Below are 57,671 nucleotides of genomic sequence, written 5' to 3'. Positions count from 1 at the left end.
AGGTAAATTGGCGTTGCAGTGTTAAAGTACCATCACATTCTTTGAGAACAATAGCAGGCATTGTAAGACCATTAAACCAATTTTTCTTGACCATTGTATAACCTGCTGCATCTTGAAAGGACAATCTATCTCCTATTTTAAGAGGTTTTGGAAACTGAAATGTTCCAAAAACATCACCAGCAAGACAGGATTTTCCACAAACCATAATCTCGTATTCTCCTTGATTGGGTTCTAATTTGGCATTTTCACGATAAATGAGAAGGTCGAGCATATGTGCTTCAATTGAGCTGTCAACAATGGCAAGATTCTTTTGATTATACAATGTATCAAGAACACTTACTTCCAAGGTGGTGCTTTGGGTAATAGCGGCTTCTCCTGGTTCCAGAAAAAGAGTGACACCGTAGGTTTTGGAAAAGCATTTTAAGCGTTCAGCGAAAGTTTCTAGAGGATAATTTTCAGCTGTAAAATGGATTCCACCACCAAGGCTTATCCAGTCAATGGCAGAAAAAAGCTCTGAAAATTTTTCTTCCATATGATTTAGCATTTGGTTAAAAAGATTAAAATCAGTATTCTCGCAATTGTTATGGATCATCAAGCCATTGATGAGCGGTAGAACTTCTTTAATGGCACTTTGGTTTGTTTCTCCTAGACGACTAAAAGGACGTGATGGATTGGCAAGATCAAAATTCGATGCACTCATTCCCGGATTTAATCTTAGACCTCGTTGAATGGTTTTTGTTGCATCAGAAAATCGTTGAAGCTGTTGGATTGAGTTAAAGATAATTTTATCTGCATAACTACAGGTTTCATTAATTTCATGATCGGCCCAAGCAACCGAATAGGCATGGGTTTCTTTGCCAAATTTTTCTTTTCCTAAACGCAGTTCATAAAGAGATGATGATGTGGTTCCATCCATGAACTCAGACATTAAATCAAAAACACTCCATGTGGCAAAACATTTCAAAGCAAGCAAAATTTTTGCTCCTGACATTTCCCGTAAACGAGAAATTGTTTGCATATTTTTGATGAGTTTTGATTTGTCTATAAGATAATAGGGAGTTTTTATCATCATTTGTTCATTCTTTTTTGAAGGATCTTATTGCCAAGATCAACGTTTAGTACAAAGAGTAATAGAATGTCTCAAGAAAAAATCTTAAGAAAAGAATTTGTTTCTGTCTAGCAATAGAAAGACTTTCTGTAACTGCTGTTGTTTATTATTTTGAGTTTTGCGTTATGAGTATGAAAAAAAAATTATATTATGCTTTAGCTTTTGTATTTGTTAGCATTTTTTTCATTATAACAGTCATTTTTCCTAATTTTGTAAAAAATCGGAGTGATGCTACAGCCAAACTGATATCGCAGACATCTTTTCAAGAGAGTTCGGTGCCTTTGATTTTTACAGGGCGGAGAGAGCTTAATGGTTTTAAGGGTTATCATCATTATCGGCGTGGTTACATTAAGTATAAAGATAATTGGTGGTATCCTGAAGAGGCATTTGTTCCATTACTGCACTTAAGCACAAAACATGCACCATTAAAAGTTGTCTCAGATACTAAGAGAGTATTTTTAATTTCTTCTTCAGAAAAATTAGAAAAAAAAGAACCATGGATGCTAAAACAACACTTTGAAGCTTGTCGTGCGCGTTATCGCTCTTATAATAAAAATAATAATAGTTTTCAACCGTTTCATGGGCCTCGAAAACAGTGTTTATCGCGCTTTTTTAAAGGATAGAAATTATTAAATAAAATTTTAATTACTTCTTGTCGTGGGTGTTATTGTTCTTACAATAAAGAGAAAACCTATGTGATGTGCAGCATTTTTATGCAAGCATTATTTTTTGAAAAATTTAAATGCTTTTAAGTTTTAGGAAATCTTATTATCATTAAGTGTGGAATGGGGGGTAAAAGTATAAATTTTTGTTTTGTCGATGACAAAATATTAAGAGCAGTAGGGAGCTGAAAGAATGACAACACGGGAAGCAATGTTGATATTACTCGTTTTGCTTCCTTTTGGTGGAAGTGCCGTTATTGGTTTTTTTCGTTCGACAGCAAAAAATAATGAAGCATGGTTTGCTGGGGGTATTGCTCTTTTGAGTCTTCTTTTTACAATTATGCTTTATCCGGCAGTTCGTGGAAATCACATCGTACGTTTAGATATTTCTTGGCTTCCAGAATGGGGAGGAGATTTCATCCTTCGGATGGATGGTCTTTCGTGGCTTTTTTGCTTGCTCATTACAGGAATTGGGCTGCTTGTCGTTGTTTATGCGCGTTATTATATGGATCCGGTAGATTCTGTACCGCGTTTTTTTTCTTTTTTTCTGGCCTTTATGGGGTCGATGACAGGGATTGTTTTATCAGGTAATCTCGTTTTTTTGGTTGTTTTCTGGGAACTTACAAGTATTTTTTCCTTTTTGTTGATTGGTTACTGGTATCATAATGCTAGTGCGCGTGAAGGGGCGCGTATGGCTTTAACAATTACGGGTTTTGGTGGTTTTGCTCTTTTTATTGGGGTTTTGTTGATTGGGTACATCGTTGGTAGTTTTGATCTGGATAAAATTTTACAGTCTGGAGATATGATCCGGTCAAGTTCACTTTATTGTCCTGCCCTTATTTGTCTTTTATTGGGTGGGTTAACAAAAAGTGCACAGTTTCCTTTTCATTTTTGGTTGCCCAATGCGATGGCAGCTCCAACACCTGTATCGGCTTATTTGCATTCAGCAACGATGGTGAAAGCAGGGTTGTTTTTGCTGGTTCGTTTATGGCCTGTGCTTTCTGGGACAGAGTCTTGGTTTTTGCTGGTTGGTTTTTCAGGTCTCGCTACTCTTCTTCTTGGTGCTTATTGTTCTATGTTTCAGCAAGATTTAAAGGGATTGCTTGCTTACTCAACGATTAGTCATCTTGGATTGATTACCACGCTTTTAAGCCTTGGGAGTCCTCTGGCATGTGTTGCAGCGATTTTTCATATGGCCAATCATGCTACTTTTAAAGCTTCTTTATTTATGGCTGCCGGCATTATTGATCACGAAACAGGAACACGTGATATGCGGAAACTAACAGGTCTTTATCGCTTTATGCCGATTACAGCAACTCTTGCCTTAGTGGCAAGTGCAGCGATGGCTGGAGTTCCTTTGTTAAATGGTTTTTTGTCAAAAGAGATGTTTTTTGCTGAGGCAGTTGAAACGCATATGGAATCATGGCTTGATTGGGTTGCTCCTTATGTAGCAACGCTTGCTAGCTTGTTTAGTGTGACTTACTCTATACGTTTTATTCATGGTGTCTTTTGGGGACCAAAATTCGATAAATTACCCAAAAGTCCGCATGAACCACCGTATTTTATGCGTTTACCGATGGAATTTTTGGTGTTTATTTGTTTAGCAGTTGGTATTTTTCCTAATTTAACAATCGGACCCATTTTAGATAATGCTGTTGTGTCTGTTTTAGGATCGATGACAATCTCTTATAGTTTGGCTGTTTGGCATGGGATTAATACGCCATTAATGATGAGTTTGGTGGCTTTATTAGGGGGCGGATTGCTCTATGTTGTCGGGCGGCGTTATTTTTTATCTTGTGATGATGGAGCTCCTTTTTTTCGTCATTTGAAAGGACCGCGTATTTTTGAACGCGTTCTTGTGATTATTTCTTGGAAATGGGCTCGTGCGGTAGAATCTGTTTTGTCAACACGCCGTTTGCAAATACAGTTGCATTGGATCTTTAGTGTGTGTTTTATCTTTATTGGTCTTTTGCTTTTGTATGATGGTTTAATTGTAGCAGGAGAATTACCACTTTTTCCACTTGATATTCCTTTTCTCGCTCTTTGGTTAGTCGGTGGATTGTGCGCTCTTTTAGTGGCTTGGCAAGCAAAATTTCATCGTCTTGCATCACTCATGTTGTTGGGGGGAGCAGGCTTGATGACTTGTGCAACCTTTTTATGGCTCTCTGCGCCTGATTTGGCAATAACACAATTGGTTGTTGAAGTTGTGACAGCTGTCTTATTATTGCTTGGTTTGCGTTGGTTGCCAAAGCGTGTGCATCAACCCGCTCCAGCGTCTGTCCATTTTGGGGTGCGGTTACGTCGTGTTCGTGATTTTATTATAGCAATTATGGGAGGTTTTGGTGTTGCATGGTTATCTTTTGCGGTGATGACACGTCCTCAAGGGATGACAGTTTCTAATTTTTTTCTAAAGAATGCTTATTCCGGTACGGGTGGTCGCAATGTTGTGAATGTATTGTTAGTTGATTTCCGTGGTTTTGATACTATGGGGGAAGTTGTGGTTTTGGGAGCTGTTTCACTTACTGTCTTTGCCCTTTTGCGTCGATTCCGCCCTGCTTCTGAAAGTATTGATGCACCGTTTCAACAACGTATTCAGGAAGCTTTTGATAAGGCACAGGCAGACCGAAATGTGGGGGATACAGTGTTGAATTATCTCGCTATTCCTTCTGTTATTATGGGGTGGCTCTTTTCTATTATTATCGCTTTTTCTTTTTATTTATTTGTACGAGGGCATAATCTTCCAGGAGGAGGGTTTGTGGGGGGGGTGACTTTGGCGATAGGCTTTATTTTGCAATATCTTGCACAGGATATTCGTTGGGTAGAAAATCATTTAAGAATCTTGCCTTTACGCTGGATGGGCTTTGGCCTATTGCTATCGGTGCTGACGGGAATAGGGGCTTTGTTTGTGGGGTATCCTTTTTTAACATCATTTTTCCAATATGTTCATGTGCCTTTGGTTGGAAAGGTTCCTATAGCATCGGCTTTTTTATTTGATTTTGGTGTGTTTTCTCTTGTCTTAGGCGCAACGGTTCTCATTTTAATTGCACTTGCACATCAGTCAATTCGTAGTTACAGAATCGGTAAAAAACCTGCTTTGAAAGAAAAGGAAAATTAATGGAAATTATTCTTTCTTTGGCTATTGGTGTTCTTGTCGGATCTGGAATTTGGCTCATTTTGCGTCCCAGAACTTTTCAAGTCATTCTTGGTTTGTCTTTGATAGCCCATGGTGTTAATCTTTTCATGTTTGCAATGAGTAGGCCACGGAGTAATGCAGCGCCAATTGTTGATCCTACTACGGCGATTAATCCAGCTAATTATGTTGATCCTTTTCCACAGGCTTTGGTTTTAACAGCGATTGTGATCGGTTTTGCAACAACAGCTTTATTTTTGGTTATTCTTTTGGTTTCACGTGGTTTAACAGGTTCAGATCATGTTGATGGACGTGAGGTACTGTGATGGAAGTTTGCGTGCATCATCTTCTTATCTTGCCTATTCTTTTGCCGTTAAGTACTGGTGCACTTCTTCTTTTCTATGATGAACGTCGTTCAAAATTGAAATCACTCATAAGTATTTTTTCTTCTGCATTGTTAGTTGTGGTTGCTGTTTTATTGGCGAGGCGTGCTTTTGAGGTTGCACCAGCTTTAGATGTTTATCGGCTTGGGAATTGGCCTTCACCGTTCGGTATTGTTTTGGTGCTTGATCGCTTAAGTGCTATGATGCTTTTACTTTCAAGTTTGTTGACAACTGTTGCATTGGTTTTTGCTCGGGCACATTGGTATAAAGCAGGTCCTCATTTTCAGTCATTGATGCAATTTTTCATCGTTGGAATAAACGGTGCTTTTTTAACTGGTGATTTATTTAATTTATTTGTATTTTTCGAAGTGATGTTAACGGCTTCTTATGGGCTTGCGTTGCATGGCTCTGGTCCGTTACGTGTGCGTGCTGGGTTGCATTATGTCGTGGTTAATCTGGTCGCTTCATTATTGTTCCTCATTGGTGCGGCGCTTATTTATGGAATTGTAGGCACGCTTAATATGGCTGATTTGGCTATAAAAATAAAATATATAGCTTCTGGCAATATGACTTTATTTGAAATAGGGGTTGCACTTTTGGGGATTGCTTTTTTGCTTAAAGCAGGGATGTGGCCCTTGAATTTTTGGTTGATGCCAACGTATAGCGCAGTAGCAGCGCCTGTTGGAGCTTCTTTTGCACTTTTAAGCAAAGTTGGTATTTATATTATTTTACGTTTAACATTGTTATGGTTTGGACCTGGAAGTGGGCATTTTATCCATTTTGGTCAAACGGTTTTGTTTTACGGTGGTCTTGCTACTGTGGCTTTTGGTTTTATTGGGGTATTGGCAAGTCAAGTTTTGGTACGTTTGGCAGCTTATAGTGTTTTAGTCTCTTCTGGGACATTGTTGACAGCAATAGGAATTGGCAATCCAGCGTTGATTGCTGGTGCACTATTTTATATTGTTTCCTCAACTTTGGCACTGGGTGCTTTTTTTCTTTTGGTCGAGTTGGTTGAACGTTGTCAAGATGTGGCAGCCAATGTTTTGACGGTGACAATGGAAGTCTATGGTGACGATGAAGAGGAGGAGGAAGATGAAGTTGGGACCTATTTGCCGGTAACTTTAGCAATTCTTGGTGCTTGTTTTGGGCTTTGTGCACTTTTGATTATTGGTCTACCACCTTTTTCTGGTTTTGTGGCTAAATTTATGATGTTTATGGCAGTCTTAAACCACAGTAAAGAAAATATTTCGACCAATCTACCTGTTTATCATGGTTGGCTTTTTATCATTTTTGTCACTATATCTAGTTTTGCTGCTTTGATTGCGATGACACGAACGGGTATTCGAACTTTTTGGGTTTCTCTTGAAGGAAAGATTCCACGGGTCCAGGTGATTGAATTTGCTTCCGTTGCTGTACTCCTGGTTTTGTGTTTTGTTATTACAATTGTTGCTGGTCCTATTAGTCGTTATATGTTTGAAACAGCTAAAACTTTATATGAACCTCAAAATTATATTGGAAGTGTGTTAGATGATTTTTCTCTCGAAAATAAGGGGATGAAGCGGTGAAATATTGTTATTTTTTCTCCTTTTCTAGTGTAGCAATTGTTTTTATGTGGCTGATCTTAAATGGTTTTAGTTTCGGCCAATTGCTTTTGGGAATTATCATTGCATTGTTTGGAGGTTGGATGATGCGGCTTCTTGAATCGGAGAAGATAATTATTAAAAGTTGGCGTGCAGTTTTTCAGCTGTCTTTTCGCGTATTTATTGATTCTATTGTTTCAAATATTGCAGTGTCTTACTTCGTTTTAACCAAAAGATCTCAAAAATATCAGTCTGGTTTTATTGTAGTGCCCCTTTCGCTTAAAAGTTCTACGGCTTTAGCTGTTTTGGCGTGCATTCTTTCTGCAACCCCAGGTACTGTTTGGATTGCCTATAATAAAAAGAATAGTGAACTTTTGCTTCATGTCTTAAATTTTAAAAGTGGATATAATTACTCCAAATTAATTAAAAAACGCTATGAACAATTACTTTTGGAGATTTTTTAATGAGTATGGTAATCCTTTATTGGGGGCTTTATCTTTCGCAGTTTTTTTTAAGTTTGGCAATGATTCTTGCACTTTTTCGGTTAATTCGTGGGCCAAGAGCGCAAGATCGGATTGTTGGTTTGGATGCTCTTTATATAATCACTATTCTTTTGTTTCTTACATTCGATATTCGTTCAGGAACAACTATTTATTTTGTTGCAGCTCTCATTATTGGATTATTGGGTCCTGTATCAAGTATGGCGTTGGCAAAGTTTTTAATGCGGGGGGAGGTTATTGAATGAAGGAGGATGTATCACTTGTTGTTGCTATTGTTGTTACGTTTTTTTTGATAGTGGGATCCGGTCTCACATTGATTGGAATGATAGGATTAATGCGTCTTCCCACTTTTTATAAGCGTTTACATATGCTTTCGTTAAGTACAAGTTGGGGCGCAGGAAGTATTCTTATTGCATCGTTTCTTTATTCAACTTTTGTAGATCATCATTTCGTTTTTCACGAATTTTTATTGATGGTTTTTTTACTTGTAACAATACCAGCTGCTTCTATGCTCGTATCACAAGCTGCAGTTCATCGACACGATTCAAAGAATAAATTAGAAAAACCTCTGGCTCTTTTATCACGTCAGATGGAAGGAAACACATTTGCTTTAGAAGAAAGATCATGTGATACGAACCAGAGCGATTTTTAAAATGCAATAAGATTTTTTATTCTGTTTTTTGTTCTTCTACACATTGAATAAGATTTTTTTCTTCTGGATCATTTATGAGATCAGAAAGTGTGGCTTCGTTTCCTTTTGTCCACCATATATATGGTCCTCCCATATATTTTACTCCAGAAGCACTTATACTACGGGAAGCGATGATACGCTTTCCATTCCATTTGAAATCAATGAGTGAAATATTATCAGCATTGAGATAGGTCGCTTCAACACGTTCTTTACTTGTTCCTGTATCGCATTGATAGGCAGTAATTTTTGTTGTTGGCTCTGGATCATCTGGTACCTCAATGACTAGAGAACCGGCAAAGGCATTAAGTGAGCCGAATAGTGGTAGGCTTAAAACAGCGAAAAATCCTATAATAAAAGCTTTTTTCATGATATCTCCTCAGTTATTTAAAATAATAACGTTGATTCATCCTTACAAAGGATGGGATTTTTTTCTTCTGGGTCTTGAATAAGATCGTAAAGTGTTACTTCTTTGTTTTTTTCCCACCAGATATACTGTTCTCCTACATATTTTGTTCCAGAAGCAGCAAGAACATTAGCAGCGATAATACGATCACCTTTCCATTTGAAGTCAACTAATGAAATATTGTCAGCGTTGTAATAGGTCGCTTCAATGCGTTCTTTTTTTTCTCCTATATTACATTGATAAGTTATGGTTTGTGTTTTTGGATTATCTGATACTTCAATATTTAAAGAAGCAGCCAAGGTAGAGCTGACATTAAAAAATAATAAAGAGGAAAAGAATCCTAAAATACCTAGAGTTTTTTTCATAATGTTTTCCTATATGAAAAGTAATTTGTCTTATATGATGGTGTCTACGGCAGGATTCGAACCTGCGACCCCAGGATTCATACCACTTCGGTTTTCACCGCCAGCCTTATTGGCTGTTTGTGGTCTGGACTGTCTCTTCACCTTGAAGCTTGTGCCTTTTAGGTGCTGCCCGTTCAGTCTCTACACCTTCCTCTCTTATGGAGAGAGGCTTGGCTCGGGATTGGCATAGTTGCCCATGAAGCTTTCCCCGAATTTGAGCAGATCCGCTTTAAAGATTTCTCCTTAAAGTGCCCAATTTCTCTAGGAATCCTGTGCTCTATCCTACTGAGCTACGCAGACATCATCATATTTATTCCTTTAATAGAAGTATAAGAACGAATCAATTATATTCAATATGAATTAACGAATTTCTGTTAATTTTTGTTTCAAAAAAGATAAAACTGCATCGGGTGGAACATTCTTTGCAATAAATGATTGACCAAGTCCGCGTGTTAAAATGAAAGTCAAATTATTTTGTGAAACTTTTTTATCTTGAGTAAGGAGAGCCATTAAAGCTTCGGCATCTGGTAGATTTCCTGGGATATCTTTTAATTGGGTAGGCAAGCCTACAGCTTTAAGGTGTGCTTCAATACGATAGATGAGCGTGGAGTTTATTAGATTCAGTTGAGCAGAGAATTGATGTGCAAGAACCATGCCAATAGCTACAGCTTCGCCATGAATTAAACGTTTTGAGTCATAAGTGGTTGCTGTTTCAAGCATGTGTCCGAATGTATGGCCGAGATTTAAGAGTGCACGCTCTCCTGTTTCGTGTTCGTCCTGTGCTACAATGGCAGTTTTAAATTGACATGAGCGAACAATGGCTTTTGTTCTTATTGGGCCATTAGAAAAAATTTCTCGTCCATTTTTTTCAAGCCATTCAAAGAAGTTAGGCTGGTTAATGAGTCCATATTTGACTATTTCTGCGTAACCAGCTCGAAATTCGCGCAGGGGTAGGGTATCAAGAATACATGTGTCAGAAATAACGCATTGCGGTTGATAAAAAGCACCAATAAGATTTTTGCCATACTGGCTGTTGATGCCCGTTTTCCCACCAACAGAGGAATCAATTTGTGCAAGAAGCGTTGTGGGAATTTGAATGAAGTTCATACCACGGCGAATTATACTTGCTGCAAATCCTGCTAGATCGCCGATGACACCACCGCCAAAAGCAATAACACAGTCACCTCTTTCTAAACGTGCAGCAAGAATTTCATTAATAACAATTTGTAGGGTTGAAAATGATTTTGATTGTTCTCCTGCTTCTACAATAATAGGGACAATATTGATTTTATTTTTTATTAACTCTGCTTGTAATGTATTCAAATGGATGGATGCCACATTTGTATCTGTAACAATTGCCAAACGCATTTGATGAAAGTCGTTGTGTTGAAGAGAATGTTTAATATGTAAAGCAGCTTGTGTAATGAGATTTGGACCAATAATAATATCATAACAGTGCTTGCCTAATTTAACGGTTATGGTTTTTGCTTGCATGCTTATTCTTTCTATCGTTATTTTTTTGTAGAGAGGTAGTGCTGTATAGATCTTATGACATTTTTGGCTGCTTTGGAGGGACTTTCTTTATGACTATTAATTGTTAAGTTTGCTTTTGCATAGAGAGGATAACGCTGTTCCATGAGTTTTTGCATCGTTTCTTTAGGATTTGCTGTTTGAAGAAGTGGTCGCGTTGGCTGCTTGGAAACACGTTGCATAAGGATATCGAGATCTACTTTCAACCAGATAGATATTCCATTTTGATGAATGGCTTTTCGTGTATCTTGATGGATATAGGCACCACCACCTGTTGCTAAAATAAGAGGGCTTTTTTTTATGAGCTTGAGAATAATATGCTGTTCAAGAATACGAAATTCCGCTTCACCGTAGCTTTTAAAAAATTCTGTGATAGGCATTTGCGCTGCTTTTTCGATTTCTTGATCAGAATCATAAAAGGGTAAATCAAGCATGAGGGCAACGCGTTTTCCAATGACGGATTTTCCTGCCCCCATAAGACCAATAAACACAAGAGCTTGGTTATCGAGCGATGATAAAAGTTGTCTTTTCACTTGTGACAGGGGAAGATATTGGGATTGATTACTTTTCATACCTTATTTCAGCATTTATCGCTTTAAAGTCAATTCCTGTTAATCTTTATAAGGTAGGATAAGAGATAGAGGGTTTGGGGGAAAGTTTATTATTTTATGCCAACATTGACTAGATTTTTAATGATTCTTTTTATTTTGCTTGCTATTCTTTTTAGTATAATGATTGTTCTTGTGATTTTTGTTGAACCCGTAACTGTGGATATATCTGTTGATGTTCCTGTGGATTTGCTGAATCTCTCCTTGAGAAGGAATCAATGAAAAATAACACTATGATAGAGCGTTTTCTTGAAATGATGAGTGCTGAACGAGGGGCTTCTGGCCATACACTTGCAGCTTATCAACATGATTTACAGTGGGCGCAAGATGAATTGTCTTCGCATTCTGTTTCACTTTTTTCAGCACAAAAGAAAGATTTAATTGGCCTTTTGTCGCTTATGCATACGTTTGGTTTTGCTGTAGCTTCACAAGCACGCCGTTTATCAACGTTGCGTCAATTTTATCAGTTTCTTTATGCAGAAGGTTTAAGAGTAGATGACCCTTCTCATGATATTGATGCACCTCGTCAAGGGCGTTCTTTGCCCAAAATTATCAGTGAAGATATGATGAAAAAAATTCTTGATTTGGCGCAGTTGGAGGTTAATCAAGCAGTTTATGGCTCCAAGAATTATCTACGTGCATTACGTCTTCAGTTGTTGAGTGAAATGCTTTATGCAACAGGATTACGCATTAGTGAGTTGGTGAGTTTGCCGGTACAGGCTGTTCGAGGAAAATCATACAGTATTTTGGTTTGCGGTAAGGGAAAAAAAGAACGAATGGTGTTGTTATCAAAAAAGGCATATCAAGTTCTTTTGCAGTGGTTAAATTTGCGGGATCAGGGAAAAGATGCGACAAGTCTTTATCTTTTTCCGGCGCATTCAGAAACAGGATATATTGCGCGTCAGGTCGTTGCACGAGAATTGAAAAACCTTGCTAAAAGAGCTGGAATAAAAAGTAAACACTTTTCTCCTCATGTGTTGCGCCATGCTTTTGCTAGTCATCTTTTGCAAAATGGTGCTGATTTGCGTGCCGTTCAACATTTATTGGGTCACTCTGATATTTCTACTACTCAGATTTATACCCATGTGTTGGAAGACAGGCTTTATCGTTTAGTCAATGAGCATCATCCACTTGTCGATGAACAAAAGGCTCATTAAAAAAGGTGATGTTTTTGAAAAGTTTTTGTAAAGCAAATTAATAGGTGTATAAGCGACACTGGATGAGTTGGTACAATGTATAATTATCTTGATTTTGAAAAATCAGTTGCTGATCTCGATGGGAAAATTCTTGAATTAAAAAAAATTTCTCAGGAAAAAGGCAGTCTTGATATGAGTGACGAGATTGCTCGCCTCGAAAAACGTTCCCAAACGGCATTGCACGATATTTATAAAAAATTGTCGCCGTGGCAGAAAACACAAGTTGCTCGTCATCCTGATCGTCCCCATTTTATGGACTATTCTAAACGTTTGTTGAGTGATGTTACACCTTTGGCAGGAGATCGCAAGTTTGCGGAAGATGAGGCTATTCAAGCTGGGTTCGCACGCTTTAAAGGAGAGGCAGTTGCTTATATCGGTCAAGAGAAAGGGCACGATACGCAAACACGTTTACGCCATAATTTTGGTTCTGCACGCCCAGAAGGATACCGTAAAGCTGTGCGTATTATGGAAATGGCTGACCATTTTGGTTTGCCACTTCTCACTTTTGTTGATACAGCAGGCGCTTATCCTGGTGTAAGCGCTGAAGAACGTGGCCAAGCAGAAGCAATTGCTCAGTCAACAGCTGCAACTTTGCGTTTAAAAGTTCCTGTTGTGTCAGTTGTTCTTGGAGAAGGAGGTTCTGGGGGAGCTATAGCAATTGCAGCGGCTAATAAAGTTTATATGTTGGAACATGCGATTTATTCTGTTATTTCTCCAGAAGGGGCAGCTTCTATTTTATGGCGTGATCCAACCCGTGCAAAAGATGCTGCAATGAATATGCGTATTACTGCTCAAGATTTATATCGCTTGAAGATTATTGATGGTATTATTTTAGAGCCTTTAGGAGGAGCGCATCGTGGTAAAGAGATAGTCATTGATGCAACGGGTGAGATTATTTCAGAGGCTTTAAAAGCTATGTCTGGAAAAAGTGGTCAAGTTCTTAAACAAGAACGCAGGGAAAAATACCTTCAAATTGGTCGTTCACTAGCGTAAGTCGTTTTTTATGAGGGGTGATGAATTGGAGTTTTATTTGATGATATCTAACAGATTCCTCACGGTGTTTTTTTTGGCTGTAATGGGAATATTGACGGCATGTGAAAGAAGATTACCAGCTTCTATTCTTGCTAAAGTTGAACAGCCTCTTCCGCAAGAAATCCAAAATAGAATGGCTTTGTATGATATTGATCTTTATGCACCAATTGTGATGCGGTTTTTCAAAGAAGAAAATATTGCTGAAGTTTGGAAGCAATCTCGTTCAGGACCTTTTATCTTGGTTGCTCGCTATGGTATTTGTAAATGGTCTGGTAAGCTTGGACCTAAATATAAAGAAGGGGATCTTCAGACACCAGAGGGTTTTTATACTATTAGTGCAAACCAAATGAATCCTTATTCAAAATATTATCTTTCTTTTAATATAGGATTTCCTAACCTTTATGATCAGGAAAATGGTCGTACAGGAAGCAATCTTATGGTACATGGCTCTTGCTTTTCCGCTGGGTGTTATTCTATGAGTGATAAGAACATGGCTCAGATCTATGCATTCGCACGGGACGCTTTTAAGGGAGGACAAAAAGCATTTCAGTTACAAGCTTTTCCTTTCCGCATGACTGAGAATAATATGTCACGTCATCGCAATAGTCCTCATTATCAATTTTGGCTTATGCTTAAGAAAGGTTATGATTTTTTTGAAGAAAATCGTAAGCCTCCGATCGTTGAAGTTTATAAAAAACGTTACGTTTTTAACAACGGTATTGGTAAAGCTTCAGTTTTGCTCATGCAATAAGTAATATTTATTCTGACTTACCGTAAAATACTGTCGCTTATGGTGACAATCTAGAATACATAAGGACTTTATGGATGAATTAAAATGAGTGATAAATATTTTACAGCATTGGGGTTTGCATATAAAAACCTTATGAAATTAAATCAAATAAAGGGGGAAGTTAAGTAAAACTTGCTTAGAAAAGTTATATTGTTCGTAGAGCGATATCGGTAGAAATTTTCGCTTTTAGTGGAGAGTAAGTTAACATAAAATGTGCCTCTCTTTTTATTTTTGTCAAAGGGTTTTATTCTGGCTTTCATACTGTAATAAATTGTTTTTAAATGATATTATATAAGATATATGTACAAATTTTGAATGTGGTATGGCCTCTAGCTAATTTTATTTCAATCCGCTGGAGAAATTCAGAGTTGAGTGGAATATTCAGAACTAAGAATTTATCTGATGGAGGTGTAAAATGAATCACTTAAAATGGTTTATAGATGAAGTGCATTTCGAGAAAAAATAACCTGACTATAAATTAGTTAGGATTAAAAATGTTTATGATAATAATTTGATTTATAATGGTAATTTATTATTTTCTAGCTTGAATTCGAGCGTGATTCTTTTACCTAAAATCTGTTTATGATGGATCAGTTAAAATCATTTTTTACACGCTATAAAATCGATATATGAATAAAAAATTTTAAAGTAAAAAAAATGTCTCTCATGAGTGTTTTGCAGTGCCAAGTGCTTTAAAAATGTTAAGAATATGATGCTTCCAGTTTGGATATTTGTAAAGTGAAGGTAGTGAATGTTTTATACATTTCATGGGGAATTTTAGCTCTTATATCATTTATGGGTAGTGTCTTAAAATAGGGATAATGAGTATTGAAGAACATTTTTTTAAACAAGTGTGTAAATTCGCGATACAGTATAATATTTTCATTTGATGTGAGGGATGTGATTGGTTTACAAATTAGTTTAATATGTTGACCGTTTGATTGCGTTAACACATAATAGTTTTGCACCATAACGGTTTTGTAGGAGATCTAAAAAGGTTTCAATTATAGTGTAATCAATAGGATCTTCATGGTCTAAGGGGAAAGTACGAATAGTTTTATAGGGAGCGTGATTATGTGGTATACTCGTAGGTTTTTGTTTAATTTGTGTATTTTTTCCTTTTTCATTCCAAAATGTGTTATTTATTAATAGATTTGAGCAGAAATCTTCAGAATGGGCGTCAATTATTTGAGCTGTCGGATTCATTGTTTTAAATGTGTTAAGAAGTGTGTTTGAAAGCATTTGTGGAGTCGTGAGATCTGTTTTGGTGAGAATAATTTTATCAGCAAATATTAATTGTTTATATATTTCAGGATAGTGCTCACATATGGAAAGCGTACTTAATTCATTAAATATTGCAAGAACAGCATTTATAGAATAATGTTTAAGTAAACAGTGGATGGGTTAAAAGAATTTGTAAAATAGGGGCAGGATCAGCCATTCCTGTTATTTTAATGATAATGTGGTGGGGCTGTTTGATCTGTCTTATCTGAACGCGATTGATTAAATCAGTTAATGTATCGATGAGATTACTGCGTAAATTGCAACATAAGCAACCATTGGTAAGCTCAATAATTCTTTCTGTTGTTTTTTCAATCAGAAGGGGGGCAATACTGATTTTACTTGATAATAGCACATTTCGTTTAAGAGAGGGGTTTGTAGCATACGGTTGAGCGAAGCTGTTTTACCAGAGCCTAAAAAAACCAGTAATAAGTGTGAGAGGAATACGCTTTATTTTCATGTTATTTATTAACCATGATTTTGTTTTAAAGAAACATATCTCAATCATCTAACTCCATTTATAACGGTGTCCATGAGGAATATAATAGTAAATTCCCCATGAAATCCATTATACTACTATTCGTATGCTTATAAAGCTGCATGTAGCTACTAGAATACTTCTTCAGTAGCCAATGTTGTGTAACCCTTGTTACTTGGAAGGACTTATAGCTATAATTTTTATCCTTTGTTTTAATTATTTTATCTATATGCTCATCTTCTTGTAATGTGTAAGAGACGGGTTTTAATTGATTCAACAGATACAGATTTAAAACGAGAGAATCATACGAGATTTGTTGAGTTTACTCAAGATAAAAATAATAATTATTTTTATAAATCAAAGTTTTGTAATCAATAATAGATTGTGGCTTATAGCTTTTTTATAGAATGGCTTTCGTGTCTTTTATCTGGAATGTGATTTTTTTTTAGTTGTTTTGCTGGAATTTTAGGTGTTTGTGGCGTACGAATGGGATGTACTATTAAAGGATGAGAAAATGAAGGTGAAGCAGCGATAAAAGGTGAGGTGAGAATAATATTTCCTTGATCATCGAATGAATTTGCATGCATTTTGATGGCTTCAGGGGTGCATGTTTGTTGTCTCATATCGCTGGCTTGTGTTATTTTGTCTCCATAAGGTTTTAGTGTTGCTAGTGTTAATTGAGGGCTTCCTTGATGTAAAAATCCTGTTTCAAGAAGTTGTGCAGCTTTTTCTTCCCTCTCACTTATGTTGTTAGCGCCTAATATGACAGCAATGATTGTACGTTTATTGCGGGTGGCAGAGGCAACAATATTAAAACCAGAGGCACAAATAAAGCCTGTTTTCATACCATCTATTCCATAAAAACGGCCAATGAGGTGGTTTGAGTTATGCTGGATTTTTTGGTTATTACCAAAATCAATGGCCGGAATAGAAAAATAATGAGCATATTGTGGAAATTCCCGACGTATTTGGACAGCTAAAAGAGCAATATCGCGTGCGGTGGAGTAGTTTTGAGGGTTTGGTAAACCACTTGCGTTAGCAAAATGGGTTCCAAACATGCCTAAACGTTTTGCTTCGCTGTTCATTTTGCGGACAAAAGCTTTCTGTGAACCAGCAACTGCTTCACTCATTGCAATGGCCAAATCATTGGTAGATTTAACCATAGTAATGCTTAACGCTGTATCAAGTGTGAGAACAGAGCCAGCTTTATAGCCTGAATGATATGCTGGAGCTTTTGCAGCATATTCGCTGATGGTGATATGTTTGTTTGGTGAAATTTCCCCTCGGTTCATGGCGCGAAAAATAACATAAGCGGTCATTAATTTTGTTAGGGAAGCTGGATACCAACGTTTAAAAGCTTGATTATGTTTTAAGATATGACCTGTTGTAACATCAATAGTAATAAAAGGCTGCGATAAAGTAGCAGTGCTAGATAAACTCAGAATGAAAGAAAAAAATAAATTATAGAAAAGACGTTGCATTAATTTAAATCGAATTCCTTTTTATTTATTATTTAGCATTATTTTAAGTAGTACACAAAGTTTCTGAGTCTAGAATAGAAAAGACAGATGGTTAATTGCTGTATCAGTTGTGTTTCAGAGATAAAAAAAGGCACATCTTTATTTTCTTCTTAAATTTGATTTGATGGCTTAAGTATCTCAAGAGAGACTTTTAAAATGATAAAGATTGTGCAAAATTTAAGGTTCTTGGGAATTGATGTTTTTTAGGAAGAAATAAGTCAGCACAATCATATGTTTTGCAAACGCTTCTGATAAAGACAGTTCTTTATGCTCGAGATGCTCTATAAGAGGTAAAATTTTTGCTTACATCTGAACTTTGCTTGTGACAAACAAGGAAGTGATTTTAATTGGTTCAATATGAAAAAGAGAAGAGTGGGATGATTTTACTATATTGGGGGTGATTATTTAATATGAAAAAATTATTTATCATAATAAATCAATATATTATACTTAAAACAATATATTGTTCTTTATTTAAAGAAGTTATTTGTTTTTCTTCTAATTTCGCTTCTTCGTAAGCATTTTTAGTATTGTTTGTGAATGCGTATCGAGACCTTATTATGTTGCTCATTTATGGATTTGCTTTTAGGGGGTACATATTCTTTATGCAAGATAAGATCCTCAAAATAGAACATTATTGTGTTGCTGTTTTATACGTTTATTTTAAAAAAATATTTATCAATCGTCATGTCTTTTTTAAGACATCATTCGTAAGAGTGATAACATGAAGCTTATAAAAAACTTATCTTTGTGTTGATTATGAAAAATGTTGGCATTCATTATTCGTGATCAATATTATGTACAAATTATTGAGAATAGTGCTATAGCTTTATCACAATGTATGATTTAAAGAATAAATATTCTAATTAAGAGGCATGATTCAAAAATCTCTTATTTTACATACTCTTTTTAGAAATACTATGACGCCCAAAATCAGGGGCATCAATTTCTTGGCCTGCAGCAATGATATTACGACGCACAGCTCGCGTACGTGTAAAAAAATTAAATAGTGTTTCACCATCACCTAAACGAATTGCCTGTTCTAAAAAAGCAAGTCCCTCACAAAAACGACCCAACATTTCTAAAATAGCATCTTTATTATGCAAACAAATATCTCGCCACATAACGGGATCAGAGGATGCCAAACGCGTAAAATCACGAAAACCGGAAGCGGAATAAGCAATTACTTCCGAATTTGTTACTTTTTCTAAATCACTCGCTGTCCCAACAGTATTATATGCAATCAGATGCGGTAAATGCGAAACAATCGCCAAAACAAGATCATGATGCCTAGGCTCCATCTTTTCTACACGTGCTCCACAAGCTTCCCAAAATGCTGTCAATCGTGCTACAGCTGCCGCATCACTATCTATAAAAGGCGTTAAAATACACCAGCGATTGACAAATAAATCAGCAAAACCGGCATCCGGACCTGAATATTCAGTTCCAGCAATAGGATGCCCGGGAATAAAATGAACCGTTTTAGGCAAGAAAGGCACCATTTCTGTAATAACCAACTCTTTTGTAGAACCAACATCACTTACAATTGCTCCCTGCTTTAAATGATCATGAATATTTTTTGCTACTTCTGCACTTGCTCCAACAGGAACAGAAATAATAACGAGATCTGCATCTTCAACAGCTTCTGCGTTATCCATTGTATAGAAATCTCCAAGTTCTAATTCGCGCGCTCTTTCTAATGTTTCTTGACGACGCGTTGCAATAGAAATTTGAACTGAAAGATTTTTCTTTTTAATCACTCTTGCTAAAGAAGATCCAATCAGACCGATCCCAATGAGCGCTATTTTTTCAAATTGAATATGAAGCATCTTTCACCTTTACAGATTTTTTGCAAATGGCAACAAAGATAATTGTAAAAATCATAATTTTTTGTCTATTTGTTTAAGAGTTATGCGCAAAACATTAAAAAACTACAACTAGAGAATAAAGAATAACGCAACTTATCGCTTATTACCTGAAAAAGCGGACAATAAGATTATTTTACCTACAAAATGAGTGATGAAAAATGCAACTACAAGCCTTAAAATTTATCCTATTGTCAACCAGAGCACATCACTGAAATAAAATCTAAATGTACTTTCATAAATTTTTTATCAAGCTAACAACACTGCTACACAAAATCTCATTAATTTATTTTATCTCACTAATTTACCCTCAAAAAAACGCATTAGACACATAAGCAGATACCAATCCTTCCCAAATTATCACGATACGTTTATTGATTGGTATAATTGGTAGATAGAACCTATATAAGAAATTGTTCCACACCCTAACAGTCATCAACACAAGTTTTGCAAATATTAAGACTACTGTAAAATAATGAACGCAAAGGGATATCATAATTCTAAAAACATTTTTTCTCTTCTGATTGCTGACACCATAAATCCAAGAAATATGAGAAAAACACGTCCTCCAATAAAAAAAATTTGATAACAAAAGCTTCAAACATCTCTTCAATGGAATTACAATCCTCACGTAAAATAGAATGTTCTAAACAGGATACATTTGTGTGACAAATTCATGCGCTCGCTTTAATAGAAACCTCTTACCTTCCTGTCATTTCAAACGGTACCCGTGAATGGTAGAATGATAAATCCATTGAGCATTACTCTCTTTATGTTTAATAAAACACCATCACATTAATTTGTCTTCGCAATATTAGAACAATCTTTGACATTTGAGAAAATTCATAATAGGCATTTTTAGTCCTTTTTTAGGTATTTTTTATCCACGCAGTTCTCTTCACTTATAATGTGTAAAAAATAGAGTTTTGATTGAGTCAACATGTCAACAATGAATTATTAATAGTAAACAATAGATTAACCTGTTTATGCGACACTTTCATTGCTAAGATCCTCATTTTTGCACCAAACATAAAAATCTTCTCATAGATGCTATCGTTCTCATCATGATATATTTTGGCTTTCTTCTCACTACAAAGCATGAAGATCCTTAATTTACACGGGTCTGTAAACAATTTATCTTCTTGTCTAGAAGATTTCGCTGTCCCATCACTTTATGTCGCATTAATCTATAATATATTGAATAATAATAATTTTTCAATTTGAATCATAACTCCTAATTATGAATAGCTTTACCGTTATACCATTTATGAACCTCGCCACAAAATAGACATAACATGCATTAAAAAATGTTTCTTAGGAAATGTATGGATTTGTTCCATATTGAGAACATTCTGTTTTGAATGAGGAAGAATATTCCATTAAGATTTTATGAGGAAACCTAATATTCACCCCCATACTCACACAAAAGACACCGAATGCGTAAAATTTTACATGAGTCTCATATTTACTAATCTAAAGAACAGTGTTTTCCAACGAAACAAGATAATAAAATTATGTCAAAATTGACTTTTGAAGATAATTTTTTTAAGAAAGGTTTCTATCAAATTTTTAAGCTTTTAACGCGTCCTTAGAAATACAGCTTTCTCAACCTCTCTTTGATAACACAACAGTTTTAATTGCTGAAAATGCCTTTATGCCGTACTAAAAATAAAAAATCATAATATTTAAGTATGTTAAGCTGACATCTGGCGTCGTGCAATAATTGTAAGCCCTAACAAAACTTGACGAATGATAGCTTCACCCAAAAGCGGGTTTTTACGGCTATCTAAAATAGCACCTTGAATTCTTTCCATTGCATAAGCAATCTGTTCTAACTTCCAATATTTTAAAGCTTGTTCGACTGTTTTTTTCCGTTGGAAAAAAATGGGGGGGCGTGCTTGAGAAACCACCGTAAAAGGTGATTTTCCTTCAACCTCTACCTGATAACGCAATAACTGTAATTGCTGAAAATGCCTTTGTGCTGTATTCAAAATAAAAAAAAGCATCCCCTGCAATGCTGCATGTCGGTTAAAATGCGTTTCAAAACTTGATATATTGCCCAATAAAAGAGCATCAATGACTTCATCTTGAGAAAGAGCACTTACATCGCTTACAACAGCCTTTACATCTTCAAGAGTAATATGAATATTTGTGGCGTAAAGACAAAGCTTCTCTAATTCACCTCGTGATCCAAGACGATCTGCTCCTAAACTTTCATGCAACCATCTACGTGCCTCCAAAGCAAGAGTCTTCTTAAATTGTTCTAAAACCTCATCAATCAAACCGTCAAGAGAACGCATATCATCAGCAAAACAGGGCAAAGCCATCGCTTTTGATGCCGTTTCAACAGCATTGCGCAATCCTGTTCCTTTTTTTAAATCTCCTGCCTCAATGAGAATAAAACAGGCTTCTGGTGGCTTCTCAATTAAAAGCTTTAAAGCAGCAAGAAAACCTTTTTGATTAGCCGCATTAAAAATCCATATCAAACGATCTCCTCCAAAAAGGGATAACGTATGCGCTTCATTTTCCAAACGTGCAGGATCTTTATCAATTTCAGCAGCATCCAAACGAATTGTTGAAAATGGGTCGTCTATTGCTACCCGTGTAAGCTTAGCAAAACGCTGTGCTCGCTCACAAATAAGACCACGATCTATTCCATAAACGAGAACAATAGGAAAATCCCGTGAAAAACCGGTTAGAAATTGATCAACCTCATGTGCTTTTTTTTGAGCCACATTATTAATCCATTAACAATTCATCATCAACAAGAGTTTCCCCACGAACTTTTTGAAACATGTCAATTAAATCATTTACATTTAATCCCTTACGCTCTTCATAACAGACATCCAAGATTATTTTTCCACCATGCAACATCAATGTGCGATCACCATAATCAAGAGCCTGACGCATAGAATGCGTCACCATAATAGTCGTTAATTTTTTCTCTTCAACGATTTTTTCAGTCAACCGCATAACAAAATCAGCCATTCCAGGATCAAGTGCTGAAGTATGTTCATCAAGCAATAAAACATCCGCATGCGCTAATGTTGCCATCACAAGACAAACTGCTTGGCGTTGCCCACCTGATAAACTGTCCATAGGATTATGAATATACGCTTCAAGACCAATGCCTAATTGAGCAATTTTCTCTTGAAAAAATTGCCGTTTCTTATGGTTTAAAGCTGAATGAAAGCCACGACGACTTCCTCGAAGAGCAGCAAGAGCCAAATTTTCTTCAATTGTTAAAGAACCACAACTTCCTATTAATGAATCTTGAAAAACACAAGCAATTTTTCCAGCACGCTCGCTGACTGATTGTCTAGAAACATTTTGTCCATTTATAATCACTCTTCCCTCTGTAGGAAGCGTTGCACCCGCCAAAACACTAAGCAAAGTTGATTTCCCAGCACCATTTGAACCAATCACTGTAACAAAACTACCCTGATCAATTTTGAGGTTAATATCAATTAAAGCTTGTTTTTCCAAAGGTGTTTGCGAATTAAATGTAACTCCAACATGAAAAAACTCAATCACGTTTACGCCTCCTCCAATAGCGTGGCACAATAAGCATTAAAACAACCAATAGTGAAGTAATCAACTGCAGATCTGTCGATGTATCAATACCAATGCCATTCGCTTCAAATGCAAATTGCACCACCACACGATGAAGCACAGATCCTACAATACAACTGATTATAATCCAAAAAATATTGCGCGTACAAAAGAGAGTTTCACCGATAATCACGGCTGCCAATCCGAAAATAATTGTTCCAATTCCACCGCTAATATCCGTTGCGATTGCAGTTTGAATATAAAGAGAACCACCAAGTGCAACACAGGCATTAGAAAGCCCCATACCAAAATAAATCAGTGCTGATGTATGAACACCCTGTGCTGTAGCCATCCGTGGATTAACGCCCATTGCACGCATAGCAAGACCAATTTCACTTTCCAAAAAGCGCCAAATGAGAAATGCGACAACCAATAATACAACACCAACGAAAAGAGGACGCACAAAAATGTCAGCTAAACCAACCAGATTATAAAAGGGTGTTAAAGCTGTATCAGCAAGCGCTAAATTAACATTAGATCCTCCCATAATTCCCATAACACGAAGATTAACCGTATAAAGCGCTGACATTGTTAAAATAGAAGCCAAAAGATTCAAAATACCAAAACGCAAATGCAACAGAGCTGTTAATAAACCAGCCGCTATACCTGCACAAAAAGCACATGCCATAGCTATCCATGCATTAAAACCTAAAAGAATCAAGACGCCACAGACACAGGACCCTAGAAGAAACGAGCCATCAACTGTTAAATCAGGAAAATCCAAAACCCGAAAAGAGAGATAAACCCCAATAGCAACAAATGCATAAATAAGGCCTAATTCTACAGCGCCAGAAAACGCAAATATACTCATGTAAAGACAGTCCCCTGAAAACTTAATGTAGTTTTATTATATTAATATCCTACCAGTAAAAGTTATTGAATTACTTTTGTCGCAGAGTCAATGACCGCCTGTGGGATAACGACACCTGTTTTTTTAGCTGCTTTCATATCAATCATAATGTCATTCTTAACTGCCTGTACAACATCAATATCACCAGGCTTTTCACCTTTTAGAATACGCACGACTAATTTTCCAGCATCAACTCCTACATCATAGAAATTCACACCTTGCGTCATGAAAGGGCCGCGTCCTATAGTATTGGCATCAACAGTAAATACAGGAATCTTTGCTTCCTGTGAAACCTTTATTGCACCCTCTAAAACAGATAAAATCGTATTATCGGCAGGAATAAAAATAAGATCTACCTTACCGATTAAAGCGCGTGTTGCTGCTTGAACATCTGAAGGTTTTGATGCTGATGAAGAGATAATTTCAATTCCAGCTTTTTTTGCTACATCCTTTAACACTTTAAATGTTGAAACAGAATTTGCTTCAGCAGCATTATAAAGATATCCTATTTTTTTCAGATCTGGTTTTACTTCTTGCAAAAGTCTAATACTTTCTGCAACATCTATACGATCGGAAACCCCTGTCACATTACCGCCAGGTTTGGCAAGTGAAGAAATTATTTTAGCTCCGATAGGATCAGAAATTGCCGCGAAGATGATAGGAATTTCTTTTGTTGCTGCAAGCATCGTTTGTGCTGAAGGTGTGGTAATAGCTACAATAACATCGGGTTTATCACCAACAAATTTACGTGCAATTTGCGTTGCTGTTGAAATATTGCCCTGCGCTGATAAAAAAGTAAGTTGAAAATTTTCACCTTGCTTATAACCATTTTCTGCAAGAACATCTTCCACGCCTTTACGAACAGCATCTGCAGCAGGATGAACCATAATTTGTGTTAGTGCAACTTTAACGTATTTAACTTGGTCATTCGCTTTGGCAAAATGATTCATCATAAAAACAGTGGCAAGAACAATCCTTAATATATTTATTTTCTTCAATATTGCACTCCTCCCCTCTCTCCATACAAAAATTAAAAAAGGAATAGTTTATTACTGAAGAATCTTCTAAAATCAATCTTTATTACATTTTATCGAAATATGAACAAAATAAATTAAACTGAAATGGTATTTTTTTGTTGCAATTCATAGAAGCCTACGCCATACAAACGAGGTATGTATCGAATCGGTGAGCGGGTGTAGCTCAGGGGTAGAGCACAACCTTGCCAAGGTTGGGGTCGTGGGTTCGAATCCCATCGCCCGCTCCATAATTTGTTTACTGATTTGCTTTGGTCTATCTAGCTGTGTAGCTTGCCATCAGATTTTATATATTTTGGCCCTGCATTTTGTACCAATTTAATTTTTTTAAAAGAATAAAGGCTCTTGCAAAGAGTCTTCAAAGACCGTTTAAAGCCCCTTTAAAATTGAACGTATGGCTTTAATCTAAATAAAAATTTGCCATCCTGCTCTTAGCATGTCAATCATTTTATTTGTTGCCGCAAATAGCAAACACAAAATCTTAAGAAGGAAATCGTAATAGCAAATCAAACGCTCTCGATCTAATTTCTTAGCAAGTAACATATTCAATCACGATTCGCTGGCAGATTGCAATACTGGACCGCCATCGCCATTATATTTCAACTCTGGCACAATCTCTAAAATTCGACAAAATCTTCTGATAAATGCATACAACTATTTTGTTATCTTGTCTCACACGATAATAACGTTCGACAATAAGTTTAAAATGTATCATTATCCTCTTTAGTCGAAACAATTTGACATTGGAGTGCATATCCATAAAGCGTGCGCACCACTACATAGATGTTCATACGCTTGTGCACATTTTTAACACTACTCTTATGAAAGAGAAGTCCTATGAGTTTCTTTAAAAAGGTATTATAAGCTAAATTATCAAGAGCATTTTTAAAATATTTGAATAACATCCTTGATAAAAGGGACTTGCGAGAATAATACCATAAACAACGGCGATGGTTTTTACAAATTGGCATACCATAGCACTTAGATTAGCCTCTACCTGATGATAATAATCTGGTTTTGTCATTGGCAAGGAGTTGTCACACAAATCAACGCAATCAAAGGGATGTGTTCCGCATCTAGAGGCAATCAGCCAAGCAGTTAGCTAAAATTCTTGTTAACAAAAGCTTACATATAGACTAGCTCCCCAAAAAATCGCAATATTCAATAGGGTTCTTTTTCTCTTTCATCCCACAGTTCACAAAAATGGTGAAGTGGCCCTCGCCCTTCTCCTACTTGTAAAACAGTTGAAGCAGCTAAAGTATTATTGAGATAAACTTTTGCTCTTTTTACCGCGCAAATCAAGGATGTTGTTGGCAAAAGTGCTGCAATTGCAGCTGCAATAGTACAACCTGTACCATGATCATTGGTCGTTATGATCCGTGAAGCTTCAAAAGTCACAATACCCTCACAATCACAATAAAGATCTGGACTAGAACAATCGTAATTTTCTGTACTGTTTCTGGTAAGTATATTTAGATGTCCTCCTTTTAACAGAACTGCATGACATCCTAGCGCCAAAAGTTGTGGAGCATATTGATACATAGCTTTTAAAGACCATTGCACTTCACAGCTCAATAGCAGGGCTGCTTCAGGTAAATTTGGCGTGATCAAAGTTGACATTGGAACAAGAACATCCCGCATAATTTCAATTGCATCAGGCTTTAAAAGAACATCACCACTTTTTGCAACCATAACCGGATCAAAAATAATGAAGCGTGCTTTATGATAAGCAAGGCGTTCTGCAACAGTTTGTGCAATCTGAGCATTTGCTACCATCCCAACTTTAACGGCGTCAACATGGATATCTTCAAAAACAGAATCAATTTGATCGGCAACAAAAGAAGCATCTAATGCTTGAAAAGAATGTACGCCTTGAGTATTTTGTGCAACTACAGCTGTCACCACACTCATACCATAAGTTTTCATAGCTGAAAAAACCTTCAAGTCCGCCTGCATTCCAGCGCCTCCAGAAGGATCTGTTCCCGCAATAGATAAAATCCGTGGAATAAAAAATTTATCTTTTTGTAATTCCATCAATCTTTTTCCTTATCTTTTTAAATATCAGAAAGTAAGTTACCGAAAAAATAGATACTTGAAAAAACATAAAGAAGATGTTTTCTCATGTGAATTCTATTATATACGAAAATCTTCTTATAAATATAAATGGAAAATGTAGTGCTTATCTTTCGTTCTGTTCTTTTTACATTCGCTTTTTATACAACGACTTTCATCCAAATGATTCTTTATGCTCCCGTTTATTTTTTAATGCCACGCAAAAAGGCATGGATTGTCCCTAAAACATGGGCACGCATCACGCTCTTTTTGCAAAAATACATTGCTGGCACAAGTTATGAAATTGAAGGATTGGAAAATCTTCCTAAAGGAGCCTATATTATTGCTCCAAAACATCAATCTGCTTGGGAAACCTTCAGTCTTGTTCCCTACTTTGATGATCCTACGCTCATTCTAAAACGTGAACTGATGTGGATTCCATTGTTTGGCTGGTATATGGCAAAAACACAAATTATCCCCATTAACCGAACAACGCCCATTAAAGCCTTAAAAACGATTATACAAAAAGCAAAAGAAAAAGCAAAACAAGGGCGCCAAATCCTAATATTTCCTGAAGGAACACGACGACAACCCGGTCAAGAACCGGATTATAAATCAGGAGTTGTCGCGCTCTATAATGAATTAGGACTTCAAGTCGTCCCTATTGCGCACAATGCTGGTTTATATTGGCCACGCAATAATTTCCGCCGCTATCCCGGAACAATTCGTGTCCGTATCCTTCCTCCGATAGAAGCGGGTTTAAGCAAACATGAATTTCTAGATCAACTTATCCAAAAAACTGAAAAAGCCTGTGATGAACTGCTTCTTTTGGCAGCTCAAGATCCTACCCCTCCTCCTATGCCTTCATCTGCTGTTCAGAAACTTCAAAAACTAAATCACCATAAAAAAAATAATGATTAAGTGAGGTAACGCATAACTTGATGTATTGAGTGGAATGTATGGAAAGAAAATACTTCAAACTTTCTTCTTTAAAATTATAAAAACGATTGATGTATAAATTTTTTTAGCTTCTGTATGTCAGGTTGGGGTGGGGATCTTGCTTATATCTGTTTGGTTTATTTTTTTAGTAGGAAAATAATTTTTGAGAACAATATGAAAGATGCAAAGGTAAAAAACTTATTTCCATTTATTTCTTTTTAAATTAAGCTTTATAATGTGCGAAAGAATGTATAGAAATATTTTTGCTTCACAATTTGTTTTAGCGTTCTTTAATTGCATTGCTCAAGTGAAACAAAATACTTCAAACAGAATACAATTTATTGTTAAAATTTATTAGCTTATTCTTTTCGGTTTGGGGATAGAGTTAAGGCTTGACCGCATAGCTTATTGCCCTTTACATTAAGAAAATTTGTTTCTAAAGTCTTGATGGTTTTTGTAAAGTGGATAATTGAAAAAAGGGTGTTACCAGAAAGTATTGAGGTTTGTTAAAAAATATCTTTTGGTATAGCTATCGTATTTTTGGTGATGCAATAACTCATTATTGGCGTGATAATGGAAGTGCTTTTGCAAGCCATGTTGCACTATCAGGACTTTTAGCATTTTTCCCTTTTTTTATTTTTGGAACATCTTTTGCTCGTTTTCTAGGTGCGTTTACTTATACACCGCAAAAAATTAAAGCATTGGTGCAGTTGTTGCCTGATGTCATTGCAGAGCCTTTATCTCAGGAAATTGTTAATGTTTTAACAATTCATAAAGGAGGTGTGTTGACACTTTCTGTCATTGGAGCAGCTTATTTTGCTTCTAATGGAATTGAAGCTTTGCGTACGGCTTTAAATAAAGCTTATCGTGTTACCGATCGACGGAGTTTGTTATTTTGTCGTTTTCAAAGTTTATTTTTTGTAATCCTTGGAGCTATTGGTCTTGTTGTGATTAGCTTTTTGTTGATTCTAACGCCTTTACTAATAAAAATTATGCAAAGTCATTCTTTTTTTATGACTGAATATATTGGTGTGATTCGTTTATGGCGTTACACAGTTGCAGTCGTTATTTTGTTTATCAGTCTTTTGATTGTTCACAAATGGCTTCCAGCTGGGCAGCGGAAATTTATAGATATTTTACCAGGAATTGTGGTGACAATATTTATCTGGTTTATGGCTTCTATTGCTTTTGCACAGTATTTAACGATGTTTGATTATATTTCAACCTATGCAGGGTTAGCATCTATAATGGTTGCCATTATTTTTCTCTACATATTAAGCGCAATTTTTATTTTGGGAGGTGAAATAAACGCTGCAATGATGTTTTATCGTAACTATTGGCGATTATCTTGGATGAATGAAAAAAACTGTAGATCAAGAGCCAAAAGGTGAATGGGGAATAAAACTTGCTATTACTTTGTTGGTTGATGCAGATGCTTGTCCGGTAAAAGTTGAAATTTATCGTGTTATGAATTGTTATCAGCTTAAAACATTCATTGTCGCAAATTGTTTTTTTCCCTTCTCAATCTTGATAGTGTTGATGATTGGATTGTAGAACATGTCCATGAGGCGAGTATCGTTATTACTAGTGATATCTCTTTAGCTGCACGGGTTGTACGGGCTGAGGGGGGGGATTTGTCTTTTCACCAACGGAATATATTTTTAATGCAAATTTAATCGGTCAAGCTTTAGCAATGCGCAATTTGATGGAGGATTTGTGAGAACAGGACCATATTACAGGAGGACTACGCACTTTTTGTGGTAAAGATTGTTCTGCTTTTTTTCAGCATTGGATTTGATAATTCAATGTTTAAAAACGCGGTTATTAGGTTATTGTGCTTCTTGCATAACAGCTTTTATAAGTGCTTTAGCATCATCGTTGGCCCATGGAGCTGAACCATTATATGAAGCAATGAGATAACCATTTTTATCAATGAGAAGTGTGATAGGTAATCCTAAAGCCAGTCCTTGTTTTCTCATGTCGTTAAAAATATTCATTGTTTCATCGCGATAGTAAACTAAATTATCCGCATGAATATCTTGCAAAAATCGCTGAATTTTTTCAGGAGAAGCCGTTTTATCGATATTAATCGCTATGACATCGAAGTTTTCTCCACCTAATTCACGTTTTAATTGCGCTAGTTCAGGCATTTCTATGCGGCAGGGAGTACACCAGATAGCCCATAGATTGATTAATATCGGTTTTCCGATAAAATCAGCAAGAGTGTGATCTTTTCCTTGAATATCCTTAAAAGAAAAATTTTTCATATCTAGGCGTGTATCAGTAAAGCGCATGTGAGAAAATAAGCCTGTTGCAGCTTTCTGGATTGCCATCATTTTTTTGTTTTGTATTTTTTCAGTATTTTCTTTTGAAGTAAAGTTGGCAAAAAAAGACGCACTCTTGTCATAATGACTTTTTATTGCGTATAAATTGATACCAACTAAGATTATGACAACAAAAAAAAATGCTATAAGGATTTTCTGCTTTTTGTTTTTCTTTTTTGGGCTATTAAAATTGGGGAGAGTCATGATTTTTATCCTTTTTATGAGTATTTTTAAAATATGGCAGACGAGAAACTAAAGAACCAAATGTGGGGAGGGCGGTTTATTGCAGGACCTGCTGCAGTTATGGAAGAAATTAACACCTCAATTGACGTTGATAAAAAACTCTATCGGCAAGATATTGAAGGCTCGCTCGCTCATGTTGCGATGTTAGCGCAAACAAAAATTATTTTACAGTCTGATTATGAAAAAATTTCTCACGGTTTAAAAATTATTCTTAAAGAAATTGAAGAAAATAGATTCGTTTTTTCACGAAAATTTGAAGATATTCATATGAATATTGAAGCGCGGCTAAGCGCGCTGATTGGTCCTGTGGCTGGGCGTTTGCATACAGCACGTTCGCGCAATGATCAAGTGGCTGTTGATTTTCGGTTGTGGGTGCGTGAGGCATTGCAGAAAATAGCACAAGCTTTAAAGGAATTGATAAAGCAATTGCTTACTCTTGCAGAACAACATGTCAATACTTTTATGCCAGGCTTTACGCATTTACAATTAGCTCAGCCTGTAACATTGGGCCATTATATGATGGCTTATGTTGAAATGTTTGGTCGAGATTTATCACGGATGCATGATGCCATTGAGCGAATGAATGAATCGCCTTTAGGGGCTGTGGCTTTGGCAGGAACAAGTTTTCCAATTGATCGCTTTATGACGGCACAAGCGCTGGGTTTTCGGGAACCTACACGCAATTCAATTGATAGTGTTTCTGATCGTGATTTTGCATTGGAGTTTTTAAGTGCTGGTGCTCTTTGTGCGATGCATCTTTCGCGTTTAGCAGAAGAAATAATTCTTTGGTCAAGTGAGCAGTTTTGTTTTATTCATTTGTCAGATGCTTTTTCAACTGGTTCGTCTATTATGCCACAAAAGAGAAATCCTGATGCAGCGGAGTTAATACGGGCGAAAGCAGGTCGATTGAATGGTGCACTGATGGGATTGTTAACGGTAATGAAAGGATTACCACTTGCTTATTCAAAGGATATGCAAGAAGATAAAGAATACGTGTTTGATGGGGCTTTGAGTTTGGAATTATCACTAGCAGCAATGACAGGGATGATTGCTGATTTGAAAGTGAATAAAAAAGCTATGAAAAAAGCAGCGGATTTAGGGTATGCAACAGCTACGGATTTTGCTGATTGGCTTGTTCGTGAATTAGGGGTTCCTTTTCGTGAAGCACATCACATAACAGGGCGTGCTGTAGCATTGGCAGAAAGAAAACAGTGCTGTCTTCAGGATTTATCATTAGATGAACTTCAAGCAATTTTTCCTGATATCAATAGGAATCTTTTTGATGTTTTGACTGTTGAAAAATCTGTTGAAAGTCGCAAAAGCTTTGGAGGAACAGCACCTTCAGAAGTTCTTCGGCAAATTACGTATTGGAAAAAGCGTCTGGTGATAGCTTGAGTAATTATATTTTAAAGGTAAAAAAGAGATCAAAATGAGGAAAGAGGATAGATGAAGATTATAGTAAAGGGGTTGATGATTATCCTTTTAGGGGGCTTGGGTGTTGTTGGGTGTGGGCGTAAAGGGTCATTGGAGATACCTCTTACAAGTGTGGAAAAACCTATGCAGAGAACATCTGTTGCTAAAAATGAAGATGATAAACCTTTCATTCTTGATCGTTTGATAAAATAGGAGGAAAGTGTGGACTTTTTCCCCTATCATCAAGGTATGCTTTATGCTGAGGGTTGTTCACTTGCTGTTCTTGCGCAGGAGGTGGGGACTCCTTTTTATTGTTATTCGACGAATGCATTGGTTACGCGTTTTAAGGACTATCAAAAGGCATTTCAGGGGATTCCTAGTTTGATTGCTTATGCAGTTAAAGCCAATTCTAATCAAGCAGTTTTACGGCTTTTATCGGCAAATGGGGCGGGAGCTGATGTAGTTTCAGAAGGTGAATTACGGCGTGCTCTTGCTGTTGATATTCCAGCACATCGGATTGTTTATTCTGGTGTTGGTAAAACTGTCAGAGAGATAGATTTTGCTCTTTCTCAGAATATTTATTGTTTTAATGTTGAATCAGAGCCAGAACTTGAACAATTATCGCAACGTGCTGTTGCACTTTCAAAGATAGCACGTGTTTCGTTGCGGATTAATCCAGATGTTGATGCAAAGACACATAAGAAAATGACAACAGGGAAATCTGAAAATAAATTTGGTATTCCATTGTTGTTAGCAAGAGAGGCTTATAAAAGAGCTGTTTCTTTACCTGGATTGCAGGTTTGTGGGATCGATATGCATATTGGCAGTCAGATTTGTGATTTAAAACCGTTTGAGAAGGCATTTATTATTATCTCAGATTTTGTGCGTCAATTGTGGAGCGATGATTATGCAATAACGCATATAGATATTGGTGGAGGGCTTGGTATTACCTATGGCTGTGAACAACATGCTGTGCCCTCTCCTTTTGATTATGCTGCGCTTGTAAAGAAACATATTGCTCCTTTAGGGATTAATATTGTTGTGGAGCCAGGGCGTAGCATTGTAGGGCAAGCTGGTGTGCTGGTGACATCTGTTCTCTATTTAAAAAAGGGACAAGGGCGTAATTTTGTTATTGTGGATGCGGCAATGAATGATCTGATGCGTCCAACACTTTATGATGCTTGGCAGAATGTTGTCCCTGTAAAACAAGCAAAAAAAGATGCTTCCCTTATTCGTGCTGATATTGTTGGTTCTGTTTGTGAGACTGGCGATTATTTAGCATTAGACCGTTGTTTGCCGATTTTGGCTCCAGGTGATTTGTTGGCTATTACGCAAGCTGGGGCTTATGGTGCTGTGATGGCGAGTACTTATAACAGCCGATTGTTGGTACCGGAAATTCTCGTTCAAGATACGCGTTATGCCGTTATTCGTCCACGTCTTGATTATGCGCAATTGCTGGGATGTGATCATATTCCTGATTGGATCGAACAGTCTTAGATGTTTTTGGTCTTATTTTTACTAAACTTTGATGAAAAAAATTATTTTCTGGAAATTGTTTTGTATGGGTTTTATGATCTTAATGCACTGCGGTAAAAGGGGAAAAATACTTGTTGATGAAAAATAAAAACAGCAAAGGCTTGGCGATGAAGCTTTTGTATGTACGCGTTTTGATGTGGGGAATCCTTTCATTTGAACGGGTATGGGTACGGTTGTTGCCATTTTTCCTCGTGCTTAGTCTCTTTTGTTCGTTTAGTTGGTTGGGATTTTTTGGTGTTTTAGGGTTTTGGCCGCATTTGCTCTTACTTGGGATTCTGCTTGTGGGTGCTGGGGGGAGTTTATTTTTTCTTATTCGTTTTCGGTTCCCTACAATGCGGGAAATAAATTGTCGGCTTGAACGTGTCAATGATCTTAGACACCAACCTTTGAATATTCAGACAGATCATTTATGTTCTGAAAATGATGAAGATTTTCGTGCTGTTATTTGGCGGGAACATCAACGCCGGATGGCAAAACAATTATATCATTTAAAAACTGGATTTATCTCTCTTAATAGTGCATCTTATGATCCTTTCGCTTTGAGAGCTTTGTGTGTTCTCCTTTTTGTCTGCGCTTTTAGTTTTTCTTTTGGTTCACGAGGAGGGCGTTTGGCTGATGCCTTTGATTTTCGTCCTGTGGTTGATGAAAAATTTATACGGATTGATGCTTGGGTAACTCCACCTGCTTATACCGGTGTGGCACCTATTTATTTAACAAAAAATGAGAAGACACGACTGGAAATTCCTGAAGGGAGTAATGTTGTTGTGCGTGTTGTTAATGGCGCTGGTGTTACAGTAAAAGCAAAGTCTGTAGAAGATGGGCAGGAAGTTTCGTTTTCAGAGAAAAATGAAAAAACGGCTTTGAATAGTTCAATAGTTCATTTTGAAACACATTTAAAGCATTCAATCAATTTAATTGTATCATCGCGTCGTAAAAAACACTTGTGGCATTTGCAGATGATTAAAGACGTGTTGCCAACAATTCGTTGGTTAGAAAAACCAGGGAGAATTTTAACAGGGTCGTTAGAGTTACAATATGAGTTGGATGATGATTATGGGGTGACAAAGGCTTTTGTTGAAATAGAGCCTTTTTTTTCTCAGCATAAAAGTACTCCTTCTCTTTATAAGGCTCCAGAAATAGAGCTTCTTCTACCGCGTAGTGGAAAAGGCAAAATGCGGTTAGTGCAAGATGTATCAGCGCATCCATGGGCTGGTTCACAGGTCAAAATTACTTTGATGGCAGAAGATGGTGCGGGGCAGAAAGGGCGTAGCAAGACTTTTATTATGACATTACCACAGCGCGTTTTTTCAAATCCTGTAGCTCGGTCTGTAAGTGAATTGCGTCGTTTATTAGCGCTTGATACTTCTGAAAAAGAGCGTGTCTTGGATATGCTTTCTGCTTTGCTTGTGCGTCCAAAAGATGGATTACAGAATTTCACGCATTTCCTTGTGCTGCAGAGTGTATGGACGAGGCTTTCCATGGCACAAACAGAGGAGGATTTACGCCATGTAGTGGATTATTTATGGCAAATCGCTTTAGGGATTGAAGGTGATCAGTTTGAATCCGTGCAAAAAAAGTTAAAACAAGCACAAGCTGCTTTACGTGATGCACTGCGTTATGGTGCTCCAATGACAGAAATTGAACGACTTATGGCAGATTTACGTCAATCTATGGATGAGTATATTCGTGCTTTGGCTGAAAAAGTGCAAGAGAATCAAATTCATAAAAATTCTAAAAGCTCAAAAATGCCTAATCTTTCTGAAGATACATTACAAAAAAAGCTGAATTTAATTGAAGAAATGGCTAAAACGGGCTCTGCTTTGGCAGCTGAACAGCTCTTGGCAGAAGTTGAACAGACTCTTGATCATTTGTATGTGCAAAAAGGCAATCAAAATGAGGGAGAAAAAAGCCAATTTGCACAAATGAAAGAAAAGATCGACCAGTTTGGAGATTTAATCCGTCGTCAACAAGAAATTCTCAATGAAACACATCAGTTAGAGAAGAAAAAAAAACGTGGAGAAAATGTACCTGAAAAACAAACAAAATCTTTGAAAAAACGTCAATCTGAATTGCAATCTGAATTATCAACATTAGAAAAAGAACTGTCAAAACAGGGATTTGAAACAGGTGATGCATTGAAAAGGGCAGAAGAAAAAATGAATTCTGCAGAAGATGCTCTTAATAATGAAAATCATCAGGTATCTATACAAAGTCAGTCTGATGCTTTGGAAGCTTTACGGCAAGGTGCACAAAATGTTTTGAAAAAAATGCGCGAAACACTCAAAGGAACGGAAGATGATCAAAATGCTGATTCTGGTCCTAAAGATCCGTTAGGACGTCCACTTTCTTCAAAAACAGATGAAGTTCAGGAAAGTGAGGTGCTGCCACAAGAAAGTGATCAAATACGTACGCGGCAGATTTTAAATGAAATTCGCAGACGTCTGGGTCAGGAGCGTATTTCAGAAGAAGAAAAAAACTATCTTGAAAAATTGCTTTATTTTCATTAACCAATGTAGGTTTTTTTCTTAATTGATATCAGAAATAGTATATGAAAAACTTCTATGGAGTTTGACTCTAAATAAAATTAATGAAAGTGCCTGTGAGGCAATAAGCATCCTGTTAGACCGCTTTTTTGATCATTTAAGTTTAAAATGTGAAATATTGAAATGTTCGCTATTGTGGAGAAAGATTAGAGGTCCATATAAGTTGGGTATATGAAAATCTGTAATGTTTGAAATTTATTTCTACATGGTATGTTAAGTTGGATATCGTTACACTGAAAGATTTTTATGCTTCTGCACTTGGGCTGCGTGTGCAAAAGACGCTGTGTGACCAATTGAATTTATGGTGGTCTGATCTCACGGATAAACGGATTATGGGGTTGGGTTATGCACTGCCTTATCTTTCGGCACTGCGTGAGCGTACCCAACAATGTTTTGCTTTTATGCCAGCAAGCCAAGGCGCTTCATCTTGGCCTGGTGCTGAGAAAGTTGCCACAGCTCTTGTTTTTGAAGAAGATTTGCCGCTGCCTGATGCCTCTGTTGATTGTATTTTATTGGTACATGCATTAGAATATACGGAAAATTCATTTGAAACGTTAAATGAAATATGGCGTGTTTTAGTACCTAATGGCCACTTGATCGTTATTGTCCCTAATCGCTCTGGCTTTTGGGCACGCAATACTACTACACCCTTTGGTTATGGTGAACCCTATAGCCAGCAGCAGATTATTCGTTTGTTTGAAAAAACAAATTTTGTTTCTGGGTCAATACAAGAAATTGTCCATTATATGCCTTCTACAGGGTATGTTTCGCGATTGTTCTCATTTTTTTATGAGCCATTTGCACGCCATCTTTTACCTTATTTTGGTGGACTCTTAATGTGTCAAGCACAGAAGCGTGTTTATCAAGGTTTGTTGGGACAGCGTCGTCAATCGCGGCGTATTTTTATTCCTGCTTTATCACCACAAGTGCGAAATATTTTAATTTATAAAGATAACTAGTCATTTTTCTATTGGCACAAGAGCAGCAAGTATAGAAAGATACTCTTATTTTAAATTTTGACATTCAATTTGCACATTATCTATGGAATTGGCATGTGAATAAAAAATCTCAAGTATTGATAGATCAAATTATCTTTAATGAATAGTTGCAGCATTTAATTTAGAAAAAATAGTGGTATTTTCGTAGGTGTAAAAATGGTAGTTCTCAAAAGGACGTGCTCATGGAAAAATGTTGTAAAGTGACTTTGGCAGAAAAATGAGATACTTTTTAAGGAAAGAATATTTTTTTAATAGTCTTCTATCGTTCTATGATGATAAATTAAAAAGTCTTATAAAAATAGCTGTTTTATTTCTACGGTGTAGAGCCTTTAAAGCACTGTAGATAAAATAGAGGTTTGAGGTTTATAATTTTTCTCCTAAGAAGAGATGAAATCATAAACGATGGGAGAAAACTATAAAGCTAAAAAATATCTTTCAATTTAGGTTAAACTTGGTAAATGTGAAATGGGGCAGTGAGGGGAACGGTATTTTGAAAAAATAATCATAAATATCAATATGCTAAATATTATAGTTATGATAAAAAATATCATGATTTTTTGTATGCCAAACTGAATATATTAGAAATTCTCAAGGGAACAAAAGCATATGAATCAGAAATTACTAAATATATTCTGAGCTTTTAAAGCATTTCTATTGCTGCTCCTCGTGTTAGAATATTTAGATTTTTCGTTCATAATAGCTTAATGGGGGATAAATATTTTATCATAAGAGTGCTGATAAGGGTAAATTCTATATGATATTATCTAAATTGGTAAACATTTTTTCATTGTGTTTGTATTTTTTATAAAGGATATTAAAATTATTTTTGAAACAGTAAATATCGAATTAGAGATTTAAACGATAACCATTTTGATCTGTTATAAGAATTTGTGCATTGGAGGGATCTTTTTCGATTTTTTGTCGTAAACGGTAGATGTGGGTTTCCAAAGTATGGGTGACAATATTTTCATTATAACCCCAAACTTGTTTTAATAATGTTTCACGGCTGACAATTTTATCATTAGCATAATAGAGGCACTTAAGAATTGCGGCTTCTTTTTCTGTGAGACGGATTTTATTATTATTCTGATCAAGAAGGAGTTTTTGTCCTAGTTTAAAAGTATAGTGATCAATATGAAAGGTTCCATCTTCATTTTGTTCATATTGACGTAATTGAGCTCGAATTCGCGCTAATAATACTGCAAAGCGAAAGGGTTTTGATACATAATCATTGGCTCCTGTTTCAAGATCTAAAATGGTATCGCAGTCTGTATCATAATTTATTATCATGATAATAGGGGCACGAAAGCCTTGAGTGCGTAATTGTTGAACGGCTTTGCGACCATCAAAATCAGGAAGTTCGATATCCAAAATAGCGAGATCAATATTTTTTTTTTGGATTATTTTCATTCCTGCTTCAGCTGTTTTTGCTTGAAGAATTTCAAATTCTTGATGCATTTGCAATTGTTCTACCAAGATGGGGCGTAGATCATCATCTTCAACGATTAAAAGAGTATAGTGGTTCATGGTTTTCCTTATCAGTATGTTGATGCACTGATTGGTAAAAGCAGTTTCAGGAAAAATGAGATTTCATACAAAAAAATTAAAAAAGAAAGTTGATAAAAAATAAACTTTTATGAATTTTATGCTTGTTGGCCGAAAAGAATGTATCTCCTGGTATGTGGAATTTCACACATTGGTTGAAAGATTTTTTATACACTCGTGCGTTTTTGTTTCGTTGAACATTATCATCTTTATGCTTATGGTGCAACAATTCGCTATCATCATAAACTTTGTCAGCTTCCAATATTGCTACAGCCTTTGGTATTTGAGACGATTCGTAAAAGGTATGATTTAATCCTTTTTATCCACATGGTGTTCCCTGTTTGTAACGTGCACACGAATGGTTTTGATTGATTCAACTTTTAGCGTAAAGAAAATGGTGCAATGATTTTGGATACAGATACTGTCTAGGAGGAATTTCATGGTATGTTTTTTTCTACGTTCAGTTTTGTTTTTTCGTAGCATTTGTGCGTGAAGAAGTCGGTGTGATGCTCATGGTGTTACTTATTATAATCGTTGAATAAGCTTTCAGTTATTAGAGAAGCTGAAAAATGCATCGTGACGAGGTTTTTTGTGCAATTTTAGGGATGGTTTGGATTGAGAAGCGTGTAGAATAAAAAATGACAAGGAAGAATATCATATTTACGCATTGAGCATGAGAATACATCAATAGAGGTATGCATTGTATTCATCTTGTGCGATATGAAGTGTCTTTTGATATGAGCCAATAAATAAAAATTTTTAATTTAAGATAAAAACATTTCCTTCTTAAGGTTTCCCATCAAACAGACTTCTTTCCATTCATCTTCTGTTACAGGTTGTACTGATAAACGGCTGGCATTGATCAACACCATATTGGCTAGTTTAAGATTGGTTTTTATTTGTTTTAATGAAACAGGTGTTGGCATGTCACAAAGTGCACGGATATCTACACATTCCCAGCGTGGATCAGAACTTGTAGAATCAGGGTGTGCTTCAGCACATATTTCTACAATGCCTACAATTTCTAAACCTTTATTTGAGTGATAAAAAAAACCTTTATCGCCATATTTCATGGCACGCATATTATTGCGAGCTTGATAATTGCGGACACCATCCCATTGTTCGCCATCAGCTCCTTTTTTCTTTTGCATTTCCCATGACCATTTATAGGGTTCAGATTTAAAGAGCCAATAAGCCATAAATTCTCCTTTTTCATAGCTTGTTATGCATTTATCACGCGCATTTTATACGTATCTTTGTAATACCATTGACGATAATTTTTAAATTGAGGTAAAGAATGGGTATGACCTGTTTTTTCTTATTTTCGGAAGAAATTGTCACATAAAGGTACATACCTTTGATATTTCATGTTGTATAAAGGTATTTTATTCTTTGCTTATTTTTTAGCACAAGAAATAGATCAATGTATCAAAAAATAGACTTAAAATTGCTAAGTAGGGTGGTGGTTTAATCATTTTTTCAACTATGGTTTGAAATGGTGTTACGATAGAGTATGGCGTTGGAGGAAGCTTGGCAAGAAAATTGGTTCCAGAAAAGCTTTAAGATTATGATGGTAATGAAACAAATAGATGATCAAGGGTGATGATGTCAAGGATGGTTTTATATTATGTTTGGTGCAATAGTTTATTATTAAGATACTATCATTCTAGGTGTGTGATATAAGATAGTTTTCTTGGAACTGAAGTATTTTTAGTAATATTTTATGAATATTTAGATTTGTGTATCGAGCTTTGGGTTAAGTAAATTGTGTAAATGGGCAGTTGATTGACAAGAATCCGTTGTAAACAAGCTAGATTGGGTGGAAATTTTCATTCTTTGAGGTGTGTGGCGAGCACGGCATCAATTTTTTATGCTTTTGTTCCACGGCGTCCCATTCCGATTAAGGGTGTGGCTTTTTCATCTAATGGCCAACGTGAGCGAGGGGCAATGTTAAGGGGGCTTGTTTCTCCTCGTGCGAGCCTCTGTGCACCGGCAAAGGCAATCATTGCAGCATTGTCGGTACACAAGGAAAGAGGAGGCGCTATAAATTCAAAACCATGTTGATGGGCAAGTTCTTGCAATGTAGAGCGAATGGCTTGGTTTGCGGCAACCCCGCCTGCAACAACCAAAGCAGGAGGGCGTTTTCTTTTATCATGAGGGAGAGGATATTGGTGCATAAAGTGTTGTAGAGCGAGGTGAACGCGATCATGTACCGTATCAGTCACGGCGGCTTGAAAACTTGCTGCAATGTCAGCGATGTCATTTTCTGTAAGAGGAGCGATGGCTGTTGCGGCTTGTCGAACGGCAGTTTTAAGTCCTGAAAAAGAAAAATCTAATCGTTTTTCACCTTTTAAAGGCCGTGGAAGGGGGATACGATTTTTATCACCCAATAAAGCTACTTTTTCAAGCGCTGGCCCACCAGGATAAGGAAGACTCAATAGTTTTGCAGTTTTATCAAAAGCTTCTCCTAATGCATCATCAATGGTGGTTCCTAAGCGCTGGTAGTTGCCTATTCCATGAACAAGGATTGTTTGTGTATGACCGCCTGAAACTAAAAGTAATAAATAAGGGAAGTTGACATTGTGCGTTAATACGGCCGTTAAAGCATGTCCTTCTAAGTGATTGACGGCAATAAATGGTTTGCCAGTGGCAAGAGAGAGAGCTTTTGCACTCATAACGCCGACTAACAGTCCTCCTATCAAACCAGGTCCATTGGTGGCAGCAATGCCATCAATATCTTTTAATTTTGTGTTTGCTTCTGTTAATGCTTGCAGAATTAAATGATCAAGAATTTCAACATGGGCACGAGCGGCAATTTCAGGAACAACACCGCCGTAAGGGGCATGATGCTCAATTTGGCTCCAAACAATATTGGAAAGAATTCGGCTGTTTGATTCATTATTGTATTCAATAACTGCCGCTGCCGTTTCATCACAACTTGTTTCTATTCCCAGCAGACGCATTTTAAACAAAACCTTATATTGAAACTTCTTTTCTGCATGCGTATCATGAACAAAAAAAGATGCAAAGCATTTCTCTTAGAATTAATTTTTCTATGAAAAACGACGTGTTCTGACACCTTCTTTGAATGCTATGGAATTGTTGATAAAAAAGGAAGCTGTATTTTGAGTATAAAATGCAGATGTATTCTTAAAGAATTGTATATTAAAGTTTATAATTGTAAATATTCTTGAGAAAGATGGAATTTGGAAAATTTATATAATTTTATACTTTTTCTAAGATATTTCAGAAAAGCTTAATTTTTAAAACTTTTTTCATTTTATTAGTTTATCAGTAAAATAAATTGTGCACAAAAAGTGATAGAGATGGTCGATTCTTCAAAACCAAAAGTTAAATCACATTATACTGGTACGCATCGTAAAAAGCCAGTTATTGAACATAAAGTTGTTCCCCATGATTTAGAGAAAAAAGTAAACAATTCTGTGGAATCTCCGGGAATCGAAAAATCAAATATGCGAGGACAGAATAAAAGTATCTCTGGTGTAACCTGGTTTTTTTTGTCTCTTTCTGGTATTTTGGGGGGAGTCTTTACTTTAGGAGTTTTTATAGGGCTTCAATGGATGGGGTTTTTTCCTTCTTCTTTTGTGGAAAATTCCGCCGCAGGGGAAAAAGCTTTGCAGATTGCTGAAGCTGCAAAAAGACAAGGTGAAGAAGCAAAGGAACAATTGGGGCATTTGTTTCAGGAAATCGATGCATTAAAAACAGAGCTTTCTTCTTTTTCATCACAGCAGTTTAAAACAACGAAAAATAACGAATTATCAAAAGAAGAAAACAAAAAAGCTTTTGCGATTTTAGAGGAAAAAGTAAAAGTTCTTGAAGGGGCTGTACAAACTTTTATTGGAGCATCAAAAAAAATAGAGATGTCTTTGTCTATTGGGCAAAGCAATGCAAATGGTCTTGCTGCGTTAAAACAACAGGTAGAAACTATACAGGAAGAAACTGCTGTTAAAAATAGTGAAAAAAGAGAAATAGATACTGCGCTCTTTACTGCAATCAGTTCATTAAAAAATGCTATAGAACGTGGTGGCTCTTACAATAATGAATTAAAACTGTTACGGCAATTATCGCCCTCTATTGGTGGACTTGATCTGTTGCAAAAAACAGCCACGGTAGGTCTTCCAAGTGCAGTACAACTTTCAATTGATTTTTCTCATGTTGCCGATGCGATTGTTGGTACGCAAAATATTGTTGCATCAGATGCTGGTTTTTTTGATCGAATTTTAGCGTGGATAAAAGGACTCATTGTTTCGCGACCAATTGGGAATGTTGAAGGGACAACATTAGGAGCTATTGCCGCGCGAATGGAAGTTGCTATTCAAACCGGTGATTATGACAAGGCTTTGAGCGAATGGCAATCATTGCCCCAAAATGCAAAAGATGTTTCAATGGATTTTGTTCAGAAGCTTGAAAGACATATTACTATTCAACAAGTATTACAGCAATTGCTGTTGTCTGTGCAACAGGGATCTTTTAAGGCAATAGAGATGTAAATAGGCTACAGATGATACGTGTTTTTGTTTATACTTTTGTTGTTTGTATCTTCGGTTTAGTTTTCGGGTGGGTTGCTAATCACAATAGTGTTTTTGTACTCACATTTTTGCACTTCAGATTTTCTGCTTCATTGCTTACAGTTTTAAGTGTGCTTATTTTGTTTTTTGCAACGCTGGTGCTTTTATGGTGGTTATTATCTTTCTTTTTCTCCATACCTAGGACCCTTTCCAATTATTTTTATAAACGCCGTAAAAAATTCGGTTATGAAGCTCTTTCGAAGGGGATTCTTGCAACTTCTGTTGGTGATGGCAGGATGGCACAGAAAATGGAATTACAGGCTACTAAATATCTTGCAGGAAAACAAGAGCCATTAGTGAAATTTTTAAAAGCGCAAACTTTGTCTTTACAAAATAACTCTGTTCGCGCCATTAGCCTTTATGAGGAAATGAGAAAGGAAGATTCTACAAAGCTGGTTGGACTTTATGGTTTGTTTCGTGAGGCGATGAAGAGTAAAGCTTATGAGGCGGCACAACAATATGCTGAAGAAGCATTGACTTTATCGCCGGCACTTTTATGGGCGAATCAGGTGGTGCTTGATCGGTTAAGTGCTGAGGGTGAATGGGATAAGGCACTTGCTGTTTTTGAAAAAGCGCAAAAAGTTTTACCGCGTTCTGTTCGCTTGTCTCCAGAGCGTTTGCATACACAGGTTTTACTGTTAGGTGGGCAGGCGCTTCGTTTGTTTGATACACATCCTGTACAAGCGCGTACAGCTATTTTGAAAGCTCATAAATTAGCGCCTGATTTTGTTCCGATAACAGTTATTGCTGCTGATATTCTTTATAAACTAAACGAAACGCGGAAAGCAGATAAAATAATTATAGCGGCTTGGCAAAAGAAGCCTCATCCTAACTTTGGGATGCTTTATCTTGAAAGAGAAGAAAGAGCCATTGGGCGATTGGAAAGGGCTAAAACACTTGCTTCTTATAATAAAGATACGTTTGAGTCAGCTTTCCTTATTGCTAAAGCAGCTTTGGATGCTGGTGAAACAGCATTAGCAAGAGAACAGGCACAAAAAGCGTTGCAGTATCATCCACGGGAAAGTGTTTACTTATTATTGGCAGATATTGAAGAAGCACAGGACAATAATCAAAGCGCTGTGCGTCAATGGCTTTCTTTAGCACTTCGTGCTGAGCGTGATCCAGTATGGATGTGTGATGGTGTCATTTTTTCTTCTTGGGCAGCTGTTTCTCCAATCAGTGGACGTTTGGGCTCTTTTGAGTGGAAAGCGCCTCCCCATGTGCCTTCTCTTACATTAGATGCGGTTAATATTGTGCCGAAAAAAGAAGATAAAGAGGACGTTATGGGAAAAAGTGATGACGTTGAAAATAAGAAGCTTGGAAAATTTCTCCCTATAGATGATTCTTTTTTGCATAATACGCAAGTGGAGAAACAAGTGAGAAAAGAGCAAAATGTAAAAACATTCAGCCAAACTCATTTAAATGTTGATGATCCAGGTGTTAGAACAGAAGAAGAAGGAACATCTTTATCGAGGAAAAAATTTCGTTTATTTAAAATTTCATCAAGATAACAATTTGTGTGTTGTCTCAGAGACAACAGCTAATATTAGGAGAAAAAATTATCGTAAATCTTATCCAATAAAATTCTTCTCTATGCTTAAAAAATAAAGTTTTTCTTGGTTGCAGAGGTGATTGGTTAAAAATGTTTTTAAATCAGAGATGTCTTGATAAAAAGCAAAAAAATAGCAAACCAAGGATTGCTGTTGTTATTCATCGTCGGTCTGCTTATACTGGTCGTTTAGGGAAGTTTTTACAACAAAATGGTTTTGTTCTTGATATTTATCGTCCTATTTGGGGGCAAAAACTTCCTGATACATTAGAGCATTATGCTGGCGTTGTTATTTTAGGGGGAAAGATGAGTGTGAATGACAACGAAGCCTATATTGGTGAGGAAATTGACTGGATTTCATTGTCGCTAAAGGAAAATAAACCTTTTTTGGGAGTTTGTCTTGGAGCACAAATGTTAGCTCGGAATCTGGGGGCACGCATTGGTACAAGAAGTGATGGAATTGTTGAAGTTGGCTGGTATCCACTAGAAGCAACGCCACAAGGGAAGAAATTGATGAATTGGCCAGAAATGGTCTATCATTTCCATGATGAAGGTATTTATGATTTACCCAAAGAGGCAATGCTTTTGGCAACAGGGCAGATATATCCCACGCAGGCTTTTCGTTATGGAAACAATGCATGGGGTTTGCAATTTCATGCAGAATTTACACGCGCTATGATACGGCGTTTGATCGTACGTTCGGCACATAAATTAACTGAAAAAGGTGCTCAACCTGCTTGGGCACATTTGAAAGGACGTTTAATCTATGATCAAGCTTTGAGCCAATGGTTTGAAGGCGCATTACGGCAGATTTTTTGTACATCGATCACACTTGTATGAGTATTAGAAATGCTGGTCGTTAGAATCATTGTTGTGCTGTAAAACAGTATCGTTTAAGAAAAGATAGAAGTCTATGAAAAACTTTACATATAAGGTGTTTTTTGTTAAAGGGTGTAAGGACTTTCTTAAGAAAATCTTGCCTGTTGAGTTTATAAGATACTGTACTTTAGGATGGGGATATATGGGCTTCATGAAGTGGTCAGCAGTAAAATTCGCTAAATCAGAAATTTGATTGTTTAAAAATTGATCTAGGGTAGGAGCTTTTGTTCTTTTGAGGGCGTGAAGAAAGTTAAAGGATAAAGAAGGTTTTAATGTTGTCTACATTCTCTCAATTGGCATCAGGACGAAAGATTTTGTCTTGGGGCTATTTTATTTTTGGGCTTTTTTGTTTTGCGTTGATATCGATTTATAGTGCGCTCTGGTTTTTTTTTCACATAAAATAGAAGACCATGTTTCTGGTATATTTGCAAAAGTATTTTCCTATAATATGGTAGTAGTATGTGAGAATGTGCGTAAGAATGGTTATCCGTTACGTGTCGGTGTTGTTTGTGACAAGTTTCAATTTTCTTGGCCTTTACATGAGGTTTCCTTATTAACAGAGCGTTTGACAGTTGGAGCACCAATTTATATACCTCATTTGATAGAGTTTAATGTTTATCCTCCTGCGTCAATTGTTTTTTCTGGAAAAGCTCCTATAATATCTCATTGGCGCAATTTGGTGGTTGAAACGGAACCTTATGAGAAAAAGAGTAAGACATTGAAGTTGATGGCCGAAGGGCTTGAAATTTCTACTTTTTCTTCTTATCCGGAAGATCAAAATTTTCAAGAAGTATTAGGAAAACAAACGACAGATAAAAAAACGACACAAGAAAATGTTGAAGATCAGGTATCTTTGCAAAATACGCGTGACGTGGTGATTCGGTCGTTAGCGCCAAAAAATACCTACAAAAAAATAACGGCAGAATTTTTCCGATTTGATCTTAAACATGAAAAGAAGCATTTTTCGGGGAATATAACTTTTGATGGTCTTGATGCTTCTGCCCTTTTTGCGTTTTCTTTTGTTGATGTTCCTAAAATTAATGGCAATTTAACATGGATTTTAAATGATGTCTCTCTTCTGTTTGAAGAGGGAGGAAAAAATTGGCAACAGCGACTATATGGAAAAAGTGGATTTTTAAAATATGGTGAATTAGCTTTTCATACAGGTGGTACAGTGCGGATTAGCGGACCTTTTTCTTTTGATGATGAAGGATATTTAACAGCAAAATTTGAACTTTCTCATGTTCAGCCCATAAAGCTTCTTGATACTCTACAGCGCTTATTTCCTGCGCAAGCCAAGAACCTTCAAGCGTTATTTTTTATTTTAGGTTCTTTGCCTAAAAATGCAGATGGCTCTCCTGTTTTGCACTTGCTTATTAACAATGGGTGGTTAAAATTAGGGTTTTTAAAACTTGGTCGTCTTGCACCACTTTAGATTTAAGAAGAGGCTGTTGCAAATATTTGTGTAGTAAAAGTGGCATTTTAAAGTATGGTGAATTGGTTTTTCTATATAGGTGGTGGGTTGTGTGTTAGGGAACCTTTTTTATGGATGAAGTAAGCATATTGCATATATTTAATTGGGGGTAATCTCTGAAACAGATAGAAAGCCTAGTTCTAGGAGAAGATAAAGTTATAAAAGGCGCATCAACGTCTATCTTTACTGTTATTTTTTTCATTCGATTTTATGCTTTTCAAAAGCATTTCCAATTGTGTCATTTTCAATGATGAAGAATGAGATTGTGCTCTCTACGTGAAATAGAATTAGAATAAGTTTATATGATTCATGCATTTATTTAAAAAATATTTTTTGATATCTCTTATTTCATGATGATATTATAATTTAACATGAAATCCATTGTGCATTACTATTTTTAGGCTTGTGAAAGAGAAAGCGAGCATTAATGGGATTTCTTAATTTCCTCTAATATTAATATCGCGACAATTTTCTTTCATTAATGGGTTTATTAGAGGTATTGTTTACTTCTTTTTTATAAGTGTTTTGTTCATGTGATTTTTGCATTCATGACATACAAGGGGAAATCGGGTGGTTGATTCAAAATAAATAGATTTAAAATGTAAGGAATTTAGAATATCTCCATTCTCCTTCAATAGGTAAAATTATATAATTATGATTGTAAATCAATATATTATATTTTTAGAATGAAGATATTTGATAGAAAAATTTGAACTTGTTTTTTGTTCAATTCATGAAAAGTTTTGATATTTTGCAGTGCTTATTTTTCTTGCAAATCAATGATTTTCAAGCATTATTCTTTATTGTAAGTAGTCTGCTTACGCATCGCTTCATGTTTTTGTTTCTCATATTCTTTAATGAGGTCAACGTCCCTTATGTAACATTGGATTGCCAATTTACGTGCTTATTTGAAAGAAATATCTCTTAGTGCATAAGCCCAGTTTGCAATGGCGCTTGTCGAATAGGGTAACGATAAAGCTATTGAGTGTCCACATTTTTATGCTTATGCAGGAACAAGCAGGCACTATCACACTATTTGTCAGCTCCTAATGTTACGGATAGCTTTTGGTACTTGAAATGATTCATAAGAGGTATTTTTACTTCTTTTTTGTATAGTTTTTCTCACACACTTATTCCGTTTGTGCTTTGTTAGGGTATGGTTTTGATTCATTAATAATAAATAGATTTGGAATGAGAGTATCTTACAGTTTTCAAAGTTATAATGTGATAGGAACAATGATAAACTATTATTAATTAGCCATGGATGGATAAAATGGAGAGAAATTCAACTATTTTGCACAGTTTTTAAGTTTGAAAGTTTATGTTTTTAAATGAAGTAATCGATTCTGCTGTCGTTTTGAAATTGTTAAAAACAATTCTGTTGTAATTAAATAGCAAGATTTTTATTTTAGGTGCTTTGCCTAAAAATGCAAACTCTTGCTCTATATTGCTGGGTTTTTATGGAAAGGGATAGAACGAAAATTTTAATAAGTTGTTTATACTTGTTTTAAGTTTGAAAGCCAGTATTTTGAAGTTGAGAAATTAGTCTTGATGCAAAAATAAAACGAGAAATATTGAGATCATTTTCAATAAGGGCACGAATGCGGTTTGTAATATTGTGAATATGATCTTCACCTGTTTTTTTCCAAGTATCAAAAGGATCTTCTTTTTTTCCATAATTTTTGAGGATTTTCATAATGATTTGCCGTAAACTTTCGGAAACGTTTTCTTTGGCTTGGCTTAAAGCCATACTGTCATAATAATCTAGAATGGGAATTGTTTGACTAGCTTCATTAATGCGGTTTATACGGATAATTTGTGCAAGTGAGTAATAAATTGCTGCAGTTTTAATCAGATCACTATTGCTTTGTTTTGCAATCAAAGAAATATCACAGACTATTGGTGCAGCTTCCAAGAGAGCTAATTGTTTTGCTAATGCTTTTGGTGCTCCTTCTTCGTTATATTGTCGTGCTTTTTCTTCAATCTTTTGATTAATCTCGTTATCGTGAGAATGCAAAAGCTCTTTTTCAATAACACTACGAGCTTGCTTTATTGTTTTTACAATTTCTTCTAATGGATGTGAGAGATCCATGTTGTGCAATCCCCAATTTGTTGTTTCAAAGAGCATGGGGATCATTGTTGCGTAGAATTTATTTTGAACAAGACCAGGTATTTTATTATCAAGCTTATCAATTTGATCAGACAATTGAGGAATTTCAAAACCATCACGGATGGCAATGAAAACGCGAATAATATTTTCAGTCTTTTGTTCTGTTGCTTCATGTAGTCGGTTAACAAAAGTGGGTCCTCCACGATTTACAATATCGTTGGCAATCAGCGTTGCGATAATATTCCGACGCAATTGATGGTTAATAATTTCCTTCTCAAATTTTTTTTGAATTTGGGTTGGAAAATAGTTCAGCAAGGCTGTATTGAAATAGTGATCCTCAACAATGGGGCTATTAGCAATTTCCTCTTTTAGGGTTAATTTAGCATATGCAAAAATAACAGCGAGTTCTGGGCGGAGAAGACCTTTTCCTTGGGCTATTCTCTGTTGTAAAACTTGTTCATCTGGGAGCATTTCAACTCTGCGATCTAGAAGTTTTTTTTGTTCCAAATCACGCATAAAGCGTATTTGATAGGGTAAATCAGCAGTGCTTTGGTTTTCTGATAAAGAGAGAGCAAGAGGTTGTAGATAATTATTGCGCAAGACGAGTTGTTCGACTTGAGGCGTCATTTTTTTCAAGAGTTTATTACGTTCTTCGCGGGTTAGTGTTTTAGCACGTAGGGCTGATTCAAGAACAATTTTGAGATTGACTTCAATATCAGAACAATTTACCCCAGCAGAATTGTCGATAGCATCCGTGTTGCACCGACCACCATTTGAGACATATTCAATCCGTCCACGTTGTGTAACACCAAGATTAGCTCCTTCGCCAATAATTTTTGCACGCACCTGCTCTCCCGTAATGCGGATTGCATCATTTGCACGATCACCTACTTGGGCATCGTTTTCTGTTGCAGAGCGGATATAAGTACCAATGCCACCGAACCATAAAAGATCAACAGGGGCTTTGAGAAGAGCAGAAATAATTTCAAAGGGTGTTCCTGTTTGTTTTTCGAAACCAATAGCTTGTATTGCTTCGGGTGAGAGAGTAATGGTTTTCTCTTTTCGTGAGAAGATACCACCGCCCTTTGATAATTTTGTTTGATCGTAATCTTGCCAGCTTGAGCGAGGAAGCTTGAAGAGGCGCATACGTTCTGCATAACTTTCATCGATGTTTGGATTTGGATCGATAAAGATATCGCGATGATCAAAAGCAGCAATCAATTTTGTTTGTTTAGAAAGGAGCATTCCATTGCCAAAAACATCACCAGACATATCGCCAACACCGACACAGGTGAAAGGCGTTGTTTGAATATCGTGATCAAATGATTCTCGAAAATGTCTTTTGACAGCTTCCCACGCACCTTTGGCTGTAATAGCAATGGCTTTGTGATCATAGCCTGCTGAGCCGCCAGAAGCAAAAGCATCATCGAGCCAAAAGTGATTTGCTTGGCTGATGGCGTTGGCTGTATCAGAAAAGGTCGCTGTCCCTTTGTCTGCTGCTACAACAAAATAGGGGTCAGGATCATCATGACAAATGACATTATAGGGGGTACTTATTTTACCGTGAATCAGATTGTCTGTGATGGAGAGCAAAGCTGTGATAAAGTCTGTATAAGCTTGTCGGGCTGCCTCTATAATGACAGCACGGTCACTTGTTTGGGGAAGGCGATGGGGATAGAATCCACCTTTTGCGCCGGCAGGAACGATAACTGCATTTTTAACTTGTTGGGCTTTGACTAAGCTGAGGATTTCAGTGCGATAATCTAAGGCACGGTCAGACCAACGAATTCCGCCACGAGCAATAGGTCCAAAACGCAAATGGACCCCTTCAACTTCCGGTCCGTAAACAAAAATTTCTCGATAAGGACGTGGTTCAGGCAAACCTTCAATCTGGCGCGGATTTAATTTTGTGGCTAAAATACGCCGTGAACTTCCATCAGGAAGAGGTGTAAAGGCATTAGTTCGTAAACTTGCATCGATAAGGTTACAATAACGGCGTAGGATGAGATCATCATCTAAACCAGATACTTTTCGTAATTTTTCTTCAATGCGCGTTCGAATGATTGATTGATTTCTTTTCCGTTCTTTTTCTGAATGGCTTGGATGAAATTTTAAATGAAATAAAGCATAAAGATCTTGGGTAATAGCAGGATAAGCATTTAAAGTTTGGGCAACGCGATCTTGCGAATAAGGAATTCCAGTTTGTTGAAGATAGCGTCCATAATGGCGCAAAATAACAATTTCATGCCAATTAAGTTCAGCTGTTTGAGTGAGAGCATTAAAAGCGTCATTATCAGCATTTTGTGCCCAAATGGCTTCAAAAGTTTCGGCGTGTTTTTGACTATCTTTTTCAAAGTCGATACAGGATTGGAAAGTACTTTCTAGTTGCATATTATGAAGATATACAGATTGCCCATTGCCATCTGGTAATTCGAGGGTTTGTTCTGCAATAACGCGAAACCCCATATTTTCAAGGAGTGGTACACGTTTGGAAAGGGCAAGTGCTTCATGACGGTGAAAAAGTCGAAGAGAAATGCACTGTTTTTCTTTGTTTTTGACGTGATAAAAGGTTACGAAAAGGGGCTTTTTATCATGAAGGCTTAGAATATGCCCGGCATCGTTAATAGCATCTTCAGCTGAGAATAAATCACGATAACTGTTGGGGAATTCGCTAGCTAGCCGTATTTGTTGCTCTGTTGTTTTGTGGGTAAGAGCGATGGCTTGAATACTGTCTTCCCAACTTTGTGCAATCGAACGTACATGTTGTTCGAGTGTGGAGCGCTCGATAAGAGAAACAGTTTCGTTTCCTTTGCGATGGATGATATAATAGACACGTATAAGGGTGCTTTCCAAAAATAGCGGATAAGATTCAAAAAAGTCGCCTTTATAGAGCTCAACAAAATGTTCGCCAACTTTTTCACGCAGATTGCTGCTGTATTGGTCACGAGGTACGTAGACAAGGATTGAAACAAAGCGCCCAAAAGAATCAATATGAGCAAGAACTCGTAAACGTGGACGCTCATCTAATTGTAAAATAAGTTTACTATTTTCTGTCAAAGTATCAACATCAGAACGAAACATTTCATCTCTTGGATAAGTTTCCAAAACACTGATAAGTGCTTTTCCTGAGTAATCGGCGTGATTGTGGCCAAGCCGCTTAATGATAGTTTGGGCTTTTTCTTTTAAGAACGGAATTTGCAAAATAGAGCGTGTATAAGCTGAGGAGGTAAAAAGTCCTACAATGCGTAATTCTCCACAAAGTTGGCTTTCTTTATCAAAGATTTTAAGACCAATATAATCGAGCCAAACAGAGCGATGAATTTTGGAGCGGCTATTAGCTTTTGTCACGATAAACAGATTATCGCTTTCCATGAAGGATAAAACCTCTTGAGGAGGTTCTTTCATATTTTCATTGTCAACAATATGAATAGAAGCATTCGTAAGTATACCAAGTTCAATGTTACTGGCTGTAAAGGATTTTAGATTTTTTTTGTCTTTGATAAAGTTGTAAGTTCGCATACCAAGGAAGATGAAATTATCGTCCATTAGCCAGTGAAGAAATCCAATAGCTTTTTCGCCTTCTTGTTTGTAGTGTAGGGGAAGGTTTATTTGGTAAGAACGAATATGCTTTTCAACTTCTTCAAGCATAGGTTTCCAATCTTGTACAGCAGCGTTAACCTGTTCAAGGACTAAGGTGAGTTCATTTTCAAGTTTTTGTGTATGTTGTTTGTTTAGTGATTCGATGTGAATTTGCATCAGACTGATGCGTTTTCCAGAAGCACAATCAAGAATGGGATGTGCAATCAAATAAATATGATTTTTGTGTTGATTGAAGACATTTAAAATAGAATCTAGAAGGAAGGGTTTGTTATCATTGACAAGTGTGATAACGGTTATAGGTCTGTTATTACGGGTTAAATTTTGTTCAAAGCGGATGGTATTTTGCCCCGTTTGATGGAGATTAAAAGTTTTTACTGCAACGGCTGTAGCTTTTTGAAGCTCTTCATTCTCGTAATAAGCAAGATCTTCTTTGTCAGTTTGAGCAAAAAGGATTTGTTCTATTTTATCTTGAGTGTTTTTTGTTGTTGATGCTTTTGGGTGTAACACGTTTATTCTCCCTTTTTGCCCTTAGGATCTTTTATTTCTCTTCATATTATAAGAGCAAAATATTATACTTTTGTACTGTAACACTTTCTTTCCAAAGAAAATAGCTCTTTATTTGGAAAGGATGGATTTATGTTTGCTATTTTTTAGTAATAATTTGTGCTTTAAAGAAATATTTTGCATCAATGAAAGGATATTTTTAGTATTTTTGTATGTTAATAGTTTGTTTTTTTAATATACAAATAGAAATACAAAAAAGTTAAAGAAAAAATGACGCGTTTATCGGAAAGATTTTTAAGTGGTTACCAAAATTTTATAAATAATCAGGTTTCAGATAAAACAGTCCATTAATTGGTAATTGAGGAGTGGAAATCTGAAGTTTTGGTCCTTACTTGGTTGTGATTCGCGTGCAATACTAAAAATGATTTTTAATGCTAAACCAGGAGAAATTTTTACCTTGAGCAACCTGGCAAATGTGGTTATTTCTTTATTTCTGATAACAAATATTTTTTGATTATGCTTATTGTGGGGGGAGTGTGTACTGCTCTTAAGGAGGCGTGTAATACTTTATAAGAAAATGATTTTATTGGACAATGGATAAATCTTTTAGCGCTAGCAGCAGAGATCGTTTTAAATAATAAGTCGCTGTTTTGGCAGGAAAAAAAGATGGGATTAGGGCAGCTTTCTATTCGCCATTCATAGAGACGTTTCCGTGGATAAAATTTCGTAAGAATCAAGGTTTTTTAATATTGCATGGAGTTTGGTTTGATATCTTTAACGGAAAATTATGGAGTATGGAACAGGAAACAAGTTATTTTATGTGTGTTAAAGTTGAAAGTTTTAAAGCGTAGTATTTGCTGTTTTTATTTCTTCGTATAAAAAGACATTTTATGATAAATCTTGACAAAGGTGGGGTTTTATTGTTTGAAGGAGCGAGCTTTCAGTGACAAAATTAACTTGGAGCCACCGACTGAGACCCCGGTTTAAGGGTATAAAGAGATCTCAGAGGTCAACATCCGACGGCGCGACGCGTTCTCGGATGCTACTTTGGTTTGTTTGTTATGCAGCAATGAGGTAAATGATGTTTGAATCTTTGCAAGAGCGTCTTGGTTCTATCCTGTCTCATTTGACAGGACGTGGTGCTTTGTCAGATCAGGTTGTTGCAGAGGCTCTGCGCGAAATTCGTCGCGCTTTATTGGAAGCTGATGTTGCTCTTGATGTGGTCCGTTCTTTTACTGATAGGGTTCGTGAAAAAGCTGTTGGAACTGAAGTTGTTAAATCAATTAAACCTGGTCAAATGGTGGTTAAAATTGTTCATGATGAATTGATTCATATTCTTGGAAATGAAAGCGTTCTGAGTGATTTGAATGCACCAGCTCCAGTTGTTATCATGATGATAGGTTTGCAAGGTTCCGGAAAAACAACTACAACGGTAAAGCTTGCAAAACGTTTAACTGATAAGCACAATAAAAAAGTTCTCATGGCATCATTAGATACACGTCGTCCTGCTGCACAGGAGCAATTGCGCCAATTGGGAGAGCGGGCGAAACTTGCAAGTTTGCCTATTATGGCTGAACAACTGCCCATTGATATTGCAAAACGTGGCGTCCAAGCTGCTAAATTGGGTGGTTATGATGTGCTTCTTCTTGACACAGCAGGACGTAATCATATTGATGAAACCTTGATGCTTGAATTGGCTGAAATTAAAGCGTGTACCCTTCCTTATGAGATTATGTTGGTGGCTGATAGTTTGATGGGGCAAGATGCTGTTCATCTCGCCCGTTCTTTTGATGAGCGTGTAGGAATTACAGGGATTATTTTAACACGTATGGATAGTGATGGGCGTGGTGGGGCTGCTCTTTCCATGCGGGCTGTTACAGGTAAGCCAATTAAAGCAATTGGAACTGGTGAAAAAATAGACGCTTTGGAAGAGTTTCATCCCAGTCGTATTGCTGATCGTATTCTTGGAATGGGGGATATTGTTTCTTTGGTTGAAAAAGCTGCTGAAACAATGGATCATGAGAAAGCCGCTGCTTTTGCGAAAAAAATGCAAACTGGAAAATTTGATCTGAATGATCTTGCTGAACAGCTGCAGAAGATGAAAAAACTTGGTGGAATGGGCGGTATTATGGGCATGTTGCCAGGCTTGGGGAAGGTCAAAGAGCAGATTGCTGCTGCTGGTCTTGATGATCGGTTGTTTAATCGTCAATTAGCTATTATTTCATCTATGACACCTCGAGAGAGGGCGAATCCAGAGCTTTTAAAACATAGCCGAAAACAACGAATTGCTAAGGGATCTGGTACAACAGCGGCTGATATTAATAAACTTTTGAAGATGTATCGCCAAATGGCCGATATGATGAAAGCTATGGGTGGTAAAGGCAAAAGTGGTTTAATGGAAAAAATGTTGGGAGGGATTGGTACCAAAATGGGATTTGGAAGTAGGGAAAATTTGAGTGGAGATTCTTCGGCTATGCCTAATTTATCTGGATTGGATCCGAAGCAATTTTCAGCACTTCAAAAGCAGATCGAGAACGGTAATGGAGGGAGATTCTTACCCGGACTTCCGAAACATGGATCTACATTTCCTACTCTTTTCAATGGAATTGCCGATGGGGGAAAAAATCCTCAGCATTCTAAGAAAAAATAAAATGCAAAGAGGAGCAGGAATATGATGCAGGAAACAGTATTGAATGAATTGGCACATTTACGAGCATCTATTGATAATTTTGATGCAACCTTGGTTCATGTTTTAGCAGAGCGTTTTCGTTGTACGAAAGCTGTTGGGCACTTAAAAGCACGTTATGATTTGCCTAAAGTGGATCCTCTGCGGGAGCAACATCAGGTAGCCCGTTTGCGACAATTGGCTATGGATAGTCATCTTGATCCTGATTTTGCTGAAAGATTTTTGAAATTTATTCTTAAAGAAGTTATGCGTCATCATGAGGTTATTGCTGAAGAGCAAAAAACAAAAAAATCAATTTAAACGAAAGCCAGAGCTGACAATAGGAGATAAAATATGGCATTAAAAATTCGTTTGTCCCGTGGAGGTTCAAAAAAACGTCCTTACTATCATATAGTCGTTGCAGATGTTCGTAGTCCGCGCGATGGGCGATTCCTTGAACGTGTTGGTGCCTGGGATCCAATGTTGCCTAAAGATAGACCAAGGGTAAAACTTAATGAAGAACGTATCCAGTATTGGCTTGGACAAGGAGCTCAACCGACAGATCGCGTTTTACGGTTCTTAGATGCAGTTGGCTTAAAAAAACGTCCTATCCGAAATAATCCACATAAAGGTGAACCAGGTAAAAAAGCACAAGAACGTATAGCAGCAGCAAAGCAAGCGGCAGAAGAAGCTATGGCAGCGGCTGAAACAGAATCTGCTTCAGCATAAAAAGCACGATTGTTTAATCAACGCACCTTTAAAAGTTTTAGAAGAGTAAATGTTATCCCTTTTGTTTGTTAAAAATGGGACCTTCTTTCAAAAAGTGTTCTAAAACAGCATTGGGTCTTTAAAAGTTGAATTTTAAAAGTCAATAGCGCGGCCTTTAATTTCCCAATCTCCATAGCGGGAAGGGTCTTTTCCGCCGCGTCCACCATTTTCTAAAGGGTGCTCTTTTTTTGTTTCGCTTTTTCTCCTTTCTTCGGCTTCTTGGAGGGCACGTTGTGCGGCTGGAGAAAGGGATTGCTGTTTAACGGCAGTTGCATTTTTTTTGCTGGTTTTTTCATCTTTTTTATTCATTTTATATCTATGCCATTGAAGAAGAAAAAAGAAAACCCCATCATATAAGATTGATAGTATTTTATCGTGGAGTTTTTTTAGTAATGAATATAATGCGTACAACTATGCTTTTGGCTTTTTTAACTGCTCTCTTTATGGGGGTAGGTTATCTTGTTGGAGGGGGTAGTGGCATGGCTATTGCTCTTTTAATGGCAAGTGGTTTAAACTTTTTTTCTTATTGGAATTCAGATAAAATCGTTTTACGCATGTATGGGGCGCGTGAAGTTGATCAACGTTCAGCACCAGTTTATTATAAGATTGTGAGCGATTTAGCACAAAAGGCTTCTCTTCCTCAACCAAAAGTTTATGTTATTGACAATGCTCAGCCAAATGCTTTTGCAACAGGACGTAATCCACAAAATGCAGCTGTTGCTGCAAGTACTGGATTATTAGAGCGTTTAAGTGCTGAGGAGATTGCTGGAGTTATGGCTCATGAGCTCGCACATATTGAGCATCGTGATACATTAACAATGACTCTAACCGCAACAATTGCAGGAGCAATTTCAATGCTTGGTAATTTTGCTTTTTTTATGGGAGGGCAGCGCAACTCTTCAGAAGATTCTAATAGTGCTGGAGCAATTGGAGGATTTCTTGCGTTGCTTGTAGCACCTTTTGCAGCGATGCTGGTGCAAATGGCGATTAGTCGTACGCGTGAATATGCTGCGGATCGGAGGGGAGCTGAAATATGTGGTAATCCTTTATGGTTGGCTTCAGCATTGCGTAAAATTGCTGATGGGGCGTATGGGGTATATAATGAAGAAGCAGAGCATAATCCAGCAACTGCACATCTGTTTATTATTAATCCTCTGAGCGGTGAAGGAGCAGATAGTCTTTTTTCGACGCATCCAGCAACTGAAAATCGGATTGCTGCTCTTTATCGGCAGGCAGAAGAAATGAAAGGGATTCTTGCAAAAAGTGTGGGATGGAATAAAGAA

At 36.6% G+C, this 57,671-nt stretch carries 41 protein-coding genes, 1 tRNA gene and 5 pseudogenes (2 of these 47 running past the window's edge); 28 read left to right on the top strand and 19 right to left on the bottom strand.

All coding sequences use genetic code 11. From position 1 onward, the window contains the following. Window positions 1-1,069: the 5' portion of a carboxynorspermidine decarboxylase gene (locus tag GGR08_RS00670; RefSeq protein WP_183193640.1), read on the bottom strand. It extends 29 nt beyond the left edge of the window; the window shows 1,069 of its 1,098 coding nt (coding positions 1-1,069); it begins with the start codon at window positions 1,067-1,069; the stop codon falls past the left edge of the window. A 164-nt stretch (window positions 1,070-1,233) separates the two neighbouring features. Here GGR08_RS00670 and GGR08_RS00665 point away from each other — a divergent pair, with 164 nt between their 5' ends. The 7 genes from GGR08_RS00665 to mnhG all read left to right on the top strand — a co-directional run bounded on the left by GGR08_RS00665 (window position 1,234) and on the right by mnhG (window position 8,015). After that, window positions 1,234-1,731, top strand: a complete 498-nt coding sequence (locus GGR08_RS00665; protein WP_183193491.1) for a BA14K family protein — start codon at window positions 1,234-1,236, stop codon at window positions 1,729-1,731. 232 nt (window positions 1,732-1,963) lie between these two features. Beyond that, window positions 1,964-4,885 (top strand): monovalent cation/H+ antiporter subunit A, encoded by a 2,922-nt coding sequence (locus GGR08_RS00660; RefSeq protein WP_183193490.1) that lies wholly within the window; start codon window positions 1,964-1,966, stop codon window positions 4,883-4,885. Continuing rightward, a complete protein-coding gene (locus GGR08_RS00655) occupies window positions 4,885-5,226 on the top strand; it encodes a Na+/H+ antiporter subunit C (protein ID WP_183193489.1) in 342 nt (113 codons plus the stop codon). Before GGR08_RS00660 ends, GGR08_RS00655 begins: the two co-directional genes overlap by 1 nt. After that, window positions 5,226-6,848 carry a monovalent cation/H+ antiporter subunit D gene (locus GGR08_RS00650; RefSeq protein WP_183193488.1) on the top strand — a complete coding sequence of 541 codons (1,623 nt, stop codon included), beginning with the start codon at window positions 5,226-5,228 and terminating at the stop codon, window positions 6,846-6,848. Before GGR08_RS00655 ends, GGR08_RS00650 begins: the two co-directional genes overlap by 1 nt. Continuing rightward, window positions 6,845-7,327 (top strand): Na+/H+ antiporter subunit E, encoded by a 483-nt coding sequence (locus GGR08_RS00645; RefSeq protein WP_183193487.1) that lies wholly within the window; start codon window positions 6,845-6,847, stop codon window positions 7,325-7,327. Before GGR08_RS00650 ends, GGR08_RS00645 begins: the two co-directional genes overlap by 4 nt. Continuing rightward, entirely contained in the window at window positions 7,327-7,608 is a 282-nt protein-coding gene (locus tag GGR08_RS00640; RefSeq protein WP_183193486.1) for a K+/H+ antiporter subunit F, read from the top strand. The genes GGR08_RS00645 and GGR08_RS00640 overlap by 1 nt, the downstream gene beginning before the upstream one ends. Next, the gene (mnhG, locus tag GGR08_RS00635; protein WP_183193485.1) at window positions 7,605-8,015 is read left to right on the top strand and encodes a monovalent cation/H(+) antiporter subunit G; all 411 of its coding nucleotides are present in this window, start codon (window positions 7,605-7,607) and stop codon (window positions 8,013-8,015) included. Before GGR08_RS00640 ends, mnhG begins: the two co-directional genes overlap by 4 nt. 16 nt (window positions 8,016-8,031) lie before the next feature. On the opposite strand, the gene GGR08_RS00630 is transcribed toward mnhG, so the two are convergent. From GGR08_RS00630 to GGR08_RS00615, 4 genes and pseudogenes are all read right to left on the bottom strand, one after another. Beyond that, entirely contained in the window at window positions 8,032-8,421 is a 390-nt protein-coding gene (locus GGR08_RS00630) for an MliC family protein (RefSeq protein ID WP_183193484.1), read from the bottom strand. Between the two features lie 17 nt (window positions 8,422-8,438). After that, the gene (locus GGR08_RS00625) at window positions 8,439-8,822 is read right to left on the bottom strand and encodes an MliC family protein (RefSeq protein WP_183193483.1); all 384 of its coding nucleotides are present in this window, start codon (window positions 8,820-8,822) and stop codon (window positions 8,439-8,441) included. 399 nt (window positions 8,823-9,221) lie between these two features. Next, window positions 9,222-10,355, bottom strand: coding sequence for a 3-dehydroquinate synthase (aroB, locus tag GGR08_RS00620; protein ID WP_183193482.1), 1,134 nt, complete (start codon window positions 10,353-10,355; stop codon window positions 9,222-9,224). Then, window positions 10,330-10,963, bottom strand: a pseudogene (locus GGR08_RS00615) (shikimate kinase). The gene aroB and the pseudogene GGR08_RS00615 overlap by 26 nt, the downstream one beginning before the upstream one ends. 254 nt (window positions 10,964-11,217) lie before the next feature. On the opposite strand from GGR08_RS00615, the gene GGR08_RS00610 reads away from it, so the two are divergent. The 3 genes from GGR08_RS00610 (at window position 11,218) to GGR08_RS00600 (ending at window position 13,978) form a co-directional block, all read left to right on the top strand. After that, window positions 11,218-12,156: a site-specific tyrosine recombinase XerD gene (locus GGR08_RS00610; RefSeq protein ID WP_183193480.1), complete on the top strand. Its 939-nt coding sequence runs from the start codon at window positions 11,218-11,220 to the stop codon at window positions 12,154-12,156. A 75-nt stretch (window positions 12,157-12,231) separates the two neighbouring features. After that, the gene (locus GGR08_RS00605; RefSeq protein WP_183193479.1) at window positions 12,232-13,188 is read left to right on the top strand and encodes an acetyl-CoA carboxylase carboxyltransferase subunit alpha; all 957 of its coding nucleotides are present in this window, start codon (window positions 12,232-12,234) and stop codon (window positions 13,186-13,188) included. 40 nt (window positions 13,189-13,228) lie between these two features. After that, on the top strand, window positions 13,229-13,978 hold the full coding sequence (locus tag GGR08_RS00600) for a L,D-transpeptidase family protein (RefSeq protein ID WP_183193478.1): 750 nt from the start codon (window positions 13,229-13,231) through the stop codon (window positions 13,976-13,978). 978 nt (window positions 13,979-14,956) lie between these two features. Here GGR08_RS00600 and GGR08_RS08610 read toward each other — a convergent pair. The 7 genes and pseudogenes from GGR08_RS08610 to GGR08_RS00565 all read right to left on the bottom strand — a co-directional run. Then, window positions 14,957-15,758, bottom strand: a pseudogene (locus GGR08_RS08610) (CobW family GTP-binding protein); the annotation flags it as partial. A 407-nt stretch (window positions 15,759-16,165) separates the two neighbouring features. Next, window positions 16,166-17,257, bottom strand: coding sequence for a D-alanyl-D-alanine carboxypeptidase family protein (locus tag GGR08_RS00590; RefSeq protein ID WP_183193477.1), 1,092 nt, complete (start codon window positions 17,255-17,257; stop codon window positions 16,166-16,168). 935 nt (window positions 17,258-18,192) lie between these two features. After that, on the bottom strand, window positions 18,193-19,125 hold the full coding sequence (locus GGR08_RS00585) for a prephenate/arogenate dehydrogenase family protein (protein WP_183193476.1): 933 nt from the start codon (window positions 19,123-19,125) through the stop codon (window positions 18,193-18,195). Window positions 19,126-20,855: 1,730 nt separating this feature from the next. After that, the gene (gene holA / locus GGR08_RS00580) at window positions 20,856-21,896 is read right to left on the bottom strand and encodes a DNA polymerase III subunit delta (protein ID WP_183193475.1); all 1,041 of its coding nucleotides are present in this window, start codon (window positions 21,894-21,896) and stop codon (window positions 20,856-20,858) included. 4 nt (window positions 21,897-21,900) lie between these two features. Continuing rightward, on the bottom strand, window positions 21,901-22,695 hold the full coding sequence (locus GGR08_RS00575; protein WP_183193474.1) for an ATP-binding cassette domain-containing protein: 795 nt from the start codon (window positions 22,693-22,695) through the stop codon (window positions 21,901-21,903). Then, window positions 22,688-23,584 carry an ABC transporter permease gene (locus tag GGR08_RS00570; RefSeq protein WP_183193473.1) on the bottom strand — a complete coding sequence of 299 codons (897 nt, stop codon included), beginning with the start codon at window positions 23,582-23,584 and terminating at the stop codon, window positions 22,688-22,690. Before GGR08_RS00570 ends, GGR08_RS00575 begins: the two co-directional genes overlap by 8 nt. Before the next feature lie 62 nt (window positions 23,585-23,646). Then, complete coding sequence (locus tag GGR08_RS00565) at window positions 23,647-24,624, bottom strand: ABC transporter substrate binding protein (RefSeq protein ID WP_183193639.1); 978 nt, start codon at window positions 24,622-24,624, stop codon at window positions 23,647-23,649. A 188-nt stretch (window positions 24,625-24,812) separates the two neighbouring features. On the opposite strand from GGR08_RS00565, the gene GGR08_RS00560 reads away from it, so the two are divergent. Next, window positions 24,813-24,887: transfer RNA gene (locus tag GGR08_RS00560), tRNA-Gly, on the top strand. 931 nt (window positions 24,888-25,818) lie between these two features. Here GGR08_RS00560 and thiD read toward each other — a convergent pair. Further along, a complete protein-coding gene (gene thiD, locus GGR08_RS00555) occupies window positions 25,819-26,691 on the bottom strand; it encodes a bifunctional hydroxymethylpyrimidine kinase/phosphomethylpyrimidine kinase (protein ID WP_183193472.1) in 873 nt (290 codons plus the stop codon). Between the two features lie 129 nt (window positions 26,692-26,820). On the opposite strand from thiD, the gene GGR08_RS00550 reads away from it, so the two are divergent. From GGR08_RS00550 to GGR08_RS00540, 3 genes and pseudogenes are all read left to right on the top strand, one after another. After that, a complete protein-coding gene (locus GGR08_RS00550) occupies window positions 26,821-27,630 on the top strand; it encodes a lysophospholipid acyltransferase family protein (RefSeq protein WP_183193471.1) in 810 nt (269 codons plus the stop codon). 521 nt (window positions 27,631-28,151) lie between these two features. Further along, a complete protein-coding gene (locus GGR08_RS00545; protein WP_183193470.1) occupies window positions 28,152-29,039 on the top strand; it encodes a YihY/virulence factor BrkB family protein in 888 nt (295 codons plus the stop codon). Continuing rightward, window positions 29,005-29,469: pseudogene (locus tag GGR08_RS00540) on the top strand (DUF188 domain-containing protein); the annotation flags it as partial. The gene GGR08_RS00545 and the pseudogene GGR08_RS00540, both read left to right, overlap by 35 nt. An 8-nt stretch (window positions 29,470-29,477) precedes the next feature. On the opposite strand, the gene GGR08_RS00535 reads toward GGR08_RS00540, so the two are convergent. Then, a complete protein-coding gene (locus GGR08_RS00535) occupies window positions 29,478-30,176 on the bottom strand; it encodes a TlpA disulfide reductase family protein (protein ID WP_183193469.1) in 699 nt (232 codons plus the stop codon). Between the two features lie 33 nt (window positions 30,177-30,209). On the opposite strand from GGR08_RS00535, the gene argH reads away from it, so the two are divergent. The 5 genes from argH (at window position 30,210) to GGR08_RS00510 (ending at window position 36,666) form a co-directional block, all read left to right on the top strand. Beyond that, complete coding sequence (gene argH / locus GGR08_RS00530; RefSeq protein WP_183193468.1) at window positions 30,210-31,610, top strand: argininosuccinate lyase; 1,401 nt, start codon at window positions 30,210-30,212, stop codon at window positions 31,608-31,610. 51 nt (window positions 31,611-31,661) lie between these two features. Beyond that, complete coding sequence (locus GGR08_RS00525) at window positions 31,662-31,841, top strand: lipoprotein (protein ID WP_183193467.1); 180 nt, start codon at window positions 31,662-31,664, stop codon at window positions 31,839-31,841. Between the two features lie 9 nt (window positions 31,842-31,850). Next, on the top strand, window positions 31,851-33,125 hold the full coding sequence (lysA, locus tag GGR08_RS00520; protein WP_183193466.1) for a diaminopimelate decarboxylase: 1,275 nt from the start codon (window positions 31,851-31,853) through the stop codon (window positions 33,123-33,125). Between the two features lie 116 nt (window positions 33,126-33,241). Further along, window positions 33,242-35,671, top strand: coding sequence for a TIGR02302 family protein (locus GGR08_RS00515; RefSeq protein WP_183193465.1), 2,430 nt, complete (start codon window positions 33,242-33,244; stop codon window positions 35,669-35,671). Window positions 35,672-35,895: 224 nt separating this feature from the next. Continuing rightward, window positions 35,896-36,666, top strand: a complete 771-nt coding sequence (locus GGR08_RS00510; RefSeq protein ID WP_183193464.1) for a class I SAM-dependent methyltransferase — start codon at window positions 35,896-35,898, stop codon at window positions 36,664-36,666. A gap of 885 nt (window positions 36,667-37,551) precedes the next feature. Here GGR08_RS00510 and GGR08_RS00505 read toward each other — a convergent pair. The 3 genes from GGR08_RS00505 to tsaD all read right to left on the bottom strand — a co-directional run bounded on the left by GGR08_RS00505 (window position 37,552) and on the right by tsaD (window position 41,213). Beyond that, complete coding sequence (locus GGR08_RS00505) at window positions 37,552-38,232, bottom strand: response regulator transcription factor (RefSeq protein WP_183193463.1); 681 nt, start codon at window positions 38,230-38,232, stop codon at window positions 37,552-37,554. Between the two features lie 782 nt (window positions 38,233-39,014). Next, entirely contained in the window at window positions 39,015-39,449 is a 435-nt protein-coding gene (locus tag GGR08_RS00500) for an EVE domain-containing protein (protein WP_183193462.1), read from the bottom strand. 669 nt (window positions 39,450-40,118) lie between these two features. After that, complete coding sequence (gene tsaD / locus GGR08_RS00495) at window positions 40,119-41,213, bottom strand: tRNA (adenosine(37)-N6)-threonylcarbamoyltransferase complex transferase subunit TsaD (protein ID WP_183193461.1); 1,095 nt, start codon at window positions 41,211-41,213, stop codon at window positions 40,119-40,121. A 363-nt stretch (window positions 41,214-41,576) separates the two neighbouring features. Here tsaD and GGR08_RS00490 point away from each other — a divergent pair, with 363 nt between their 5' ends. The 4 genes from GGR08_RS00490 to GGR08_RS00475 all read left to right on the top strand — a co-directional run bounded on the left by GGR08_RS00490 (window position 41,577) and on the right by GGR08_RS00475 (window position 46,702). Next, window positions 41,577-42,761, top strand: a complete 1,185-nt coding sequence (locus GGR08_RS00490) for a COG4223 family protein (protein ID WP_183193460.1) — start codon at window positions 41,577-41,579, stop codon at window positions 42,759-42,761. Window positions 42,762-42,772: 11 nt separating this feature from the next. Beyond that, window positions 42,773-44,350: a heme biosynthesis protein HemY gene (locus GGR08_RS00485; RefSeq protein WP_183193459.1), complete on the top strand. Its 1,578-nt coding sequence runs from the start codon at window positions 42,773-42,775 to the stop codon at window positions 44,348-44,350. Between the two features lie 131 nt (window positions 44,351-44,481). Beyond that, the gene (locus GGR08_RS00480) at window positions 44,482-45,228 is read left to right on the top strand and encodes a glutamine amidotransferase (RefSeq protein ID WP_183193458.1); all 747 of its coding nucleotides are present in this window, start codon (window positions 44,482-44,484) and stop codon (window positions 45,226-45,228) included. Window positions 45,229-45,715: 487 nt separating this feature from the next. Continuing rightward, on the top strand, window positions 45,716-46,702 hold the full coding sequence (locus GGR08_RS00475) for a DUF2125 domain-containing protein (RefSeq protein ID WP_246350064.1): 987 nt from the start codon (window positions 45,716-45,718) through the stop codon (window positions 46,700-46,702). Between the two features lie 1,546 nt (window positions 46,703-48,248). On the opposite strand, the gene GGR08_RS00470 is transcribed toward GGR08_RS00475, so the two are convergent. Next, window positions 48,249-52,958, bottom strand: a complete 4,710-nt coding sequence (locus tag GGR08_RS00470) for an NAD-glutamate dehydrogenase domain-containing protein (RefSeq protein WP_183193457.1) — start codon at window positions 52,956-52,958, stop codon at window positions 48,249-48,251. 267 nt (window positions 52,959-53,225) lie between these two features. Between GGR08_RS00470 and GGR08_RS00465 the strand changes: the two are divergent. The 4 genes and pseudogenes from GGR08_RS00465 to rpsP all read left to right on the top strand — a co-directional run bounded on the left by GGR08_RS00465 (window position 53,226) and on the right by rpsP (window position 56,349). Next, window positions 53,226-53,806: pseudogene (locus GGR08_RS00465) on the top strand (carbonic anhydrase). A 230-nt stretch (window positions 53,807-54,036) separates the two neighbouring features. Continuing rightward, window positions 54,037-55,605 carry a signal recognition particle protein gene (gene ffh, locus GGR08_RS00460; RefSeq protein ID WP_183193636.1) on the top strand — a complete coding sequence of 523 codons (1,569 nt, stop codon included), beginning with the start codon at window positions 54,037-54,039 and terminating at the stop codon, window positions 55,603-55,605. A 24-nt stretch (window positions 55,606-55,629) separates the two neighbouring features. Next, window positions 55,630-55,958 (top strand): annotated as a pseudogene (locus tag GGR08_RS00455) (chorismate mutase). Between the two features lie 16 nt (window positions 55,959-55,974). Beyond that, entirely contained in the window at window positions 55,975-56,349 is a 375-nt protein-coding gene (gene rpsP, locus GGR08_RS00450) for a 30S ribosomal protein S16 (protein WP_183193456.1), read from the top strand. Between the two features lie 132 nt (window positions 56,350-56,481). Here rpsP and GGR08_RS00445 read toward each other — a convergent pair whose 3' ends face one another. Next, on the bottom strand, window positions 56,482-56,697 hold the full coding sequence (locus tag GGR08_RS00445) for a DUF1674 domain-containing protein (protein WP_183193455.1): 216 nt from the start codon (window positions 56,695-56,697) through the stop codon (window positions 56,482-56,484). Window positions 56,698-56,780: 83 nt separating this feature from the next. Between GGR08_RS00445 and htpX the strand changes: the two genes are divergently transcribed. Beyond that, window positions 56,781-57,671, top strand: partial view of a zinc metalloprotease HtpX gene (htpX, locus tag GGR08_RS00440; protein ID WP_183193454.1) — the 5' portion only. The gene runs 156 nt beyond the window's last position; only the first 891 of its 1,047 coding nucleotides appear in the window; the start codon lies at window positions 56,781-56,783; its stop codon lies beyond the right edge, outside the window.

Origin of the sequence: Bartonella fuyuanensis, from assembly GCF_014197255.1 — a bacterium.
Taxonomy (GTDB): domain Bacteria; phylum Pseudomonadota; class Alphaproteobacteria; order Rhizobiales; family Rhizobiaceae; genus Bartonella; species Bartonella fuyuanensis.
Note: the sequence above shows the minus strand (reverse complement) of the source record. Positions and strands in the feature narration are given on the sequence as shown.

Excerpts from the sequence above, each read along its gene's own strand:
- GGR08_RS00665 (WP_183193491.1), top strand. The coding sequence starts at position 1,234 with ATGAGTATGAAAAAAAAATTATATTATGCTTTAGCTTTTGTATTTGTT.
- GGR08_RS00660 (WP_183193490.1), top strand. The coding sequence starts at position 1,964 with ATGACAACACGGGAAGCAATGTTGATATTACTCGTTTTGCTTCCTTTT.
- GGR08_RS00655 (WP_183193489.1), top strand. The coding sequence starts at position 4,885 with ATGGAAATTATTCTTTCTTTGGCTATTGGTGTTCTTGTCGGATCTGGA.
- GGR08_RS00650 (WP_183193488.1), top strand. The coding sequence starts at position 5,226 with ATGGAAGTTTGCGTGCATCATCTTCTTATCTTGCCTATTCTTTTGCCG.
- GGR08_RS00640 (WP_183193486.1), top strand. The coding sequence starts at position 7,327 with ATGAGTATGGTAATCCTTTATTGGGGGCTTTATCTTTCGCAGTTTTTT.
- mnhG (WP_183193485.1), top strand. The coding sequence starts at position 7,605 with ATGAAGGAGGATGTATCACTTGTTGTTGCTATTGTTGTTACGTTTTTT.
- GGR08_RS00630 (WP_183193484.1), bottom strand. The coding sequence starts at position 8,421 with ATGAAAAAAGCTTTTATTATAGGATTTTTCGCTGTTTTAAGCCTACCA.
- GGR08_RS00625 (WP_183193483.1), bottom strand. The coding sequence starts at position 8,822 with ATGAAAAAAACTCTAGGTATTTTAGGATTCTTTTCCTCTTTATTATTT.
- aroB (WP_183193482.1), bottom strand. The coding sequence starts at position 10,355 with ATGCAAGCAAAAACCATAACCGTTAAATTAGGCAAGCACTGTTATGAT.
- GGR08_RS00610 (WP_183193480.1), top strand. The coding sequence starts at position 11,218 with ATGAAAAATAACACTATGATAGAGCGTTTTCTTGAAATGATGAGTGCT.
- GGR08_RS00605 (WP_183193479.1), top strand. The coding sequence starts at position 12,232 with ATGTATAATTATCTTGATTTTGAAAAATCAGTTGCTGATCTCGATGGG.
- GGR08_RS00600 (WP_183193478.1), top strand. The coding sequence starts at position 13,229 with ATGATATCTAACAGATTCCTCACGGTGTTTTTTTTGGCTGTAATGGGA.
- GGR08_RS00590 (WP_183193477.1), bottom strand. The coding sequence starts at position 17,257 with ATGCAACGTCTTTTCTATAATTTATTTTTTTCTTTCATTCTGAGTTTA.
- GGR08_RS00585 (WP_183193476.1), bottom strand. The coding sequence starts at position 19,125 with ATGCTTCATATTCAATTTGAAAAAATAGCGCTCATTGGGATCGGTCTG.
- GGR08_RS00570 (WP_183193473.1), bottom strand. The coding sequence starts at position 23,584 with ATGAGTATATTTGCGTTTTCTGGCGCTGTAGAATTAGGCCTTATTTAT.
- thiD (WP_183193472.1), bottom strand. The coding sequence starts at position 26,691 with ATGGAATTACAAAAAGATAAATTTTTTATTCCACGGATTTTATCTATT.
- GGR08_RS00550 (WP_183193471.1), top strand. The coding sequence starts at position 26,821 with ATGGAAAATGTAGTGCTTATCTTTCGTTCTGTTCTTTTTACATTCGCT.
- GGR08_RS00535 (WP_183193469.1), bottom strand. The coding sequence starts at position 30,176 with ATGACTCTCCCCAATTTTAATAGCCCAAAAAAGAAAAACAAAAAGCAG.
- argH (WP_183193468.1), top strand. The coding sequence starts at position 30,210 with ATGGCAGACGAGAAACTAAAGAACCAAATGTGGGGAGGGCGGTTTATT.
- GGR08_RS00525 (WP_183193467.1), top strand. The coding sequence starts at position 31,662 with ATGAAGATTATAGTAAAGGGGTTGATGATTATCCTTTTAGGGGGCTTG.
- GGR08_RS00515 (WP_183193465.1), top strand. The coding sequence starts at position 33,242 with ATGAAAAATAAAAACAGCAAAGGCTTGGCGATGAAGCTTTTGTATGTA.
- GGR08_RS00505 (WP_183193463.1), bottom strand. The coding sequence starts at position 38,232 with ATGAACCACTATACTCTTTTAATCGTTGAAGATGATGATCTACGCCCC.
- GGR08_RS00500 (WP_183193462.1), bottom strand. The coding sequence starts at position 39,449 with ATGGCTTATTGGCTCTTTAAATCTGAACCCTATAAATGGTCATGGGAA.
- tsaD (WP_183193461.1), bottom strand. The coding sequence starts at position 41,213 with ATGCGTCTGCTGGGAATAGAAACAAGTTGTGATGAAACGGCAGCGGCA.
- GGR08_RS00490 (WP_183193460.1), top strand. The coding sequence starts at position 41,577 with ATGGTCGATTCTTCAAAACCAAAAGTTAAATCACATTATACTGGTACG.
- GGR08_RS00485 (WP_183193459.1), top strand. The coding sequence starts at position 42,773 with ATGATACGTGTTTTTGTTTATACTTTTGTTGTTTGTATCTTCGGTTTA.
- GGR08_RS00480 (WP_183193458.1), top strand. The coding sequence starts at position 44,482 with ATGTTTTTAAATCAGAGATGTCTTGATAAAAAGCAAAAAAATAGCAAA.
- GGR08_RS00475 (WP_246350064.1), top strand. The coding sequence starts at position 45,716 with ATGGTAGTAGTATGTGAGAATGTGCGTAAGAATGGTTATCCGTTACGT.
- ffh (WP_183193636.1), top strand. The coding sequence starts at position 54,037 with ATGTTTGAATCTTTGCAAGAGCGTCTTGGTTCTATCCTGTCTCATTTG.
- rpsP (WP_183193456.1), top strand. The coding sequence starts at position 55,975 with ATGGCATTAAAAATTCGTTTGTCCCGTGGAGGTTCAAAAAAACGTCCT.
- GGR08_RS00445 (WP_183193455.1), bottom strand. The coding sequence starts at position 56,697 with ATGAATAAAAAAGATGAAAAAACCAGCAAAAAAAATGCAACTGCCGTT.